42 protein-coding genes (1 of these 42 running past the window's edge) are annotated in these 57,671 nt (G+C 32.0%); 20 read left to right on the forward strand and 22 right to left on the reverse strand.

Annotation, left to right across the window (positions count from 1 at the left end; all coding sequences use genetic code 11):
- Positions 1 to 592 precede the first annotated feature (592 nt).
- The 4 genes from MXE27_RS01345 (at position 593) to MXE27_RS01360 (ending at position 5,637) form a co-directional block, all read left to right on the forward strand.
- On the forward strand, positions 593 to 2,059 hold the full coding sequence (locus MXE27_RS01345; RefSeq protein WP_248610599.1) for an amino acid permease: 1,467 nt from the start codon (positions 593 to 595) through the stop codon (positions 2,057 to 2,059).
- An 18-nt stretch (positions 2,060 to 2,077) separates the two neighbouring features.
- Positions 2,078 to 3,571 (forward strand): amino acid permease, encoded by a 1,494-nt coding sequence (locus MXE27_RS01350; RefSeq protein WP_248610600.1) that lies wholly within the window; start codon positions 2,078 to 2,080, stop codon positions 3,569 to 3,571.
- Between the two features lie 38 nt (positions 3,572 to 3,609).
- Positions 3,610 to 5,025, forward strand: a complete 1,416-nt coding sequence (locus MXE27_RS01355; RefSeq protein WP_248610601.1) for a peptide MFS transporter — start codon at positions 3,610 to 3,612, stop codon at positions 5,023 to 5,025.
- A 168-nt stretch (positions 5,026 to 5,193) separates the two neighbouring features.
- On the forward strand, positions 5,194 to 5,637 hold the full coding sequence (locus MXE27_RS01360) for a hypothetical protein (protein ID WP_248610602.1): 444 nt from the start codon (positions 5,194 to 5,196) through the stop codon (positions 5,635 to 5,637).
- Positions 5,638 to 5,999: 362 nt separating this feature from the next.
- On the opposite strand, the gene MXE27_RS01365 is transcribed toward MXE27_RS01360, so the two are convergent.
- Positions 6,000 to 7,454, reverse strand: a complete 1,455-nt coding sequence (locus MXE27_RS01365) for an NCS2 family permease (RefSeq protein WP_248610603.1) — start codon at positions 7,452 to 7,454, stop codon at positions 6,000 to 6,002.
- Positions 7,455 to 7,654: 200 nt separating this feature from the next.
- Here MXE27_RS01365 and MXE27_RS01370 point away from each other — a divergent pair, with 200 nt between their 5' ends.
- The 3 genes from MXE27_RS01370 (at position 7,655) to MXE27_RS01380 (ending at position 11,386) form a co-directional block, all read left to right on the forward strand.
- On the forward strand, positions 7,655 to 9,667 hold the full coding sequence (locus MXE27_RS01370) for a CHASE4 domain-containing protein (protein ID WP_248610604.1): 2,013 nt from the start codon (positions 7,655 to 7,657) through the stop codon (positions 9,665 to 9,667).
- 149 nt (positions 9,668 to 9,816) lie between these two features.
- Positions 9,817 to 10,281, forward strand: coding sequence for a hypothetical protein (locus MXE27_RS01375; RefSeq protein WP_248610605.1), 465 nt, complete (start codon positions 9,817 to 9,819; stop codon positions 10,279 to 10,281).
- Between the two features lie 148 nt (positions 10,282 to 10,429).
- Complete coding sequence (locus tag MXE27_RS01380) at positions 10,430 to 11,386, forward strand: ABC transporter substrate-binding protein (RefSeq protein WP_248610606.1); 957 nt, start codon at positions 10,430 to 10,432, stop codon at positions 11,384 to 11,386.
- 9 nt (positions 11,387 to 11,395) lie between these two features.
- Here MXE27_RS01380 and MXE27_RS01385 read toward each other — a convergent pair whose 3' ends face one another.
- Complete coding sequence (locus MXE27_RS01385) at positions 11,396 to 12,853, reverse strand: MFS transporter (RefSeq protein WP_248610607.1); 1,458 nt, start codon at positions 12,851 to 12,853, stop codon at positions 11,396 to 11,398.
- A 513-nt stretch (positions 12,854 to 13,366) separates the two neighbouring features.
- On the opposite strand from MXE27_RS01385, the gene MXE27_RS01390 reads away from it, so the two are divergent.
- From MXE27_RS01390 to MXE27_RS01410, 5 genes are all read left to right on the forward strand, one after another.
- Positions 13,367 to 13,570, forward strand: coding sequence for a hypothetical protein (locus MXE27_RS01390; RefSeq protein ID WP_248610608.1), 204 nt, complete (start codon positions 13,367 to 13,369; stop codon positions 13,568 to 13,570).
- A 235-nt stretch (positions 13,571 to 13,805) separates the two neighbouring features.
- Entirely contained in the window at positions 13,806 to 13,985 is a 180-nt protein-coding gene (locus MXE27_RS01395; RefSeq protein WP_248610609.1) for a hypothetical protein, read from the forward strand.
- 11 nt (positions 13,986 to 13,996) lie between these two features.
- Entirely contained in the window at positions 13,997 to 14,311 is a 315-nt protein-coding gene (locus MXE27_RS01400; RefSeq protein ID WP_248610610.1) for a hypothetical protein, read from the forward strand.
- A 10-nt stretch (positions 14,312 to 14,321) separates the two neighbouring features.
- Entirely contained in the window at positions 14,322 to 14,993 is a 672-nt protein-coding gene (locus tag MXE27_RS01405) for a response regulator (RefSeq protein WP_248610611.1), read from the forward strand.
- A 148-nt stretch (positions 14,994 to 15,141) separates the two neighbouring features.
- Positions 15,142 to 16,443: an L-cysteine desulfidase family protein gene (locus MXE27_RS01410; RefSeq protein WP_248610612.1), complete on the forward strand. Its 1,302-nt coding sequence runs from the start codon at positions 15,142 to 15,144 to the stop codon at positions 16,441 to 16,443.
- On the opposite strand, the gene MXE27_RS01415 is transcribed toward MXE27_RS01410, so the two are convergent.
- Entirely contained in the window at positions 16,434 to 16,997 is a 564-nt protein-coding gene (locus MXE27_RS01415) for a methylated-DNA--[protein]-cysteine S-methyltransferase (RefSeq protein WP_248610613.1), read from the reverse strand. The two genes, MXE27_RS01410 and MXE27_RS01415, sit on opposite strands and share 10 nt — an antisense overlap.
- 262 nt (positions 16,998 to 17,259) lie before the next feature.
- On the opposite strand from MXE27_RS01415, the gene acs reads away from it, so the two are divergent.
- Entirely contained in the window at positions 17,260 to 19,164 is a 1,905-nt protein-coding gene (gene acs / locus MXE27_RS01420; protein WP_248610614.1) for an acetate--CoA ligase, read from the forward strand.
- A 670-nt stretch (positions 19,165 to 19,834) separates the two neighbouring features.
- On the opposite strand, the gene MXE27_RS01425 is transcribed toward acs, so the two are convergent.
- From MXE27_RS01425 to MXE27_RS01455, 7 genes are all read right to left on the reverse strand, one after another.
- A complete protein-coding gene (locus MXE27_RS01425; protein ID WP_248610615.1) occupies positions 19,835 to 20,134 on the reverse strand; it encodes a hypothetical protein in 300 nt (99 codons plus the stop codon).
- Positions 20,135 to 20,182: 48 nt separating this feature from the next.
- Entirely contained in the window at positions 20,183 to 20,512 is a 330-nt protein-coding gene (locus MXE27_RS01430; RefSeq protein WP_248610616.1) for a hypothetical protein, read from the reverse strand.
- A complete protein-coding gene (locus MXE27_RS01435; protein WP_248610617.1) occupies positions 20,509 to 20,892 on the reverse strand; it encodes a hypothetical protein in 384 nt (127 codons plus the stop codon). The genes MXE27_RS01430 and MXE27_RS01435 overlap by 4 nt, the downstream gene beginning before the upstream one ends.
- 135 nt (positions 20,893 to 21,027) lie before the next feature.
- Entirely contained in the window at positions 21,028 to 21,648 is a 621-nt protein-coding gene (locus MXE27_RS01440; RefSeq protein ID WP_248610618.1) for an alpha/beta fold hydrolase, read from the reverse strand.
- A 195-nt stretch (positions 21,649 to 21,843) separates the two neighbouring features.
- Positions 21,844 to 22,593 carry an MIP/aquaporin family protein gene (locus MXE27_RS01445; RefSeq protein ID WP_248610619.1) on the reverse strand — a complete coding sequence of 250 codons (750 nt, stop codon included), beginning with the start codon at positions 22,591 to 22,593 and terminating at the stop codon, positions 21,844 to 21,846.
- A gap of 4 nt (positions 22,594 to 22,597) precedes the next feature.
- Positions 22,598 to 22,807 carry a DUF2180 family protein gene (locus MXE27_RS01450; RefSeq protein ID WP_248610620.1) on the reverse strand — a complete coding sequence of 70 codons (210 nt, stop codon included), beginning with the start codon at positions 22,805 to 22,807 and terminating at the stop codon, positions 22,598 to 22,600.
- Between the two features lie 37 nt (positions 22,808 to 22,844).
- Positions 22,845 to 24,344: a DUF2193 domain-containing protein gene (locus tag MXE27_RS01455; RefSeq protein ID WP_248610621.1), complete on the reverse strand. Its 1,500-nt coding sequence runs from the start codon at positions 24,342 to 24,344 to the stop codon at positions 22,845 to 22,847.
- A gap of 432 nt (positions 24,345 to 24,776) precedes the next feature.
- Between MXE27_RS01455 and MXE27_RS01460 the strand changes: the two genes are divergently transcribed.
- From MXE27_RS01460 to MXE27_RS01475, 4 genes are all read left to right on the forward strand, one after another.
- Entirely contained in the window at positions 24,777 to 26,429 is a 1,653-nt protein-coding gene (locus MXE27_RS01460) for a PAS domain-containing sensor histidine kinase (protein WP_248610622.1), read from the forward strand.
- A 131-nt stretch (positions 26,430 to 26,560) separates the two neighbouring features.
- Entirely contained in the window at positions 26,561 to 27,793 is a 1,233-nt protein-coding gene (locus MXE27_RS01465) for a glycosyltransferase (protein ID WP_248610623.1), read from the forward strand.
- A 52-nt stretch (positions 27,794 to 27,845) separates the two neighbouring features.
- On the forward strand, positions 27,846 to 28,424 hold the full coding sequence (locus tag MXE27_RS01470; RefSeq protein ID WP_342765979.1) for a TetR/AcrR family transcriptional regulator: 579 nt from the start codon (positions 27,846 to 27,848) through the stop codon (positions 28,422 to 28,424).
- A 318-nt stretch (positions 28,425 to 28,742) separates the two neighbouring features.
- Positions 28,743 to 29,231, forward strand: a complete 489-nt coding sequence (locus tag MXE27_RS01475; protein ID WP_248610625.1) for a hypothetical protein — start codon at positions 28,743 to 28,745, stop codon at positions 29,229 to 29,231.
- A gap of 122 nt (positions 29,232 to 29,353) precedes the next feature.
- Here MXE27_RS01475 and MXE27_RS01480 read toward each other — a convergent pair whose 3' ends face one another.
- On the reverse strand, positions 29,354 to 30,058 hold the full coding sequence (locus tag MXE27_RS01480) for a DUF2238 domain-containing protein (RefSeq protein WP_248610626.1): 705 nt from the start codon (positions 30,056 to 30,058) through the stop codon (positions 29,354 to 29,356).
- Between the two features lie 69 nt (positions 30,059 to 30,127).
- On the reverse strand, positions 30,128 to 32,281 hold the full coding sequence (locus tag MXE27_RS01485; protein ID WP_248610627.1) for a response regulator: 2,154 nt from the start codon (positions 32,279 to 32,281) through the stop codon (positions 30,128 to 30,130).
- Positions 32,282 to 32,983: 702 nt separating this feature from the next.
- On the opposite strand from MXE27_RS01485, the gene MXE27_RS01490 reads away from it, so the two are divergent.
- Complete coding sequence (locus MXE27_RS01490; RefSeq protein ID WP_248610628.1) at positions 32,984 to 35,695, forward strand: SBBP repeat-containing protein; 2,712 nt, start codon at positions 32,984 to 32,986, stop codon at positions 35,693 to 35,695.
- Between the two features lie 232 nt (positions 35,696 to 35,927).
- Positions 35,928 to 37,178: a putative PEP-binding protein gene (locus tag MXE27_RS01495; RefSeq protein WP_248610629.1), complete on the forward strand. Its 1,251-nt coding sequence runs from the start codon at positions 35,928 to 35,930 to the stop codon at positions 37,176 to 37,178.
- 30 nt (positions 37,179 to 37,208) lie between these two features.
- Here the strand turns inward: MXE27_RS01495 and MXE27_RS01500 are convergent, their stop codons facing one another.
- On the reverse strand, positions 37,209 to 38,012 hold the full coding sequence (locus MXE27_RS01500) for a potassium channel family protein (RefSeq protein ID WP_248610630.1): 804 nt from the start codon (positions 38,010 to 38,012) through the stop codon (positions 37,209 to 37,211).
- 221 nt (positions 38,013 to 38,233) lie between these two features.
- Here MXE27_RS01500 and MXE27_RS01505 point away from each other — a divergent pair, with 221 nt between their 5' ends.
- Positions 38,234 to 40,222 (forward strand): FUSC family protein, encoded by a 1,989-nt coding sequence (locus MXE27_RS01505; protein WP_248610631.1) that lies wholly within the window; start codon positions 38,234 to 38,236, stop codon positions 40,220 to 40,222.
- 199 nt (positions 40,223 to 40,421) lie between these two features.
- On the opposite strand, the gene MXE27_RS01510 is transcribed toward MXE27_RS01505, so the two are convergent.
- From MXE27_RS01510 to MXE27_RS01550, 9 genes are all read right to left on the reverse strand, one after another.
- A complete protein-coding gene (locus MXE27_RS01510; protein ID WP_248610632.1) occupies positions 40,422 to 42,347 on the reverse strand; it encodes a SpoIIE family protein phosphatase in 1,926 nt (641 codons plus the stop codon).
- A gap of 63 nt (positions 42,348 to 42,410) precedes the next feature.
- The gene (locus MXE27_RS01515; protein ID WP_248610633.1) at positions 42,411 to 42,827 is read right to left on the reverse strand and encodes an ATP-binding protein; all 417 of its coding nucleotides are present in this window, start codon (positions 42,825 to 42,827) and stop codon (positions 42,411 to 42,413) included.
- A gap of 49 nt (positions 42,828 to 42,876) precedes the next feature.
- Positions 42,877 to 43,173: an STAS domain-containing protein gene (locus MXE27_RS01520; RefSeq protein WP_248610634.1), complete on the reverse strand. Its 297-nt coding sequence runs from the start codon at positions 43,171 to 43,173 to the stop codon at positions 42,877 to 42,879.
- A gap of 32 nt (positions 43,174 to 43,205) precedes the next feature.
- Positions 43,206 to 44,948: an MATE family efflux transporter gene (locus MXE27_RS01525; RefSeq protein WP_248610635.1), complete on the reverse strand. Its 1,743-nt coding sequence runs from the start codon at positions 44,946 to 44,948 to the stop codon at positions 43,206 to 43,208.
- A 69-nt stretch (positions 44,949 to 45,017) separates the two neighbouring features.
- Positions 45,018 to 52,868, reverse strand: a complete 7,851-nt coding sequence (locus MXE27_RS01530; protein WP_248610636.1) for a non-ribosomal peptide synthetase — start codon at positions 52,866 to 52,868, stop codon at positions 45,018 to 45,020.
- 25 nt (positions 52,869 to 52,893) lie between these two features.
- Positions 52,894 to 53,553 carry a 4'-phosphopantetheinyl transferase family protein gene (locus tag MXE27_RS01535; RefSeq protein WP_248610637.1) on the reverse strand — a complete coding sequence of 220 codons (660 nt, stop codon included), beginning with the start codon at positions 53,551 to 53,553 and terminating at the stop codon, positions 52,894 to 52,896.
- Between the two features lie 298 nt (positions 53,554 to 53,851).
- Positions 53,852 to 54,973 carry a DUF763 domain-containing protein gene (locus MXE27_RS01540; RefSeq protein ID WP_248610638.1) on the reverse strand — a complete coding sequence of 374 codons (1,122 nt, stop codon included), beginning with the start codon at positions 54,971 to 54,973 and terminating at the stop codon, positions 53,852 to 53,854.
- A gap of 502 nt (positions 54,974 to 55,475) precedes the next feature.
- Positions 55,476 to 56,507, reverse strand: a complete 1,032-nt coding sequence (locus MXE27_RS01545) for a CPBP family intramembrane glutamic endopeptidase (protein WP_248610639.1) — start codon at positions 56,505 to 56,507, stop codon at positions 55,476 to 55,478.
- A 362-nt stretch (positions 56,508 to 56,869) separates the two neighbouring features.
- Positions 56,870 to 57,671 carry the 3' portion of a methanogen output domain 1-containing protein gene (locus tag MXE27_RS01550; protein ID WP_248610640.1) on the reverse strand. It continues 56 nt past the right edge of the window, so only the last 802 of its 858 coding nucleotides appear in the window; its start codon lies beyond the right edge, outside the window — the gene reads right to left on this strand; the stop codon is at positions 56,870 to 56,872.

Below are 57,671 nucleotides of genomic sequence, written 5' to 3' on the forward strand. Positions count from 1 at the left end.
ATCGAAGACCACCGAGATCTAAACGCGTAAGATCGTCGGCAGCGTCAGATGTGTATAAGAGACAGGTATATATCTATCTCAGGGTCAATTGCCAGAAGTATGTCATTATATATCATAAAAGTAAACGAATTATATATTCTTTTATTAAAATGATTGATATATTCATTAATTATTTAAAGTTATCAGTTCCATTAGAAACATTTCTTCCATTTTCAAAGTTAATTTTTGCTTGATACTCAATCAAATAGTAAACTTTATATAGTTTAATGTTTAACTTTAACTTGACATACTTTGTAGAATGACTAAAATAAGCTGAGTCCATAAATCTAATTTTTTAACCCCCTTCAATACTAAGTCATTCTGTCGGACTCAGCTTCAATTTTATACTAATTAATTTCTATTAAAATTATCAATTAAGCTTTTTAAGAGATATTATTTAATTATTAGTAATTTAAAACCTTTTTTTAGATGGATTTTTTCTAAACAGAAAGAAAAGTATGCTCTAATGTTATCTATTGTAATAATCAATACAAAACTTTATATGCCTAAACTTTTACATTAAACATTAATTTTATAGTTTGGGTGAAAAGATATGCGAGCTTTGTTTAAAAAAAAAGACATAAAGGAATGTTTGCACTGTGAAAATACAGAGCAAAAACTTAAAAGATCATTAGGACCATTTCATTTAATAATAATGGGAATAGGGGCTATAATAGGAGCAGGAATATTTATTGTAACAGGAATAGCCTCAGCAACATCTGGGCCTTCATTAATAATTTCTTTTATCATTGCTGCTTTAGCATGTGGGCTTACAGCTCTTTGTTATGCTGAAATGGCATCTATAATTAGTGTAACTGGAGGAATATATACTTATACTCAGGTTACGATTGGTGAAATAGGGGCCTGGATAATAGGATGGGTTGGAATACTCCAATATGTTATTGCCGGTTCATCTGTAGCTATTGGATGGTCTTCATATGTAGTAGGATTTTTAGCATCCATGGGTATTGTAATCCCCACAATGTTAACTTCTTCCCCCCTATCTGGAAATGGGATAATTAATTTACCTGCATTTTTAATAATTATTGCATTAAGCGCAGTATTAATAAAAGGAACTCAAGAAAGTGCACGACTCAATGCATTTTTCGTTTTCATAAAACTAGCAGTTATTCTATTATTCATAGTAGTGGGTTTTAATTTTATAAACCCTGCCAATTATCACCCTTTCGCTCCTCATGGAATTCCCGGAATATTTCAGGGGGCGGCCATGGTATTTTTTGCATATATAGGATTTGATACTGTAGCATCAGCAGCAGAAGAAACAAAAAACCCCCAGCGGGCACTACCCATAGGAATAATCGGATCATTAGCAATTTGTTCTTTAATTTATATCGTGGTTGCTGGAGTAATGAATGGGATGGTAAATTTTAGTATGTTTGCCCATAGCGAAGCACCAGTAATGATGGCTCTACAAAGTGTAGGGGCTAACTGGGTAACAACTATTGTAACTGTCGGGGCCATTGCCGGATTAACTACTGTTATTCTAGTTAATTTATTCGTGGTACCTCGTTTAATTTTTGCAATGTCCCGTGATGAATTACTCCCTAACCGATTAACCAAGGTGCACAGTAAATTCAAATCACCTGCCATAAGCATAATTATAATTGGAATCATATCTGCATTTGTATCTGGATTCTTTCCACTCGGAGATATATTTGAATTGGTAAATATAGCTGCACTTTCTGCATTTATATTTTTAGCTATATCAGTTCTGTATCTACGAAAAAGTCACCCAGATTTACCTAGAAAATTCAGATGTCCTCTGGTTCCAGCTATACCTATAGCATCTATTATTGCTTGTGTTGCTTTAATCAGCCAGCTCACCATTTTAACCATTGAACTCTTTGCAATATGGTTAATACTAGGGTTAGTAGTTTATTTTGTCTATAGAAACTATAAACACTCTAAAAAACAGGGAGAATCTGAGGCAGAATTTGATGAACTGGATGACGCTGTGGTTATTAGCGCAGTTATCCCTGAGAATGATTCTGCAAAATAATTATTAATTGGTGAAACTGTGAAAAGAATTTTTTCTAAAAAGCCAATTAATGATTTATATATTAATAAGGACCATAACAATTCCCTTAAAAGAACCATAGGTCCTGTGAATTTAATTATCATGGGGCTAGGTTGTATAATCGGGGCCGGGATATTCATTGTTACTGGAGTTGCTTCTGCCCAATCTTCAGGCCCCGCATTGGTTTTATCTTTTATATTATCTGCAACAGCCTGTATTTTTACAGCTCTTTGTTATGCAGAGTTTGCATCTATGATACCCGTATCTGGAAGCGTTTATACATATACTTATGTTGCTATGGGGGAAATTTGGGCTTGGATGATTGGCTGGGTCTTAATGTATGAATACTTGATATCAGCATCTGCTGTAGCAGTAGGCTGGTCTTCTTATGTGGTAGGCCTACTTAGTTCAACAGGAATCATTTTACCTCAAATTATAAGTGCGCCGCCAGGAACAGGTCTTATTAATCTTCCTGCACTTTTTATAATTTTACTATTAACTGGAATATTAATTTTAGGGGTAAAGGAAAGTACCCGTTTTAATGCTATTGTTGTTTTAATTAATGTATCAATTATATTACTCTTTATTTTTGTAGGTTTAGGGCATATCAACCCTGCTAATTACCATCCATTTATGCCTTTCGGATTTTCAGGAGTACTGCAAGGTGCAGCCATGGTATTTTTTGCATATATCGGATTTGATGCCGTTTCCACTGCCGCAGAAGAAACTAAAAACCCTCAAAGGACCATGCCCATAGGAATAATCGGATCTTTAATTATCAGTTCTATATTGTATATTGCGGTGGCTGCTGTTTTAAATGGTATAGTTCCCTATAACTTGTTAGATACTCCAGCTCCAGTCACCTTTGCACTTAAAAGTATTGGGATAAATTGGGCCGCATCTATTGTTTCATTCGGAGCTCTTTTCGGGCTTACCTCTGTACTTTTAACCAGTCTTTTTGGACAGAGCAGAATTTTTTATTCCATGTCACGAGATGGGCTTTTGCCAGAAATATTTTCACATTTACATGAAAATTTTAGATCTCCAGTTATCTGTATTATTATTGTAGGGACTGCTGCTGCCATGATTGCTGCTTTTTTCCCATTAAATACTATTATCGAACTTGTGAATATTGGAACCTTATCCGCTTTTATTTTCTTGGCATTATCGATTATTATTCTTAGAAAACAAAACCCGGACATCCCCCGAAAATTTAAATGTCCATTAGTGCCAATTATTCCCATTCTTTCCATTGTTTTCTGTTCTTTTTTAATATTTCAATTATCCCATACTACTTTAGAACGATTTATTATTAGTTTACTAATTGGAATTGCGGTTTATTTTGTTTATGGTATGAAAAATAGCAAATTAAGGCAATGTGATACTGATATTTTTAATTTTAAAGATATTAATGAAATTTTTGATTTATTAAATAGTACCATTCTAACTATTTTAAGTCAAATTGAAAAAATAATGAGGTATAAACGATTTTAACTCATCCCAAAGGTTTATACATTCTATTTTTTACTGAGATGTGGGAACGTTTCAGTTATTATGGTATGAGAGCTATTCTTTCATTATACATGCTCAAAGCACTTTTATTTAGTATAGCTTTTACTTCAACTATATACGGTTATTATACCGGGCTGGTGTACTTGACTCCATTAATTGGGGGTTATGTGGCAGATAGGTATTGGGGTAATCGTAAATCAATTATCATTGGGGCTATTTTAATGGCCTTAGGTCAATTTAGTCTGGCCACTAGTAGTTATTTTTACAATCCTTCTTTATCAAATACTGTTTCCCATAGTTATTTATTTAATAATCAGGAAATATTCTTTTTAATTGGATTATTCTTACTAATTATGGGTAATGGATTTTTCAAGCCTAATATTTCTTCCATGGTTGGTTCATTATATGAAAAAAATGATAAAAAAAGAGACTCTGCATTCACTATATTTTATATGGGTATCAATTTAGGGGCTCTTTTATCTCCTTTGGTCATTGGAGGAATAGGTGATACTGGAAATCCTGCAGACTTCATATATGGTTTTTTAGCTGCAGGAGTAGGGATGATATTGGGGTTACTAGTTTTTATATTTTCTAAAGACAAATATTTAGTATCGCCTAGTGGGAAGAAATTAGGTATCTTTTCAGATGATAGAAATCAATTCAATCAAAAGGAGATAGTTTTAGACCAGAGAGGTAATTTAAAAACAGATATTAACACGTTTATTGATAAACCACTGACCCTAATTGAAAAACAGAGAATTGGAGTTATTTTCATTCTTTCTTTTTTTGTCATATTTTTCTGGACAGCTTTTGAGCAGGCAGGAGTTTCATTAACTTTTTTTGCCCAGCAAAATGTAGATCGTATTTTAACATTTTGCCATTGGACAATTCCTGCCAGCTGGTTCCAGTCTATTAATCCTATGGCAATATTAATTTTCGCTCCTTTATTCGCCACACTATGGCCTTTACTTAATCAAAGAAAACTTGAACCATCAATACCTTCTAAAATGGCTATAGGTTTATTATTACTATCTTTAGGTTTTCTTATATTAACTATACCTGCAGGTATGATTGACCAGGGATTTACTGCAGTTAGTCCTCTGTGGTTAATAGCAATTTATGTTATGTTCACTTTTGGAGAGCTTTGTATTTCTCCTATTGGGCTATCCATGGTTTCAAAACTTTCTCCAGTTAGATTCATTTCATTTATGATGGGAGTATGGTTTTTATCAGCTGCAGCATCTAATATTATGGCGGGATTATTATCAGCACTTTATCCAGACCCCAATACACATATCACACCCCATTTATTTGGATTTGCCATAACTGGATTTCATGATTTCTTCATGATATTTGTATTGATGTCCGCTATTTCAGCATTTATCCTCATATTAATTAGAAAAAAACTGGTTAAAATGATGCATGGGATTGTATAGCTGATTAACAATTAATTTTTAATATTTGTGTGAAGTTTTTATGGTCATCAATAAGTACTCAAAATAAAAAAATTTAAATATCTAAACTTATACATTATACTTTAAAATTTAATAGGATAGGTAAATTTTTAATTTACATGTAAAAAATGAAAGGGGAGTTGAATATATATGAAAATGAAACTTTTTCCATTATTTTTAATGGTTATATTAGCATTTTCTGTGGCACAACCAATATTTGCTGCTAATCCACAGTTAGAAGATACAAAAATAGCAGGGAAAAATGGTGCGCCAATAAACGATATAACAGTTAGCCCTGGAGAAACTATAGGATTACAGGCAAGATTATATTGGTACTGGTACACTGTCGATTCGGTTAATACTAGTTGGATCCCTCAAATATGTCGTTATTTAGATTTTTACGTGTATAAATCAAATGCAAATGGGACAAATGGAGAACTAGTGTGGTCTGATACAGCAATCACCAACTTCTTCACAGCAAACGCTAATCCAGACGAATTCAAACTAAACGAAAAAGGAACATACAACCTAGTAATAAAATACGAAGGAAAACTAAAACACTGCCAAGCAAACGCCAAAATCTACGTACAATAATTATCTTCTTTCTTTTCTATTCTTATTTCTCTATTTTAGTTTATCATATCTTATTTTTTTTATATATATCTTAACTTTAGAAGGTCTTTAAGTATGTGAGATGTATACTATTTCTTTTTGAAACATAATTTTTTTGATTGTTATTGCCATTAATACATTTCAAAAGTGACACTAATTCTCCAGTTTTTGAAGTGATTAAAAAAAAGTTTTTTCATATACTGCCATATTAACATAATCAAATGACAGAAAACTTTATATAATTAAATGTTTACATTAATCTTTAGGGACAAACCAGATCATATGTTTTATCACATCAAAGGGAAAATAAGTCCCTATTTTCCCTATTAATAAATACTTATTTTCTAAAGCAAATTGGCAACAGATAAAAAATACACTACAAAAATTATAGAAACAATCCACATTAAAGGCTTAACTTCTCTCCATTTTCCATTAGCTAATTTTATTACACAATATGAAATAAATCCAAATCCTATACCTTTAGATATGCTGAATGTGAAAGTCATGGTGATGATAGTAAGAAAAGAAGGTAATGACTCCTCAAAATCGTCCCAATCAATATTATTTATCATTGAAATCATTAAAAAGCCAACAACAATTAACGCAGGCGCAATGGCTGCTGAAGGAATAAAATAAGCTAGTGGAACAAAAAACATTACCATAAAAAACAATCCCGCTACAACAACCGAAGTTAGCCCTGTTTTACCCCCTTCAATGATACCCGCTGAACTTTCAACATAAGCCGTATTGGAACTGCTACCCATAAATCCTCCAATCATTGCCCCTAACGCATCGATAGCCAATATTTTTTTTATGTCTCTTAATTTGCCTTTATTATCAACCAAACCCGCCTGAGTACCCAAAGCCATAACTGTTCCTAAACTATCAAAAAAATCAACCATCATTAAAGCAAATATAACCGGAACAAAAGATAATGATAAACAACCTTTAATATCCAACTTACCAATTGTAGAAAAATTTTGAAAAGTTGGAATTTCAATAAAATGACCATTCCAATTACAAGGAATATTGCTAGATCCCGCTGGCAATGAGGTTATGGATATGGGTATATTTGGATTTCCAAAAACATTAAAAGAAGTATGTGTAAAATCTCCAATGAAACACGCGAAAACCGCGACAAACGAAGTTAATACTATTCCATAAAAAATACTGCCTTTTACTTTTAAAGCCATTAATATTCCAATAATGGTTAAACCCAATATAGAAACAATGAATACTGGGTTAAAAACATTGCCAAACTGAATTAGATTTTCGGGACTGGGAACCATTATATTTGCAATCTTAAACCCTATAAATGAAATAAACATTCCAATACCCACCCCAATAGATATCTTCAAAGATGGCGGAATGGAATTCATAATCATCTCACGTAAGTTGGTTAAAACCAACAAAAAAACAATAAATCCTTCAATGAAAATTAAGCCCATTGCGATTTGCCAGGGTTGATGCATATTCACTATAACACCAAAAGCAACTAAACTATTTATTCCAAGCCCAGCAGCCATACCAAATGGTTTTTTGGCCACCATTCCCATTAAAAATGTAGAAACTGCAGCAGCCATACATGTTGCTAAAAAGATAGATTTATAATCCATACCTGCTGCGGAAAGAATGATAGGGTTTACAACGATTATATATGCCATAGCCATAAAAGTTGTTATGCCTGCTCTTAATTCTGTTTTAATAGAGGAACCATGATTGTTGATTGAAAAACATTTATTTAAAAAATTTTTGATTGAATATTTCTCTGAAATTTCGTCTTTTCGCTGTTTGTACAAATATATCACCGTTAAGAATAATAGTAATATTTAAATACTTAAACTTTTACATTATACATTACCCAAAAAAATTAGACATCAGTTAGTGAGATTGGGGGAAACCTGAAACTATTCTTCTTCATCCCCCTCTCTTTCCCTTTTAATATAGAATCTATTTTTATGTTTTAGCAAGTGCAAAAATTAAGAAACTCGAAGATAATATGACATTAAGAAAAAAAACGATGTTAATATTGGTCTTATTAATTTTTACTATGATTATTAGTTTTTATTTAATTTCCGAAACAATTTTCTTAAGTAAAACGCTGGAAGATGAGAACAGAAATGCGAATATGATTATGAACAATACATTATGCTCTTTAAATAACAATTTTATTGATTTAAACAACACAGCAAATGATTGGTCTCAATATGACGAAGCATACTATTTTGTAAAATATGATACTGATGGTTTCATATCCCGCAGCTTATCCCTGAAAACATTTACTAAATTGAATGTTAATCTAATAATTTTTACTAATGCAAATGGAAAGATATTATATGCCAAATCGGCTGATTGGAAGAATAATAAATTTTTAACACTGCCCAATAATTTACATCAAAAATTAGAAGATCATGATCTTATAATTTCAAAAAATAAAACTGAATCTTCAGGTTATATCTCCTTAAATGGCACACCTATGATGATAGTTGCAAAACCTATTTTTAAAAGTGACGGGAAAGGTCCTGCAGTAGGAACATTGATTATGGGAAGATATCTGAATTCTTATGATTTAAAATCATTTTCCAATTACAATAATATTTCCATAAGTCCCCTTACTTATAATAAAGTTTTAAATAATGCTAAAAAGGAGAGATCTCAAAGTGTGGTTATTATTCAAAATCAGGAGAAAAATGCGTTACATGTTTACACTTCATTAAAAGGAACATCAGGAGAACCCAGTCTATTGATCAAAATGGAATTGCCGCGTTTAGTATTCAAAAACTATAAAAAAACAATTTTTATTCTAACTTTATACTTAATTATAATTGGAATTATTACCATATTTGCTATCTATCTACTTTTTGACAGGGATTTGATGCAAAGAATTGAAAAAATTTCATCCAGTATCCAAAAAATAAGCAAAACAAAAAATTTATCTGGTAGAATTCCATTGTCCGGTTCAGATGAATTAACTGATTTTGCAAAATCAATTAATTGTGCATTAAATTCTTTCCAGATGTCACAGAAAGAACTCTGTAAAAATAAAGACGTTTACAAAACAATTTTTGAAAATTCTGGAACAGTGATGATTATTGTGGATAAAGATATGGATATAAAACTTTTTAATAATGAATTTAATAAGAAATTTGATCCAAATCAAAATAATTTTCTTCAGTTGCTACCTAAAGACCATCTGGAAAAAATCAAGGAAGTTACAAATCCACACAACAAACAAATGTTAAGCTGTGAATTAAAGTTAATTACTAAAGAAAATACTCTCAAATACTTTTTTACTACATTTAGCTTTTTTCAATTTTCTAATGAAATATTAATATCATTAATGGATATAAATGACATTAAAGCAACAGATTTAAAAATTAAAACATCATTAGAAGAAAAAGAGTTATTGCTCAGAGAGATCCATCATCGGGTGAAAAATAATCTTCAGGTAATCTCTGCTTTACTAAGACTACAAGCAAGTAGCTTCAAAGATCCTCTGCTACTTCAAAAATATAAAGAGACTGACAGACGCATACATACCATCTCTCTGATCCATGAAAGGCTTTGCAGGTCAAAAGATATTTCAAAAATTGATATAAAGTCGTATATTCAAAATTTAACCACAGATCTTATTTATTCTTTGGGTTTTAATCCAAAAAACTTAAAACTTATTTTAGATGTAGATGATTCTAATCTCAATCTAGAAACAGTTATGCCACTAGGTCTTATCATTAACGAATTAGTCTCAAATAGTTTACAGCATGCTTTCCCCAATAAATCTTCTCCTGAAATTAGAATTATTCTTAAAAAAATAAAAGGAAGAGAATTTCAATTAAAGATCTGTGACAATGGAATCGGATTACCTTCTGATCTGGATTGGGTTAATATTAATTCTTTGGGACTACGACTGGTAAAAGAGTTAGTAATTCAGATCAAGGGGGAGATGAATTTTAAATCTAATAAAGGGGTTTGCTTTTCCATTAAGTTTTCTGAAGTAGATCCTCCTTACTAAAATTGAATAGATTTTTTTATATCATAGCACTTAGCAAAAAAAACTATTGTACATAGAAAAATTTAAATATTAAAACTTTTAACTTTAAATTTAAACATGAATTAAAAATTAGACTATGAAACAAGAATCAGATGTAAATCGTGATTAAAATGAAAAAAATCATCATTTTATCCATATTAATACTATTTTTTTTAGGTAATGGCCTTTTTATTAGCCAGGTCGATAGCAACCCTACACAATCTATAACCAAACCCATAACTGTGAAAGGAATCACAAAATCAAAGTTATATCCCATATTTAAAGAAATTAAGAATATACCATATTCTAATACTTTAAATTGTAAAAATAAATCCGAAATATTTGCCGAATATATTTATAAACAGGGCTATCATAATGTAAAATTATTACAAGTATGGAATAAAAACTACAGCAAAGGACATCAAGTTGTTTTATTTAATGGATATATCTATGATCCCACTTGTGGATATTATGGCATACAAAAATCAGCATATCTTAAAATGGTAAATCACTATGGATTAAACGGAGCAGTATTCACAATTGATTACAAACATAACGAGAGTATAAAACTTGAATCGTTTATATCACATACTTAATTTAAAAACAATATAACTAATTTTTTATTTTTAAATTATTTTTAAGAATTATAGATTTTTTGATGGTTTTTGATTAAAAATAAAACACCAAATTATTTAATGTTAAAAAAGTTATTTAATTACAATATATTTATAACGATGTGTAACCATGGAAAAAACCATTTTTATTATTGGAACTGCTATGCTGATTTTATTAATCATAGGCACTACTCATAACTACCTTACAGAAGGGTCTCGTATAATATATGTGGGTTACCTACCCAGCAGCCACCAGGCAGCATTATTTGCAGCTGACGAACTAGAATTATTTGATAAAAATAATTTATCAGTTCAATTAGTTCCTTTTAGTTCAGGCGCTGAAATGGTTAAAGCATTAGAACAGGAAAAGATTGATATAGGCTATTGTGGGATAACCCCTGTAACAGCAGCTATAGATAAAGGTTATTCACTTAAAATAGTAGCTCCTGTTAATTTGGAGGGTAGCGGTATAGTGAACGCAGAAAACTCCAATATTGAAAAGGCATCAGATTTAGAAAACACAACAGTTGCAATTCCCAAAAATGGATCAATACAAGACTTACTATTGCACATATACCTAAAAAATAACCATGTAAATTTTAGCAATATAAATATTACCGAATCAGAAGTGCCTATGATGCCTTTTGGATTGCAAGAAGACTCATATGATTCTTATGTTGCATGGGAACCTTTTGTATCAATAGGAAAAGACCTTGAAATTGGTAAGGTACTCGTCTACTCCCAAGACATCTGGCCCAATCATCCTTGTTGTATAATAGTAACCAGCGAAAATTTTATCAAAAATAAACCATTAACACTATCAAAATTCTTAAAAGTACATGTTCAATCAACCCAATATATTATTGATTATCCAGAAAAAAACATATATTTTCTATCTAAAAAAATGGGTACATTGGATGAGGTGGAAATGGAAAGTTTGAACCATATAAAATTCGTTGCACTACCAAATACGGAATTTAAAACAAATATAATGCAAATGATCCAATTCCAAAAAGAGATGGGATATATAAATAATAATTTATCATTTAATCAAGTATGTAATTTTAATTACATTCCATCACAATAAACGTTTAGTTTATCCCTCCCACTGCCTGGAGAGGAGAACCATAACTAAAACAGATAGACTGATAGTCAATCCTAAAAGAAATGCATTTTGAAATCCACTTAAAAGTACTGAAACTGGAGCTGCAAGGTGAAGCGCACCTGTGACAGGCATATTCGCAAGATTAGTAGTTTGTTGAACGATAGTTGACTCAAAAATTGCGTCAAATATTACAACACCCAGTATAATTCCCATATATTTGGAAGTATTCATTAAACTAGATATAGACCCTCTATTACCTTTATAACCATTTTTCATTATTTGTTTATTATTAGCCGGCGCAAAAAATCCTTCTGATAAAAATCTAGTAGATAAAGCAATTAAAATAAAGATTATACCTGTAGTTGGGTCTGTTAATATGAAAAAACCTAAAGATATCAGGAGAAAAATGCAGGAAATGACTGTGGGTATTTTTGATCCAAATTTATCTGTGATTACACCAGAAAGAGGTCCTGCAATGAGGACTAATAAAGTAGGTATTAAAATTAAAATACCTGAGAAAGCAGTGCTGTAACCCATTATCAAATCCAGATAAAATGGAACCAAAAATATTGTCCCCATGAACACCAGTGTTATTAAAAATGCAGCTAATAAAGGTAAAAGTAATTTACTATCTTTTAAAAGATTTAAATCAAAGATAGGGTACTTTTGTTTATTTTCCCAATGTATTAATCCTGAAAAAAGAATAAAATCAAAACAAATCCCTCCGATAAACCATTTAGATGTCAAGCCCATGTCTTTTGCAACATATATTGACAATATTAAAATCACCATTACAATAAGTATTAAAAAAGCACCTACTAAATCAAAATCTAATTTTTTTTCATGAAATGTATCAGGCGGTATGAAAAAAAAGTTTAAGATAAATGCTATAATCCCCAGTGGAACAACAATTAAAAAAACCCAATTCCAGTCACAATACTGAAGCGTTAAACCACCAGCCCCATATCCTGCAGCTAAAGCTATTGTGGTTGCTGCAGATATAGCTGCAAAACCTTTAGCCTGGAAATTCGGATTTAAATGTTTTGAAATTAGTGCTGGAGATATTGATAATAACATTGCAGAACCCAAACCCTGCAATCCCCTAAATAATAATAATTGTACAAAATCAATAGAAATACCACATAGGTAAGAACTAACTGTGAAGACACAGATTCCCATTAAGAAAACTTTTCTAAGGCCAATAATGTCGCCCAATCTACCAAAAATCAGCATGAAACTGGTTAATATTAGTAAATGAACTATCACTACCCATGAAACAAGATAAGTGCTTATGTCCATATACTGAGAGATTGTTGGCAGCGCTATATTTACTGTTCCCGCACTGAATGACCAAACAAAAACAGCCATTGAAACAGAAAGAACTATCAAAACTGTTTTATTTATATTAATATTATCCATTTTTGATTTAATATCATATCCAGATACCATTTAATACCCCAGTAGGCCAGAATATAAAAAATTATTGTTTTGTATTAACTTCTGAGCCATAATTTCTTTTTTCATAATCATAAAAGATTTATTATCAAAGAATAAAACTTTTTTGAAAGTAATACATATTATGCATAATCATATGCCTTTAAATTACATTAAATATATAATACATCTTATTTTTTCATAACATGAAAATTAATATGAGATTATTCCACTTAATCTAAAGAATTATGTTTTAAAAATTAAATCAATGACTATCTAACTTCAACAATTGAAAATATTGCCAAAATGTAGAGTTGAAACTAAAAAGAAAAGGTTATTTTAGAAAAAAAATATTTTTCCTCTTTTTGTTAATAGAATTGATAATCTACCTAAAAATTCAAAATGCAAGCCTATACTCTATTGCAAATATCAAATACATTGAGTTACTAATACTAATAGAAAACTTTAAATATCTAAACTTTTACATTATAATGTAAGAAATAAAAGTAGGATAAAGGGTGTGGATAAATGGATATTGAATCTTTCCAAGGAATGAGCAAAAAAAGTTTAATTAAAGCTTTTAAAAACATCCCCATATTAATAGTGGCCCTTTTTTTAGGTGCACTATATCTAATCGTTTGTATGCTTGACTGGGTTATATGTAGGGTACAATACTATTCCAAACTACAATTTAACAATACCAAAAATAAGTTCTCTAAATTAACTAACTAAGCCCAATATTTTTATGCAGCATGGTAGATATTCCGATAGCGCCTTTGGGATATCTACCTTCTTTAATTTTAATGGTAGGTATTCAATGAGGTGTCCTGTTTTTTTGAATATCTGCCTAATCTCATTATTAACCATATATGCTAAATTTTAAAAGAAATCCACCTCTCTTTTTTTAAAAATATATATACTAAAACTTTTAAATTAAAATTAGATAAACAAAAAGAAGGGGATAATTATGGGATGTATTACTATTTGTATATCAGATGAATTAGAAATTGCTTTTAGAAGAATAGCTAGATTATCATACGGCGAAAAGCAGGGAAAAATGTCACGTGCTGCTGAAGAGGCATTATATGAATGGTGTCAGAAAAAAATTGAAGAACTAGAAGTAGATGAAAAAGAGATTTTTGATTAGGGGGTGTGATAATGGATAAAAATCAAGAAAATTCGAAAAAAATGGACGATATCTTTAATGAAGTTGAAAAATTCTTAAAAGAAAAAGAAAAATACATAAAAGAATCTATTATTGGATCCCGAATTATAAATGAATTAACAGACTTTACTCTAGAAGTAGGACTTAAAAAAACATATTTATGTGTTAATCGGGACCAGGAAAATGTTTTCCCCGTACTTACCAAAGTCACAGAGAATTTTATTCAGGCCTATGGAGGAACCGCAATTATTTATCCTAAAGGAGATAATATTTGCCTGGAATTAATCACACCTAAACGAGGCGTCTGAGGGTGGAATAATGGCAGATGAAAAAATCTTAATCGTGGAAGATGAACGAATATTAGCTTTAGGTTTAAAGAAAAAGCTCCAAAAATTAGGTTTCAATGTGACCCATACTGTGTCTTCGGGAGAAGACGCTGTTAAAAGTGTTAAAGAGAATAAACCGGATCTAATCCTAATGGATATTGTACTTCAAGGAGAACTGGATGGGATAGATGCAGCTAAAATGATAATTAATATGCATAACATTCCAATCATATACTTAACTGCTTATGCAGATGATGAAACCATTGAAAGAGCTGTCAAAACATATCCTTATGGATATTTAATGAAACCTTATAAAGAAAGGGAACTTAAAGCAAATATTGAAATGGCTCTTAAGAAGTTTCAAGCCGAAAAAGAAAGTTTCATGGATTTTGAAGATGTTTATGTAGATATAACAAGTTTCATTGATCAAAAAGATGAAGTTATCAACCACGTCTTATTGAAACATTATGGTGTCATCGGCCCACTAGATGTGGACATCAGTTCAGAGAAAATTTATGTTTCAGCCGAGAGAAGCAATAAAAAAGCTTATACAGTTTTTTATGAACTTTTAAACAAATTAATGTCCCGATACCTAAAATCAGAGTTTGAAATTGTAGTTTATTCTAAAGGAGATAATATTTGTCTGGAATTTCCTAAAATGTGAAATTTTCGACCCTAATTTTTTTTAATTTGTTTTACTCACCATCTATTTTCAATTTAAGAATGATAATTCATGAAAAAATAATTTAATGGAAAAGTTTAATTATTTAAAATTAACTATATATGAATTAGAAATATAAGGAGTTATACTGATGGAAGAAAATAAATTCATTGATATTTTAGAAAGAGAACTCGTAACATCTCTTGGCTGTACTGAACCTATCTCCATTGCCTATGCGGTGGCTCTTGCATGTAAATACGCTGGAGGTGGTCTGATTAATAAAGTTAAAATTAATGCCAGCCGTAATTTAATAAAAAATGCAATGAGTGTAACTATTCCTGGAACCCACATCAGTGAAATAAATCTCTCCTCAGCATATCTTGCAGCAGCTTTGGGAATTATAAAGACAGATATCGAAAAGAATCTGGAAATATTAGAAGATCTAAATAAAACAGATATCGAAAAAGCCAAAGAGTTGCTTAGTGAAGGGATAATAAGCATAAATTTACATGATTCACAATCAAAACTCTTTTTAGAAGTAATTACAAACACCAGCACCACTGAAGCAAGAATAATAATTGAAAATACCCATACTAATGTTATTTCAATAGAAGTCGATGGAAAATCAATTGAAAAAACACCTCACCTAACTACTCGAACTGAAAAAGTAGATGAAGACCTTGATTTTTTAGATATAAATACGATTTTAGAGTTTATTCAAAATATTGATATTTCAAAGCTCAATATTATAAAAAAAAGTATAAAAATTAATAAAAAAATTTGTAAGGAAGGACTTAAGAACTCATATGGATTGCAAGTAGGTAAAAGTATTGAACTAAATAAATCCAATGGCTTTTTCTCAGATGATATCCTATCAAAAGTTATTGCTTATACTGCAGCAGGATCTGATGCCCGAATGTCTGGATGTAAATTGCCTGCTATGAGTAACTCAGGAAGTGGTAATCAGGGCATCTCAGCTACCATGCCTATAGTCGTGGTTTGTGAAGAAATGGAATTACCCATGGAAAAGGAAATTAGAGCAGTTGCTTTGAGTAACCTTATTACGATCTTTATTAAATCACGTTTAGGTCGATTGTCAGCAGTTTGCGGTGCTACTATTTCTGCCATGGGTGCTTGTTGTGGTATAACTTACCTTCTAGGTGGTGGAAGAAAAGAAATTGACTCATCACTTCAAATCATGATGGCCAATATTACAGGAATGATTTGTGACGGTGCAAAATCAGGGTGTGCCTTAAAAATATCAACCTGCACATTTGCAGCTATTCATTCATCATTACTTGCATTAAATGGCACCTCCATCAGCTGTCAAGAAGGTATAATTGAATGCGATTCTTCTAAGACCATAGAAAACTTTTGTAAATTGGCAAATAATGGAATGTTATATGCAGATAAATTAATCCTGGAAATGATGCTTCAAAAAACTTACTCATAATAAAAGGATTGGACAATTATTTTCCCATTATCATCAAATTTTATTCCTTCATTTTCAAGTAAAATTCTTTTCATTTTCAGCCCACCTTGAAATCCACCCAAAGTCCTATCTGAACGAATCGCCCTGTGACAGGGTATAATAATAGGGAATGGATTATTGGCCAGAGCATTACCCACAGCCCTCGCACCTTTTTCTTTACCAAGATATTTTGCTAAGAACTGATAACTGGTTACATTACCTCTCGGAATTTTATATTCTGCTTTTAATACTTGTTTTTGGAAAAAACTACAACTATTAAACTCAAGAACATCTAAAGAAAATTCTATTTTTGCTCCATTTAAAAAAAACTGGATGTCCTTAGATATCATATCTATTCCACTGCAAGATACTTCTTCTACATCATGAAACATATTAAAAACCTGATCTTCTGCGGATATTTCTGGATTAGATAATATAATTTTAACTATCTTAAAATTTCCATTAAAACCGACCCATAAAATAGATACTGGACCAAATGACGTTTTTTTAATAATTTTTAAATATATATCACTCATAAAAGATGAACCCTTTAATGGATTTTACTTACTTAATTTAATTACTTACTATCACAAATAATTAAACCTTATTAAAACATAAATTAATATGTGAAATTCATTATTTTTTCTAAATTTTTGCTAAAAATTTATATATTTCAAAATGTATCTTTATATTCCCAGAATAGCTCGATACAAATTTAAAAAAAAGTATTACTATTGGATTTGGATAATATACGATCATTGAAAGCATACAAATAAAAATTGAAAGGCGGTGGAATTTATGGTGAAAGATACTTCAGTCCTTCTGGAAGAAAAAAGAGTTTTTAAAGCTAACTACAGGATAGTTGAAGAAGCACATGTTAAAAATTGGGAGGCTGAAATTGAAAAGGGTAAAGACCCAGTAAGCTACTGGGCAGAAAAAGCTGAACAATTTGAATGGTTTAAAAAATGGGATAAAGTCCTGGATGAAAGCAAGAAACCATTCTATAAATGGTTCACTAAGGGTAAAATTAACTTATCTTACAATGCAGTAGATAGATGGGTATCCTCTGATAAAAGAAACCAGGTTGCTGTATTATATGCCAATGAACACGGCGAAGAGCGAAAACTCACTTACTATGAACTTTACCGTGAAGTAAATAAAATGGCAAATGCCTTAAAAAATTTAGGTGTTAAAAAAGGGGATACCGTTTCCATGTATCTACCCATGTGTACTGAGCTTTTAGTATCCATGTTGGCTTGTACACGTATCGGTGCCGTGCACAGTGTTGTTTATTCTGGACTCAGTGTCGGGGCCTTTGTTGAGAGGATGAATGATGCTAATGCTAAAGTCCTTATAACCGCTGATGGTACTTACAGACGAGGAAAGATAATAGATCTTAAAAAAATTGCTGACGAAGCACTTCTGCAATGTCCTACCATTGAAACTGTGGTTGTCGTAAAACACACGGGAAATCCTATAAAAATATCTGAATTAAGTGGTCGTGAAATATTCTATGAAACACTAATTGATGGAGAATCTGACGATTGTCCTGTAGAAGAAATGGACGCAGAAGACCCATTATTCATTTTATATACATCTGGAAGTACTGGAAAACCAAAAGGAGTGCTGCACACTACAGCAGGATATATGGTGGGTGTGGCTACTACATTAAAAAATATTTTCGATATCCATAATGGAGATTTATGGTGGTGTACTGGCGATGTGGGATGGATTACTGGACACAGCTACTCTATTTACGGCCCATTACTTTTAGGAACCACCACTCTTATCTACGAAGGAGCGCCAGATTATCCAGACCCCGGAGCATGGTGGAATATTGTAGAAAAATATGGTGTAACGAAATTTTACACAGCACCTACAGCCATAAGACATCTTATGAGGTATGGTAGTAAATATCCAAATCTTTACAACCTCTCTTCACTCAAGATAATGGGTAGTGTAGGGGAACCCATGAACCCTGAAGCATGGATGTGGTTGTACAATAAGGTGGGCAAAACCAAAATTCCAATTATGGATACTTGGTGGCAGACCGAAACAGGAATGCATATGATTTCTCCACTACCTATTTCCCCACTAAAACCAGGCACGCCTACTCTACCCATTCCGGGCGTAGATGCAGATGTGGTGGATGAAAATGGGAATTCTGTACCGCTAGGAAAAGGAGGATATCTGGTAATTAAAAAACCATGGCCGGCTATGTTTAGAACCCTTTATAAAGACGAAGAAAGGTTTGTAGATTCATACTGGAAAGAGATACCAGGTGGTGTTTACAATGCAGGAGATATTGCTCGTAAAGATGAAGACGGATACATCTGGATCCAAGGCCGTTCCGATGATGTATTGAATATTGCAGGACACCGCGTTGGTACATCTGAAGTTGAATCTGCTTTCGTATCACACCCCGCAGTAGCCGAATGCGCAGTTATTGGAAAATCCGATCCTATTAAAGGCCATGTTATTAAATCTTTCGTTATTTTAAAAGAAGGTTATACTCTAAATACAAACCTAATCGAAGACCTCCAAAAGCACGTGCGTTACGAATTAGGACCTGTAGCAGTTCTTGGAGAAATAAAACAGGTAGATCAACTACCTAAAACAAGAAGTGGTAAAATAATGCGTAGAATTCTGCGAGCACAGGAAGAAGGAGAAGATCTAGGAGATACATCCACCCTAGAAGACTAAAGTGAGGTTATTTTATTAACCTCCCCACATACTATTTAATTTTTATATAGACTCTTTAAATCCCCCAATATTATTTTTTCAATTATAATATAACTTAATCCAAACAATGCAAATATTTAAATGATATTTCTTGATTATATAATAATCAGACTTCATTAGAGTTATTATACCTATTTTTTTATTAAAATTCAATGACAAAAATAACTTTAAAAGTGAAATTGGCAAAGTATATAAAGCTTTATAGAAAAATATATCAAAGAATCAGAATTGGCGAAATAATAGTCATTAAAGATATTTTCGATTTTTCGCCATTAAATCTTTGAAAATAAGTTTAACTATTTCAAAGCAGAATTACTGTGAATAATATTCCAGTACTTTCTTAAAAAAAATTTAAAATTACAAAAATTAAGAGTTGATTACTATGGCAAAAATAAAAGGAACCAATAAAAGAACTAGACCAAAATCTCATTATAAAAAAGCAGGAAATAAAAGAGGAAGAGCAACCCGAAATCCTCATGTAAGATAATTTTTTAAGAGTACTTTCTAAATAGGAAGTTACTCTTCTCATAATTATTTATAAAAACTGTTTTTTAATTTGAAGTAAATATCTAAACCTTATTTTAACTAATTTTAATTGGATAAATGTTAAAAATCAGCACTATAAAAAAAATTATTTGTAAGAACTAAGGTTTTTCTGGATATCTGTTTGATTTAATTTTTCTATTTCTATTTCCATTTTTTTTATCCAGTTTATTATTCTTTGAGCATCAACACCAGGCCCATGACGAGAACTATTATTTTTAGAAACATCAACAATTTTCAGTGTCTCACCAAGATACTCTTTCATATATTCTCTAAATTTTAAAAAGTCATCTAAGGAAAATATGAGTAAGTCATCTTCTCCGGTGAATACTCCTTGGCGATAAAATATTGCTTCATCATAGGACATAGTTAAACATATAAATTTCATTTCATCCCCCCCCTATATATAATTAATTAAAGCCAGAACGAGTGCAGTTCACCTTCTCAAAAAAAACTTTTTAAATTTTTTAATAAAATCTCCACGAATTATTTTAGAATTTTTAGAATAATCCTCTTGAATTATTTTAAGATTATCAATCTGGTTTATTAAATCATTTTTATCTTTTTTAAGTTTCTTTAAGGCCTCAAATAACAGTTGAAAATCTTTTTCACTCATAATTCTAACAATTTCTCCCTTTGTAAATGGAGCATTATCATCTAAAACTATGATGTTTTTATCAAATTTGTATCTGCGTTCTCTAAGTTTTTTATCATAGTAAGTGTATTCTTCACTGCATGATTTAACGCAGCTTTCATAACTTTTCATTTTGCACCCTCGCCTATAATTATAGGGGAAATCAGCGAGTCATTTCCAACTATTCTTTTTCTTTTTTTCACCTTAAGTTCAGGCCAATAATAATCCTCTAAAGACGTTTGAAGATTAAAATGAGTTAAAGAGTCAATAATTTCAGCAGCAGAATTTAATTCAACACCAACCTTTTTAATGCCTTGTTTTTTATAACGGACTCTTCCTTTAAGTATCATTTCTGACATTTCACCTGATTTTTCAAGATAATATTTTAAACGCATTATTTCTAATTGAAATTCTTCTAAAGGGAATGCTATGACCTTTTCTCTATCATCAAAAATATCAATATTATAAGAAGTTAGTCCCTCATCTTGCAGCTTTATAATACCATACCTCATATCATCACCAACATCTCAAAGTTTATTCATATCATTAAATCATAACTGAAGGCTAATAGAAATTGAGATAGAGAGCAGATGAAAAGTTATCAGAATATCTAAAAAATATAAAAAAAGTGTGAATTAAGTAATGAGCTAAAGATTCTGGATAAACTCCAATATATAATCCACAGTTAGATTTTGTTGCCCTTGTCTGGTGATTGTGCTATTATTATCCCCTTCTTGAACCCCATAATCGCCGAAGTTATAATGATTACCCCCATTTATGGTGATAAAAGTGGTATTGGTAGGGAATTTATCTTTATTATTTAAGATGTCTTGACTGGTAGTAAGAGCATCAAGAGATCCCCTGATGGATAATCCATTAAATGTAGCATTGGAAGCATTAGATGAAGGATACGCTGCAAGGTAAACAACACCCTTAACAACATTTTGATGACTTAAAGCATATTCTGATGCAAAAACACCCCCTAATGAATGGCCCATCATCACCCATGATTTGATTTCTTCATGTTGAGTCATAACCTCATCTGCTTTATTGACGCCAAAAAATGCTAGATTAAATGGCATTTTAACTATAACCACCATATAACCATTTTTTGCCAGGGTAGAGGCTATAATTGAATAAGATTCTGCCTGTACTTTAGCCCCGGGGTAAAATATAATTCCAGTTGTGCTTTTATTGGTATGAGGAGTAAATGTAATAAAATCGTCATTATCTGTTACATTATATGAATTTGTGGAATTAAGGACCATTAGTGCAGCACTATCTGCAGGATAATAATCGGATACATAAATAAAAAAACCGGTTAATGTTATGAAAACTAATACAAGTAGGGATATTAAAAAAAGTTTCTTTTTTGAGTTTATGGTTTTAATATAACTCCTCCAAATCTATGATTAAAACACGAAATATGCTAAAAAATATCTAAAAAAGAAAAGGTTAGTTGATCATGCAGTGAGATCATCAGTCAAATATTTGTACAAAACCGCTGCTAAAATAGCTCCCAGCACAGGTCCTATAACATATATGGGATAATAACCCCAAAGATTATTTCCGGCTAATAATAAATTCCCTAAATAGGGGCCAAATGTTCTAGCAGGATTTAATGAAGATCCTGTGATATTACCCAGGGTTGTAATGATACCCGCCACAGTTAAACCAATAATAAGTCCAGCGAATCCTGGTGTTGCTTTTCTATCCACTGCAACGCCCATAATAGTTATCATGAGAAGAAAGGTTCCTATAGCCTCTACAAGAATTGCCTGAAAGTAACCAATTCCTGGAAACGGTGCTGTAGCGCCCAGTCCACCCATAGTTACTGCATTCATACCTACTGAAGCTGCAAATAGAAAACTGGCCAGTGCTGCGCCAGCAACCTGTGCTGCAATATAGGGAATTACATCCCTAGATGGAAATTTTTTTATTGACCATAAAGCAATGGTTACTGCAGGATTAATATGACACCCGGATATTCGGCCAAAAGTATAGATACAAGCAGTTATAGGTATACCGAAAGCAAGACCTATAGCTAACCAGTCTGCAAAACCTCCTAAAACCCCAATACCTATATTAAATGGATTAGGGGATACTTGTCCTGCACTGATCATGAGAGTTATAGCTGCTGCCCCGGCACCGAAGAAAACCAGCATAAAAGTCCCTATGAATTCTGCAGTGGCTCTTTTGGCTAACGAAAACATATGATCAACTCTTTTTAACTACATTATAACAGTATTTACAAAGAATTCGCGGTAATGTGTGTTCCACTTTTTCTTCTGGTAAAGGATAACCCCCAGTCCAGACCTCTGTTTCTTCTCGAATAACATGTTTTGAGCATAACCCCATTCCACAAACGATGCATATGGCCACCGCATCTGAATCCTTACCTTCTTCATTACATATATAACATTTCATCATATCCTCCTCCTAAAAAAAAAAAGAAATAATGGAATTATACTGCCTCTTTCCATTGACAGTGATGGTGCCTGAAATCAATTAAACTTGCAGCTGCACAATTTTTACAAGTTCTGGCTGGTGATGCTGCACTTTCTTTGTGTAGTGCAATAATATTAGTCATCAGCGTAGCAGTAACTGGTTCACTGGTTAAAAGGCAGGGGTAATCAGCTAATCTCATAAGAGATGAGAATCTTACGGTGATGGCGCAAGCAGGATATGTGTACCTTTGAGGATTCATTATAACTTCATTTTCATGTACTGGATTTAAGTCTACACGGAATCGGTTGACTTTTGGTTCTAATAGTTCAGATGAACCATTTTTCAGTTTTCTAGCTTCGTCGAGATATTTCCATCCCCTATAAATCATATCCATGAAATCACTGTTGTGCAGTTCAGCTGCAGCTCCCCTATCAGGGTAGAGCTGTACATAATTATGGAACTTCTTAGTGAGAAGATCTACAACCATAGGGGCATTAAATCCATCTAATTCAAGCATGTATTCCACAGCACATGCTGAAGCACCTGTTGCCAGTGATAAAATTTCATATTCACTTTTAAATTCTTTTAATGCTGAGTTTAATGTATTATCAATTACATCTGTTGTAGCTTCAATTATGGCCATGGTAACATCATCTTTACACATATTGAAAGTGGATTGAGAGATGTGGTGAGATATATCACCTACACAATAGGCAGGTACAGTGAGAATATTTCCATAATGTACCTCGTCATCCATGGCTTCTTTAACTGTTTTAAACATCTTTTTTTTATATTGCGACATGTACTTACGGACATCAAACGATTCGTGTCCAGCACCATCCATTAATTCAGCCTGAGCATTTATGGGCTCCTGGTAAACTTTTTTTATCATCTCTATTTCTTTTTCCACTGCAAGAGATACTGTTGTGTCTTTTTCTATTTCCTGAGCAAATACTTCCCCAATACCATACGATGTATTCATACCCCAGGATTTAGCAGATAATATTGCTTGTTTGTGCATTTGGGGAATGTCTGTAGTTTTTAAAATCCTATTAATAATATTGCTAGTACTTCCTGGCATTAAAGCAAAGTCAACAACACAAGTTGGGCCGTAGAATCCACCATATCTTCTTACAACCTCGCGACCAATAAGGGATTCTGCATTTCCAATTGCTTCAATAAATGTATCCAGACTTTTATTGAAACTGGAGTCTTCCTGGCGTAATATATCAAGTATAACAGGGGTTTGATAATGTTCTACAAATGGGTCGTCTTCAGGCCTAATAGTGTTGGTTAAACTTTTCAAAATCTCATAGTGGGCATTTACTGAATCTATGTGAAGGTTAATTACAGATTTGCTCTGGTCACCAATGGCTTCCATATTTTTTACCACATCAAGATAAGGTTTAGTATCCTCTATTCGGAAATTAGAACCTCTTTTGTTTTTTATGGTATTTACATCTGCTTTTTGAGCTGATACAGCTTCTTTAACCATTTTTTCATATATTTCAGACATTTTATCACCTGATTTTAGGAATATTTATTAAAAATTCATTTTTTATTCCCATTTTTATTATGTTGCCCTAATTATATGCAATTTGTTAAATCTAAAAAATCATGATTAATTTATACTAAAAGAAATTTATCCCAGTTGCAATCAACTATGTCACTTCTAAAATAATTAAAAATTTTAAAAAGTTCTTTTGGAAGAATTAATACTGAAAAACTATTCTTCAATGAAAAAAATCAGCTCATAAATCCTAAATTAAATTAACACATACTAATAAAACCCCATAATCTTATAAAAATGTTTATAGGCAAAATAGTTTAGTGAAAATTAAAAAATCTTTTTTCTGAAGATTTTATAATGCAAAAAATTAATTAATATTCTAATATAATAAATTATATTAATTGTATTAATCTGGTCTGGAGATTATAATTTGGAAATATGGAATATTTTTTTGTACTGATTTTAGGTTCAATTATGAAAAAATCAGAAAATAATAGAATAAATCCGCGCTTCGATGCTTTTAAGATTGCAGTAATCTATGTCATAGTCAGCATAATATGGATAATAAGTTCTGATCAGATACTTGCCATAAGCATCAGCAATCCTCAGCTCTCTCTTTGGATAGCCAGTGCCAAAGGAATATTATTTGTGACCCTTACCACCATTTTAATTTATATTCTAGTTTATCATAATCTATCTTCAATTAAGGAGAGTGAAGAACGTTTTTTCAAAGCATTTAATTCTAATCCAATATCTATTGTACTAACAAAAATTGATGGAGAAATTATTGATGTCAATGATAGTTATTTATCCATGACTGGTTTTAAAAAAAGTGAAGTCTTAGGAAAAAATGCCATAGATCTGAATATCACCACTTCTGAAACACGACAAAAAGTGATGATGGAGTATAAAAAACAGGGATTCATAAAAGATTTTGAATCTGAAATAAATGTTAAAAGTGGTGAAAAACGTATAGTACTCACCACTATTGAATCAATTACACTTGAAGGAAAAAAACACAATTTAAATTTTTTATATGATATCACCGAAAGGGAAAATGTTAAAACGATGCTGGTTGAAAGTGAAGAAAAATATCGTGAGATTTTTAATAAAGCAAATGACATGATTAGTCTTAATAAGATAAATGAAGATCAATCTGCAGGCAATTTCATCGAAATAAATGATGTGGGAGTTAAGCGTCTGGGTTATAGTAGGGATGAAATATTGAACATGAATCCATTAGAAATAATTCCTCTTGACTCACAGGATATCATGTTTAAGTACGTTTCTCAACTTGAAAAAACCAGACATGCCAAATTTGATATTGCCTACATCACTAAGAATGGTAAAAAAATCCCCACCGAAGTGAGTATCCATATTTTTAAGTTAAGAGGTTACCCTGTGGCCTTGACCGTGAGTCGAGATATTACTGATCGTAAAAAAGCTGAAATTCAGATGAAAAAATCTTTAAATGAGAAAGAAACACTTCTTCGAGAGATACACCACCGTGTGAATAACAATTTACAAGTAATTTCCAGTTTACTCAATCTGCAAGCATATTCTGAAGAAAAAAAATCTAGAGACACATTACTGGTTACTCAAAGCAGGATTAAATCCATGGCCATGATCCATGAAAAACTCTACAAATCTCCTGATTTAACCCATATAAATATGAAAAAATATATTGAAACTTTTATCTCAGATTTATTTTACTTATATCAAACAGATAGGGACATTATTCAATTGAATATGGATATTGAGGATATAGAAATGGGAATTGAAACAGCAATACCTTTAGGATTGATTATTAATGAGGTTATTGTGAACACATTAAAACACGCATTTCCAGATGAAATATCAGGAAACATAGAAATTTCCTTTAAATCACAGGGCGAATATTTTTTATTAACTATGGAAGACGATGGAATCGGTTTGCCAGATAATATAACTTTGCAAAGTGCACAAACTCTCGGATTACAGTTAGTAAATAACTTAATAACTCAGCTCGATGCGGATTTAGAAATAATTCGAAGCAAGGGTACTAAATTTAAAATAACTTTTAAAGAATTAAAATATAATAAAAGAATATAATTTTCAGATCATGTCACATTTTATAATTAATTTTTTAAGTATTACATAAATTATTAATATTACTTAAGACAAAATGACTGACATCAGTCAAATAGGGTTTTATTTAGATTATTCAAAAATCGGTGTTTAAGATGAAAATATTGTTACCCGTTATGGGAGTTAGAGGTGACGTGCAGATCTTTTTTGCATTGGCAATGGCGCTAAAAAAAGAGGGGCATGAAGTAACTGTTGCTGTAAACAGTAAATTTCAAAAATTAGGTGAATCATATGGTATTAATTGTTATTCTCTTGGAGGAAACCCTGAAGATGGAGTAACTGAGTTAAAAAAGATAATGAAAGCAAAAAGCACCATGGAAGCAGCAAAACTTGGAACTAAGTTTTATTTTCAAGGAGTCAAAGAACAAACCAAAAATTTACAGAAACTCTGCCCTCTTTATGATTTAGTAATAGGATATGGGAGTTTTGGTTTAGCTGAAGCCGATAAGACAAATAAACCATTTATCAGTGTGGTAATAGATCCAAACATGGCAGAAAAGAAATTCTCAAAAAATATAAGATTAAACCTGAAATTAATCCTTGAAAAAATAACTCTATATTTCCTGATGGGGAAAAAATATAAAAAATTTCGGAAAGAAATAGGTGCTCCACCATCCAAAAAATCAAACAATCCTCAATTAATACTTTTACCTATGAGTCCCCATGTAGTCTTACCTGGTGACAACTGGACATCCAAGAATGTAATCTCTGGTTACTGGTATTGGGAGACCCCTTCAAATTATTCCCCGCCAGAAGATCTTCAGAGGTTTATAGAAAACGGCGAAAAACCAGTATTCATAAGCTTTGGGTCGGCAGGTTGGAGTGAAGAAGATAATATTTCGTTTTTGAATATTCTTTTTGAAGGAGTCCATCAATCAGACTCCAGGGCAATAATCCTAAATACTGAAGAATACGCAGGTAAAATTCCGAATCATATATATCTAATACAAGAAATTCCCTTCGACTGGTTGTTTAGTTATTGTTCATGTATCGTTCATCACTGCGGTTTGGGTACAACTGCTGAAGTTTTAAAAGCCGGGGTACCATCTATTCCAGTACCACATATGATTGACCAGTTTGTCTGGGCTGAACGTATTCATTCTCTTGGTGTTGCAACAAAACCTATACCTAGAAATGATTTTACCCCGGAAAAATTGTCTACCGCCATCACAGAAGCTCTGAATAATCCACTCCTTAAGGCAAATTCCAAGAAATTAGGTCTTAAAATACGTGAAGAAAATGGTTTGAAGAGTGCAGTAATTGCAATAGAATCCATAATATACAAAATGGAAAATTATCGTCATAATAATCACCATAAGGAGGAATGATTATATTCGTGTTACCAAGAGTCCCGAAGTAAGACGCCGAGAACTTATTGATATATCTGAACAATTATTTCTCGAAAGGGGTTATGAAGATACCATGGTCTCAGACATTGTTAAACAAGCAGAAGTAGCTCAGGGAACATTTTATTATTATTTTAAATCTAAAGAGGCGGTTTTAGATGAAATAACAGATAAATATATTAGTATCATCGTTGAGAGTATGGAAACAATTTCTAAAGATGAAAATCTAAATGCTTTGGAAAAATTGGTAAAGATTTTCGAGTTTTCGTTATCATTTAGGAATGATACGATTGGTATTATGCAGCAAGTAACTACTGAAAAGAATATTAGTATGCAACGTAAATTCGAACAAAAAATTCCTTTTGAAACTGTGGGGCCACTGGCCCATATATTTAAAGAAGGTGTTGAAGAAAAGATTTTCACTACCCCATACCCTGAAGACGCCGCTAAAGCATTTAATGGGATTGTAAGCATGGTTTTACAGGGAATAGATACTGATAATGATTCAGATGAAATTAAAATGAGATTTATGGTAATTTTTGAGTTCATGGAAAGAATTTTAGGGGCAGAGAGTGGTGCCATTAGCAATGCATTCAGTAAAAAGGTCCTTTAATAAAATTTATAGAAAAAGTGAATGGATAAATGATAAAAAATTTATTAAAATTTCAAGTTCAGAAATCTCAGAATTCTGCTAATATTTTGACATTTAGATAAATAATTTATTTTCGTATCCATTTACAAATGAATGTAACAGATTATATATGTGTTCAGACAAGATTATGACCCGCTGAAAAAGATTGTTTTTTATATATTATTTTTAGATAGATTGCTCCCTAAAAACAGATTGAATGTAAGAAAATTAAGAGATTAAATAGAAAAAATTATATTCATGTACAATATAGTCTGTATATAATACTTAATAGGTGTAAAAATGCCATATCTTATCTGCAATAAATGCGAACACTACTATGAAATTAATTCCGTTAAAGAATACATGGAATTTCATACATGTGAATGCGGTAACGAATTAATTTATGTTAATCAATTAAGTGAATATGATAATAGTCTAGAAGATCCGGATAATAATAGTGAAGGGGAAAATTATGCTGAACCTTATGAAGAACTAGGCGAAGAAGAACCTGACTACTACTATGGAGAAGAAGAACCAAAAATTGATCATTATTACGAGGAAGAAGAATACGTACCTAGCATGAGTACTCCTTATCAGACCCCTACTCTAGAGCAACCTGAAAAAGGTTTAGGTATTTTTATCATTTTTGTAGGGATCTTATTAATATTGATGAATGGAGTTTTCCTTACCATGAAGTTTAATTTTGTTTATATTATTCTCATACCTATGGGCATATTACTTGCTTATTTTGGGAAATCCATATTTTCTGGAGAGGGAGCTCAAAGTTGAGCCCTCAATTTTTTTAAAAGTAAAAATATAGAAAATTAAAGCTCTTTTATTCTTTATAATCAAATTAAACTCTTTTCTATACCCCAAATATCTATAAAAAAAATGAATTTTATTTTTAAAAATCAGGTTTTGCCCATTTTTTCTATTCCATCTGCAACTTTCCAGTGCCCTCCTTTTCTTTCAGCCCTTTTAATAAGTAAAACTCCTATTAAAGCACCAACTATTGCTCCAGCAGTATCAGTAAACAGGTCATTCATAGTATCATCTAATGGATCTTGAGTAGGTGAGCCCTGCATCTGAGTATTGCCAGTTATATCTCCTAAAGGACCTTTAGATAAATATTTATCGTAAGTGTACTCTCCCATTTCCAATACTCCACCTAATCCAATGGTGAGTAAAACTATTATACCTGCTATTACAGATAGGCTGGCTTTAAGCCTTCCAAAGAAGTAAGCAGTATAAACCAGCATCATGCCTATAAGAGCTATGTAGAGGGGCAGCATGAAATGCATAAAATTATCATAATGAGGTAATTTAACATAAAGACCCAATGCATCACCACCCACCAACTCAAATAAAACCATTAATAACAGTAAAATCTCTATCTCGATAGGTATGGCATGGATTTTATTTGCTGTAAAAAATGAAGGTACGTGAATAATAGCAAGAGCGATTAAAATAAATAAACCAAATATTCTTTCAGCACCATTTGCGCCACCAAATATTAAAATAAAAATACCTGCCAGAAGCAGGAATAATCTCATACATATAATTAAATTTCTCTTCATGGAACTGGTTTCTCCAGTATCCGGATTTAAAAAACTCATATGATTCCTCCTTTTTATCAATATCAAAAATTATAAATCTTATTTTATCACAATAATCTTGTTCACATATTAAGAACCAGTGTGATGAGTTTTAGCCCATTTACGATCTTTTCTAGTTATCATATGCAAGAATGCAGCGAAAAATAAGGGTATTAAGTAAAAGCAGTACGCCCAATATTCAATAGTTTTAATGATGGACCTTAAAACGCCCTCTTTGTCTCGATATACTCCTAAAAAAGCGCCTGGGAAAAAAGCTGCAGTGGATAAAAGTGCGATGGATAAGGGGGCTTCCATATTGAATGTATATATCATGCTTAAATTTAAAATAAATACCATATAACCCAACATGACAAATGCCGTGAATAAAAGGAAGAAAAGATACTGAATAGAGTCAATTTTTTTGTATAATGGAATATGAGCATCAATTATAGGTGCTAAATAAACAAAAAGGGTTTCTAAATTCCCAGTTGCCCAGCGGACCCTCTGTCTAAAAAACGGTTTCCAGTGAGGAACTGCCTCCTGATAAACAACTGCTTCACCACAATATCTGATTTTATAGCCTTGAATCATTAACTTTATACTTAAATTAAGGTCTTCAGTTACTGCAAAACCATCCCATCCCCCAATTGTTTCTAATGCTTTTCTTGTGGTTAACTGACCATTACCCCCAAGGTAACCATTTTTTCCCATAATATCTCTTGATGTAAGAACACCATTACCAAAAATAGCGAATTCAACTTCTTGCATTGAAGTTAAAAGGTTTCTATCCTTATTGTACATACGGACTCTGGATTGGACCCCTGCCACCTTATCTTCATTTAGATAAGGAACAGCCAATTTAAGAAAATCAGAATTAACGCGGGCATCCGCATCAAATACGGCTATTACATCCCCTCGAGAAACCCTAACTCCTTCATTTAAAACATAACCTTTACCTTTACCTGCACGGGGTGGTTTTCTGGTAACAATCCTTAAAAATTCGTATTCTCTTTTTAAATTTTTTAATATTTCACCAGTTCTATCAGTCGAACCATCATTAACTACGATTAATTCATAATTACGCTGGTTTTCAAGATAATAATCCATTTTTGCCATGGTATGGACGCATTTTTCAATGGTAAATTCTTCATTGTGAGCTGGGACTATAATGCTAACTAAAGGTGGCCTTTCAAATTGTACTGGTTCTTCTTTTTTATTCAGACTAACAGCTATAAGAAAAATATTGTAAGATGCAGGTATAAACAGAAGATACATAAGCCAGGTCATGGTATTATACACAAATCCATAGACCACCAATAAGAAAATAAAAGCACAAACAAAGAAAACCCCTTCTTTTTCCATTTTCAATTCTTCTTCTTTAGTGGAAATAGTTTTTTCAAGTCTTGCATATCTTTCTTGTTCTGATTTTTTCTTTTCCAGAGCTGTTTGAATGGCACTGTTAACTTTATAATCTTCAAAGGGTTTTAAAAGGTAGCCATAAGGTGCTGTTTCTAAAGCCTTTTCCAGAGTAGCCGGATCACTATGGGCTGTTAAAAATATCACAGGAATATCTATCTCATTAATCTCTCTAGCAGCTTCAATTCCATTTAGTTCCCCCTGTAGTATAATGTCCATTAACACCACATCTGGATGTAATTCCAATGCTGTCTGTATGGCGTCTTCACCTGAAACCTCAATGGCAACAATTTTATAACCTAATGATTCTAACTTATCTGATAAATCCACCGCCATGATAAATTCATCTTCTACTATCATAACTCGAGGAATTAAATTAGATTCCATTTCATGGTAATGTGTTTCGTGAGGTTCACTTACCACTAATTTTCGAACATCATCCATGCTTTTTCGATCAGCATCGTGCTTTTTAATGGCTGTTTCAATGGTAACCTTTAAAACTGAATCATCACAAGGTTTAACTATATAACCATATGGTTTGCTCTTTTTAGCTTTTTCAATAGTAGCTGAGTCACTGTAAGCAGTTAAAAAAACAACAGGAATATCCAATGAACCTATTTTTTCAGCAGCTTTTACACCGTCTATATTACCCGGGAGCACAATATCCATTAAAACAAGATCAGGGCGTAGCTCTGCAGCATATTGGATTGCATCTTCTCCAGAAAATACAATATCCAGTACATCATATCCTAATTTTCTCAGTCGTCCCTGGAGATCTGCAGCCGCAATGAATTCATCTTCAACTATTAATAAACTTATTTTACCCATTCGAACCCTCTAGTTTTCAATATCTTTAGTTTAAATATTATAATAAATTTGCCATTTGATACTGATATAAACCCCCAAAGCCATATATGGAATATGTGTTGTAAGAAAATTAGAAATCACTAAAAAGCGCATTTCATTAGCAAAATGAATAAAATTTTTTAAAAGCATAAATAAGTGATATGAATGAAATAGGGGAGATGAATGCGTAAAAAATGATTGTGATTGTAAAAAAAATCGCCATAGAAATTAAAATGCTCCTGATTAACTCCCCAGATGTTAAAAATACTTTTGAGAATGTGAAACTCCTCAAGAATTTTTAGAAGTTGCAAAATAAAGAATGAGATTGCATGGAAATACACATACACAAAGTGTTTACTACTAATGAAATAATAAAACCACACGAAAACATTATTTTAAAGAATAATTACAAAAAAGTATGTTTATTTTTTTATTTAATGAGTTATTATATCTTAAAAGTTAAAGAACTACTTTTTAGATATTTTTTTAATATTTTAACTTGTAAAAACTATTTTTTTATGGACAATAGAGATTCCCCATTAATCAAGGATATTTAAAGTATTATTAATAATTTTTCTAAAAATCCCCAAAGATATATTACTTAAAATAGCATATAAAACATTACAAGTGAATAATTAAAATATCCATCACTTAATTTATTAATTGTAAAGGGGGTGAAAAAAGTTGAATAAACATTTAATACCACTACTATTTATTTTTATCATAACACTTTCCATGAGTATTGTCTCAGCTGAAGAAATACCAAGTAAAGATGACGTCCTGAATAAAACAGACAACAATAATAATGTTACATCACTGAATACTCAGATAAATAATGCTAATATTCCTTTTATTGAAAATCAAGGACAAAGCGATACTAAAGTTAAATATTACGCAGATACTTTCTATGGAACCGTCTATGTAACCAATGAAAGCATTACTCACAGCATAAAAGGAGATAATAACACTACTGTAGTTATTAAAGAGCAATTCCTGAATAAAGAGGGTGATGTAATTACTTTTAAACCAATCGGTTATGAATCTGGAAGTTCTAAGGTTGATTATTACCAAGGTGTTGATTCCAGTAAATGGCAAACTGGATTAAATACATGGAGTATCATCTCTTTAGGAGAGTTATATCCTGGAATAGAATTGTTTTTAAGGGCCAATGGATGCAATATTGAAAAAATATTCATTATTCAGCCAGGGGCAAATCCGGACCATATCCAAATACAATTATCCGGTGCGGATCAATTAGAAATAAACTCAGATGGTTCTTTGAATATGAAAACCATAATAGGGAATATTCAATTTACAAAACCCATAGCTTTTCAGGAAGATGATGCTGTTTCAGTAGATTATAAAATAGTTGGAGATATTTACAGTTTTCAATTAGGAACTTACAATACTAAAAAACCTCTTACTATCGACCCAACACTACAATACAGCACTTACATAGGGCAAAATAGAGATAATTGCGGATACAGTATAACCACAGACAATGCGGGGAATATATATGTAGTAGGATACACCGATTCGAGTAGTTTCCCAACCACTGCGGGAACATATCAAAATAATTTGAAAGGAACTTACGATGTATTTATAGTAAAACTAACACCTAACAACCAAGGAACCAACGACCTAAAATACAGCACATACATCGGAGGATCAAATTATGATTTTGGATATAGCATAGCTGTGGACAATGCTGGAAACATATACATAACCGGAGCTACATCATCAGATGATTTCCCAACAACCACCGGAGCATTCCAAAAAACTTGGGGTGGAGCCGGTGATGCATTCCTAGTAAAACTAACACCTAACAACCAGGGAACCAACGACCTAAAATACAGCACATACATCGGTGGGAGTGGTGATGAAACAGCATATGGCCTGGCCATAGATAATGCAGGAAATGTATACATCACAGGATACACAGATTCTACAGATTTCCCAACTACGCTTAGCGCATACCAAACATCCAATGCAGGATACCTAGATGTATTTGTAGTTAAATTAACACCCAACAACCAGGGACTAAATGATTTAAAATACAGTACATACCTCGGAGGAAGTAATAGGGATTGTGGTTATGGTATAACCATAGATAATCAAGGTAATATTTATGTGACTGGGTATACATGGTCCCAAACAACACAATGGGAAATAGGATTTCCAACCACTATGGGAGCATACCAGACCACCAAAAAAGGAATGAGTGATGTATTCATAACAAAAATATCTCCAAATAGTCAAGGTATAACTGATTTAAAATACAGCACATACCTCGGCGAATCAGGAGATGACGTAGGACAAGGCATAACCATAGATAATGCAGGAAACATCTACATCACAGGATACACAGATTCTACAGATTTCCCAACTACAGTTGGAGCATATCAAACCACACTAAAAGGAATGTATGATGCAATTATTGTGAAATTAACACCCAATAATCAAGGTTTAAATGATTTAAAATACAGCACATACCTCGGTGGAACAAATATTGATTATGGATGGAGTATAAGCTCAGATAATGAAGGTAACATCTATATTGGAGGTTACACTTACTCTGAAGATTATCCTACTACTCCAGATGCATACCAAACCACTAAAAATGGTGGTTCATCTTCATTTGATGCTTTTATAAGTAAGTTAACACTCAACAGTCAGAGCGCGAATGACCTGAAATATAGCACATATTTAGGTGGAAGTCGTGACGATTATGGATACAGTATAAATGTAGACCCTGCAGGAAACATCTACATCACAGGATACACTTATTCCAATGATTTCCCAACAACCACAGGGGCATACCAAACAAGTTATCAAGGAAGCGGTAATGTATTTATAGTAAAATTGGGTGCTGTGGCAGATTTAAGTATAAATAAAACAGTAAACACCAATCGAGTTCGCTTAAACGATACAGTGTATTATACCATACTTGTTCAAAATAATGGGCCAGACACATCTTTTGGTATTCATGTAAATGAGGTACTGCCTGAGGGATTGAAATATATTTCATCACAAACGAATTATGGAATATATGATCCTAAAACAGGCATATGGACTATTAACTATTTGCCTAACAACACTACAGCTGTATTAACTATAAAATCAATTGTAGAGCGAACGGGGATAATAACAAATACTGTAAGAGTATCAGCATTGACTTATGATCCAGTAATCAATAACACCATATCCAGTGCGACCATATTATCAAGTGTTACACCTAACAATAATACCAACAAAACCAATGAAACTGATAAGACCCATCATATAAATGCTGCAGATATGATAAGGATGCAAGATACAGGGGTTCCATTTTTTACATTATTATTAGCCCTAATAATGATAGCAGGTGGATTTTTATCCTCTAAAAAAATAAAATAATTATTTTTTTTATTTTTTATTTTTTTGCTTATTTTATAAAAATAAAAATTTAACGACACCCATAGTGGATTTAAGTGTGAAATTTATCTATAATTACTGGAAAATCCACATACCATGGAATAATTATCAATGCATATTTAGTCTATTTTAAAGCATTACTAATTAATGCAATGATATTTTAAATTCTGTAAATAGAACATTACTTTTCCCATGAAAAATATAATAAAATGTAATGTCATTACTTAAAGGGATCGGCGCCAGTGCCTATATAAAAACAGGTAAAGTGAAAAAGATAGAAAAATACAGGGATGCTGCAGATCTAGAAGGGGGAGAAATCATAGTGGCTTCTAAAATATCTCGAGATATGCTCCCTAAGATAAAAAAGGCAGGTGCAGTGGTAACTGATTATGGTGGTCTGACCAGCCATGTAGCAATTACTTTAAGGGAACTAAAAATACCTTGTGTTGTAGGAACTGAAAAAGCAACTAATATCCTTGACAATGACATGATAGTAACAGTGGATGGTCACACTGGACATATTTACCAGGGTATCATTGAATTTGAAGAAGAATTAGAATTATTTGAACTTCAGGAAACAGCCACTAATCTTAAAGTTAATTTAAATATTCCCGCCATAGCCAGTAGTATATCCCCATATGTTGATGGTGTGGGATCTATTAGAATAGAGAATATAGTAATTGAGACCGGGAAGCATCCTTATATCCTTTTAGAAAAAGGATTACTATCTGATGTTTTGGTAAATGGAATTGAACAAATTTTAGATGCTTTTTATCCCAAACCAGTCTGGTTTAGAACATTTGATATCCCTACAGATGAACTTAAAAATTTAGATGGTGGAAAAATAGAACCAACTGAAAAAAATTCATTATTAGGGCTTAGGGCAATATATAAAGATTTAAGAGATATTGAAGTATTAAAAGCAGAATTCCGTGCTGTGAAAACTCTTTTAGATAGAGGATATTCAAATCTAGGTTTAAAATTTCCGTTTTTACGGGATGTGTCTGAATATTATGCAGCTAAAAAAATAATGAAAGATATTGGTTTAAAACCACACCACGATTTAGATGTGGGAGTTTCTATTGAAACACCTTCTGCTGCCCTATGTATCAAAGATTATATTAATGCTAAAATTGATTTTGTATCAATTGGGATGAGTGATTTAACTATGTGTTCTCTGGCGGTTGATCGAAGAGGGGTTAAAGTAGCAAAACATTTTAATTTAAAACATCCTGCAGTTTTAAGTTTGGTAAATATGGTAATTAATAGATGCCATAAAAAAGGTCTGGAAACATGCATAGCAGGTTATGCGGGATGTGATAGGTCTATCGTAAGAAAATTAATCCATATGGGAATGCCTTCTATTTCTACTAACCCTGATCAAATATTAAAAATGCGTCAATATATAGATGTTGTGGAAAAAGAAATTAGGCTTAAATCTGCACGTGAAATATTAGTTAGATAGAAATGGTGATTAATTTATTAGGAAGTAGAACTATTTCTTATCGAGTTTTTCTAAAATTTCTTTAAGTGCGCCATTTATCTCATCCGCATGATCTATTCTGTCTTTATTCATTTTTTTAGTAAGTTCAATTAATGCTTCTCGATCTTTTTCTCGTTCTGCTCTGAATTTATCAATAAGTGAACTGGCCACTGATGCAGTCGCATACCCTGTAAATGCCACACCCGTAATCATCATTAAAACCCCTAGAACCCTTCCAAACCCAGTTATTGGAACAATATCCCCGTATCCTGTGGTGGTCATAGTGGTAACTGTATACCATGCTGCATCTTCATAAGATTTTACTTCAGGGTTGACTTTAGTCTCAGTAACAAAAAACATGGCAGAGGATAAAAGGAATACTAGGGTTAAAATTACAATACCATAGCTTAAACCTGTTTTTTTAGAAAATTTTATAAAGCTGGAACTTATTTTATTTACACTTGCCACCATAGCCCCCATATGGACAAGCCGGATTATGGATATGAATACAGATAGAGGAAATCCCAATAATCCTATCAATATAAAATCAACAGGAATAATTGCAGGTATTAAAATCCACTTGTCTTTTAAAAAACCGATCTTATCTTTTTTTGGAATGACCGTGAGCAATACGACAAAAAATAGCATTATACAGACTATTAAATCTAGATTATAAATATGAGTCACAGTGATTGGTTTTAAATGGGTAAATGTTAAAATTATAAGAAGAGTGACATCCACCACCATTAAAGCAATTACAATGGTTACATATACCTGTAAAATTGTTAAAAGATAATTTTTAACATTTTTGTTCATAGGAATACCCACATATTAATTTTTAATGTAATTAAAGATTTGAATCTTTTATTAGCATTTCCATGTTAACACTTGAATTAATTATAATAATGTTTAGTACACATAATATATTTAATTATGTAATGCTATGAAATGGAAATATTTTAAAATGGTCTATTAAGCTATAGAAGCGCCACTATCAACTAATTTTAACATAGAAAGAAAATGATAAGGATGATTCCATGGAGAGAATTTCTATAGTAGAAAGATTAAAGTTTCTGTCAAAACCCCAGGGCAAAATTGAATGGGGTGCTGCTTTTAGAGCCATTATAATCGTGATAATTAGTGCTCTTTTAGCCAATTTTTTAGGATATGGGGCGGGTTTGAAAATAATAACATTTGTAACTCTTTTAGCAGCCATGATAATAGATATAAAACTCCCTTTAAGCACCATAATAAAACTGGAAATTATATGTGCTTTGATGATGAGTCTGGTATTTGTATCTGTGGGTTTAAGTGCCAGTAGTATGCCTCTCTTTATTTTCTTTACGGCGTTATGGGCTTTTTTTACTCTTTCTATGAACATTTTTGGATATGCTTATGGTAGCTTGGGTTTCCTTCTTTTCAGTGCTTATTTTGTGGCAGTGGTTACTGTGGAGCCCGGCACCAATCCTATGGATTTAGGTTTTTACATTATTTTCGCATATTTAGTAGCATCTATTCTATTAATTCCTAAAATAATATTTAAGAATAATAATATTCGGAAAATGGTTGCTCAGGGATTTAAAAAAGAAACTAGATTTAGGGATATAATTAAAACCAGACAAGTCATGAGTGGTATTAAAGTAAACTCCCAATTATACTCTTTATTTAATCTTGGGGTTTACATAACTGCACTGCGTGGATACAGTTATAGATCGCTGAATCACATTACATCTGAATCTCAAAAAATTTTCAATTCATTCCTACACTCTGCAGAAGAAACCTCAGATAATATCGCTAATGAAATAACAGAGAATGAAGTTTCAGATAGTATTCCAGAGAATTTAAAAAATCTTGATGAAAAAATAGCGGCGATGGACATATATTACCCTGAAAAAGGTGATTTGAAAGCTATTAAAGAGATCAGTAATTTAATAAAGAGTCTCTTGGAGAAGTCTCACCGTGTCTTGATTAATAAAGAAAATAAGGAAAAAATGAAATTTTCATCTTCAAGAACTTCTCTAAAAGAAACATTGTATTCCAGTTTCAATTTAAAAAACATGTATATTCGCCATACTCTACGTTTTACTATGGCCATGATTATCGGCCTTATCGCTGTGAATTTAACCCACTCTCGAGATGCTATATGGGTAGTTATGGGTATTTTAATTATAATGAAACCAGACATTAGTAGTACCCTAGATAACCTAATTTTAAGAAGTTTTTTCAACTTTTTAGGAGTCATTGGTGCTTTAATTTTAGGGATTATTTTTCCACAGCATGTTTTCATATTTATTGGATTATTAATGCTCTTCTTATTCCGGGCATTTTATCCCAATAATATAGGGCCCTCGGTTATGGCACTTACAATTTTTGTCGTTTTAATATGGCCCACCGGAACGTTAATGGCCAATGCCACAGCGAGATTAATTGATTTAACAGTAGGGGGATTAATCGCATTTATAATGACATATTTAATTCTCCCCAATAGAATCACATTTAATTTACCCAAACAAACAACTAAAACAATTAATACCATTGCTGATTGTGTGGATTCTGTTTTCATAGCCAATAAAAAGGAATATGATAGTTCAAAAATATTGGATAAAATAAAGGCTTTTCTTTTAGAATATAACAATTTAGAAGCTTCCATTAAAAAATTGAAGGACGCTTATAAAAATGTAGATAATGATGTTAAGTTTTATGAAGATTTATCGTCGTCATTGTACAATTTATTTTCAGACATATCTATTTTAGCATCCCAAATGGAAGTCAAGAAAATATATCCTGATCTTTCAGAAGAAAGAATTCATATAATTGAGGAATTAGAAAAATTAGCCAAAATAATAGAAAAAAATGAATCACCAGATTATAGGGAATTTAAAATTCAGGATTTTAAAGTGAATCAATTTGATTCATCCATCCATCAGCATATAGAATGGATTAATTTAGATCTGGATTATATTAAAAACGATATATCTCATGCGTATTCTAAAGATATTTTTGAAAGGTATCGTAATTTAAGATAAATCAGCTACAAAACACATACTTATTCTAAAGATATTTTTAAAATTAGATGTATTATTATAATCCCGGGGTAGTTTATTGGGAATTTATGTTACAGAACGTTTTTACATTATTTAAATAAAAAAATCGAACCTAAAATAAAAAAAAATAATAGTTGTAATCATTTTAAAAAAAAAAGAAAGCATAATTAATAGAAAAATATTATTTTTTATATTCCATAATCAACATGGTGATGTCATCAAATTGTTTTCTACCTTCTACGAAAATATCTATTTCTTTTTTAACATAATTTAATATCTCTTTAAGGCTCTGGTCTTTTTCACTGCTTAGAACTTTCAATAAACGAGATTCGCCAAATAATTCATCATCACAGTTAATTGCCTCAGTTATACCATCAGTATATAAGAAAACTCTATCGCCCGAATTTATGGTTATTTCATTTTGAGTGTATTTAATATTCTCCATACCTGCTAAAACAAATCCTGGCTTTGATTTGAGCCATTTATACTCATTAATTCCAGTTTTTAACAATGGAGGGTTGTGTCCGGCATTAATATATGTGAATTTACCGGTCTCAATATCCAAAATACCCATCCATGCAGTTACAAACATGTTCTCATCATTGCCCTCGTATAATTGATTATTAACTGTGTTGAATACGTCCTCAGGAGTTTTTCCAAGTTGTGTGTAGTTTTTAATTAATGTTTTAGCAATTACCATGAATAATGCAGCAGGCACACCCTTTCCTGAAACATCAGCAATAACAATGGCTAAATGATTATCATCAACCATGAAAAAATCGTAAAAGTCCCCTCCCACTTCCTTTGCAGGTATATTCGTTGCATAAATATCAAATTGATTACTATTAGAAAAAGTAGAAAAATTTTTAGGCAACATATCGGCCTGTATCTTCTGGGCAACATTTAACTCAGCATTTATCCTTTCTTTTTCAGCCGTGACTTTTTCCAGATTTTTAATATAAACCTTTAAATCTTTAATCATCTTTTGAAAGGAGAGAGCTAAAATCCCTACTTCACTTTCATCAGCAGAGTATTCGTCAAATTTTGATATAATCTGATTGTCATTGGTTAGTCCATTAGAATCACTAATGTAATTTTTTGCAATATGTGAAATGGATTCAATAGGAATGGTGATATTTTTTTCCATATATGCTAAAAATCCTAATGAGGATATATAGAAAATAGAAAGTACTAAAGTTATACTGAGATATATGGATTCCCAATAATGTAACTTACCCATTCCCAGTATTGAAATAGTGTAAAGGGCCCTAATACCCGTTACCAAAGCAATCAGCATACCCGTGATAATGAAAATTATAATTAACCTTTCAGTTAAAGAAATTTTTATTTCAGTTGATTTTTCTTTTATTTCCTTGGTTATAGGCTTTAACAGATATATGAACGCTAAAGAATAGGTTACAGTTCCTGCAATCATTGACCAAATAGTAGGTTCTTCCAGTCCAGAATAAATAATATTAAAAATAGCAATGATAATGGCCACTACCACCACCACATCAAATACCTTAGGAGGAATTAGAGGGTTTTTATTGGTTTTAGGTTTGTACATAACGAAACCGTAATAATTTGCAGCGATGATAATCAAGCTTCCAAACATTATAGAAAAATCGAAGTTATTGAATGCAAATACAACAGTGGTTAAAGAAACCAGATCATACAATCCTAATCCATCCATTAAAAATCCTAGAAATGCTGACATGACCGTTGCAGTTATAAACATGATTATTACAAACTTTAATAGATGTTTAACTGTATCTAATCGCGGTAAACTGATTTCTCCAATATCCAGTGTGTACCATAATTTGTAGGGAATATAAGCATACAAAAACTGTATAAAAAAATTTATAATGTAAATTTCAGGGGGCCTGCCAGCCATAATATCCGCTGCTAAAAATCCAAATGCAGATCCGGCAGCACCCCATGCACCAAACATTAACCCGAATATAGGTGGTAGTGCACTGGCTGGTCCTAGTTCAGATATGGATAATGCAGGATAAAAATAGTGAAAAATGAACTTGGTAGCGAATACAATGACACTACATATAATCAATTTAGTGGCTTTGGATTGGATACTGGTTGAATTATTCATTTAAATCTCTACTTAATTATAGTTTAAATATATGGTAGAATGGAAATTTGCAAATGATACTGCTTAATCAGCCTTTAATTTTTTTTGAATGGTCAATATGTTCTTCCCATTAGCATATTCATAATCCACATAATCTACATTTTTTTTAATAAGATATATTCCCAATCCCCCGACTGTTTTTTCTGCTGTTTTTAATGATATATCCGGGTCTTCTTTTTCTAAGGGGTTATATGGGATTCCAGAATCCATGAACTGAATATTAATAAGTAAAGGGTCTTCTTTCAGTTGTAGTTTAATTAAAGCGTCGCCTTTTTCATTTTTATAAGCATATTTAGCAATATTGACATATGCCTCTTCAATGGCAAGTTCTAATTGATATTTGATTTTAATTGGAATATCTAAAGTTTCTAAATTATGATCAACAAAATTAATAACCTTTGACAAGTTTTCTATATCTGCAGGAACTGTAATTTTACTCATAAAAACCCCATATTTATTTCAGTGCAATGATTATAGTCAAATATCACAGTTATTCCATGGTTAAAATATCTATAAATCCAGTTGCTTCAAAAACTTCCATAACAAATTCATTAGCATCTTTAATAACCATAGAACCTTGTTTATCCATTATTTTCTGAGTGGAAAGAATTAATCTTAAACCAGCGCTGGAAATGTATTTTAAGTCTTTAAAATTTAAGACCAATAAATTTACATCTATCAGGTCATCTTTTAATTCTTTTTCAAGTACAGGGGCAGTGTTCGTATCAAGCCTTCCTTCCAATTTAATTATTAGTTCATTTCCTTCTGCAATTTTATCAATGTTCATAGTTAAACCCTCCAAGCCAGTCTAATTATAATTCATCTTTTAATAGTGATAACAGTACTATTTAATCCTATAACCCGGGCATAGCTTATATCATCGGCCATCTTCTGCAATACAGCGATATTTTCAAAAGAATTTTTTTCTTCCGGTGAAAAATTGGCTGGATTAAATTCAGCTCCAGAATCTTTAAAAGCCACAGTTATCTCGGTATCTCCTATTTTTGATAAAACATCAATATATTCTATTTTATTTTGATTATAATTTATGGTATTTATGGCCATCTCTTCCATAGTCATACCGATACGAAGTGCAATCTTTTCTTCAACTCCGTTTTCAGTTGCAAAATTGATTAATTTTTCAGATAATCCCACAACATCATCTACAGAATTTCCGATTGTAACATCAAGTACAGGGGCATCATCATGATCACCTAACATGAAAAAACCAGAATATTTTCCATCAGAACGGGAGGAAATGATTTTTGCAGCTAAATAAATCATAATTATGGTGCCGACTTCGGCAATTAAGAAAGATATCCATATGCCATCAACACCCATAATCCCTGCAAGTAAATATGCACTGGTTACTGGGATTAGAAGGCCCTGAGTTATGGATATTAAAAAAGATAATTCTTTTTGCTGGATAGCTTGAGTATAAAAAAGCATTAAAAAAGTAATGGCCGTGCCCATAATACTTAATGATAATATACGTATAGCATTTATACCCACAGCAATATCTAGAGGATCTTGAACCCCAAATATATTAAGTAATTGTTCGGGGAAAGCAAAAAATAATAAAGTGAATATTCCTCCTGCCAGGAGCACTATTTTAAGGGAAGTATTAATAGTGTATTTAACTCCATAATAATCCTTTTCCTGAAAGTAAATAGAAACTATAGGAGACATTGATTGGGAAGTTCCAATTAAAAACATATAAACAATAAAGAGACTATTATAAAAAACAGAAAATGCAGTTAAGCCCGGTTTGCCAATTGCCATACCTATAAATGTATTTATAAAGAACAATTTAATAGTTAAGAATAACTGCAAAGAAGCCGGAGGGAAACCGGTTTTTATAATATCCCATAAAGAATATAGCCTTAGTTTTGTTAAAGACATTAAATGCATAGTTCGATCTTTCATAAAAAAATACTGCATAATAAATACAGTCCCTACTGTGTATCCAGTTATGGTGGCTAAAGCAGCGCCTTGTATATCCATACCAAGAACAAGTATGTAAAACAGATCCATTATTAAATTAACAATGTTTGCTATTAAAAGAGCATAGAATGATAATCTGGGTTTTCCATCAGTCCTTATAAAGTAAGCTATGCCCATTAAAATAAATAATAATGGTGACCCCATAAAGTATACGCCCAGAAACCTTTCAACAAGTACTGCTAACTGGGGATTGCTAGTAAGGGTGGACACTAAATTATCCATGAAAAAAAGTCCCAGAATTGAAAATAGCACCCCTACACCAATAAGTACCAGTATGGATACTGTGAAATACATATCACTTTTTTCTTCATTTCGATCGGCTTTGGCAACTGCTGATAAAACAGAACCTCCTAAACCCACCATCCAATAAATAAGATTGATAAATGTTATAATAGGAGCAATGAGCGCCATTGCTGAAATATTAATAGAACCTAGAGTATTGCCTACAATAATCGTGTCCATGAATGTGCTGATGTTCATGGCCATGGACATGAGTAAAGTAGGTAAGAAAAATTCTTTAAACTTGGCTGATACTAGATTGTAGTTTCTTTCATACATTGTTAATCCTCGAATCAGAGAGATATCCTGTTTAATTATGTCGGTTAAATTATATTATTAAATAATAGTTCAATCAAAGAAATTCATCTCTTTAAGATATTTAATGAACATTATAAGATACTCATCACTTATTAAAGGCCATTGATATCCTAATCTATATAAAATTTGAATAGTGTAGTCATTAACTACTGTCACCAGAGCTCTCCCTTTACCTTTACCCATACCCATTGCAGTAACCAATCCGGAAATAGCATCCTGTTTGGTGTCATCTTCTCTGGCAGCAGCAAAAGCTTCTTCGAATTCATCTTCCTCAGCACCAGAAATTATAAACCCAACCTTCCTCATCATTTCCACAATATCTGCAATATAAATCTGGTGGTTGTTGAATACATGGAAAATAGTGCATCCTTGGGGAGTTTGGCCTAAGAGTAGAATTGCCCTTGATGCTAAGTCAATAGGGGTGAGCTCTACTTTACCTCCTAATACTGAATATGGTATTCTCTCAATGGCCGCATATGCTCTAAGGCGGTTTACAAAACCATTAGTTTCAAAATTGATCTGGAATTCACTATCAGATTGTCGGGCCATCAAATTACCAACACGTACAATCTTACCATTTAATCCTTCATTAATAGCCTCTAAAACAACTCTTTCTGCCTTGAATTTGCTGCTTAAATATTTATTATCCAGAGATTGACCCACATATATAGTCCTCTCATCAAATTCAGTGTCAAGAGAGGGTACGTTATTCACACTTTCACCAGCCACACTGGTAGTGGAAACCTGGATATATTTACAACCTTTCTTTTTACAGAAATCAACACCATTTATCACACCCCCAATGTTAATGTCTTCAATCTGTGTTCCTGCAGCAAAGTGTTTTACATTAGCTGCGCAGTTAATAACAGTGTCTATAGCAAAGCCCCTTGATTTTTCAAAATCAGCTTTACTGGTGATATCTCCCTCAATAACGTGAATTCTTGAACCAAATAATTCTTCATAATTTTCGCTGAAGTAATAGAACAATAAGGTTTTCAAACGATTTTCAGGTGTGGTGTGTCTTCCTTTTCTTAACATACAGTAAATGGATCCGGTTTCATTTTCCAAAAACTCTCTTAAAATATGTATTCCTAAAAATCCAGTAGCTCCAGTTAACAGTACATTGCCCAATTTTTCTATTTCCCCATTTACAAAATTTTTAATAGTATTTTTTTCTAAAATTTCATTGATAGCATCGTAAGAATATGCTTCCTGTTCTTTTACAGAATCCTCAGCCTCTGTTATGACTTTGGCTAAATCACGAGGACATGGGTGAGCAAAAACATCACCATATTTTATTTCATATCCCTGATTTAATGCTTCAATTGTGATTTTAGTTACTAATAAAGATGTTCCACCTAAATCAAAGAAATTATCAGTGACACCTACCTTGGGTATGTCCAGTATTTCAGCAAAGGCCCGAGCAAAGAATTTTTCAATATCATTTTCTGGTGCAACATATATTCTTTCTTTTAATATCGGCTCAGGGAGAGCTTTAAGATCAGTTTTACCATTAGGAGTTTGTGGCAATTTATCAAGAGGCATGAAAATAGTGGGCACCATGTATTTAGTCAGTCTCTTTTTTAATTCATTTTTCAAGTCATCAATATCAATTTCACAATCATAAGTAAAGTAAGCACATAAATGGTCCTGGGATTGAACCTTTTTAACAACCACTGTTACTGATTTAATACCATTATAATCAGAAATAGCACTTTCGATTTCCCCTATTTCAATCCTTAAACCTCTTAACTTAATTTGATTATCTAACCGTCCAAAAATATTATATTCACCGTTTTTTTCTTTGCTAGCGAAGTCCCCGGTTTTATAATAAGGAATGCCGTCAATGGATATGAACTGTTCTCGGTTTAGTTCTTCTCGATTCCAATATCCTCTGGCAACCCCCATACCACCAACATACAATTCTCCAATAACCCCACAAGGTAAAGGATTCCCATCCAGATCCATAACTTTCTCGGTTACATTTAATAATGGTTTACCTACAGTGATTTTATTGATATCTGTGATATGTTTAGTGTTACATGAAATAGTAGTTTCTGTAGGGCCGTATACATTATATATCTCTCCCGATGTGCAATCTAGAAGTTTTTTGTGTAATTGGGGTGGATATTTTTCACCTGCAACACTGATCACCTTACAATTAGATAATGCTTCACAAATCCCATCAATTTCTAGATATTGCAACATCCTGGAAGGTGTTGCACTGAATGAATCTGCACCTGACTTTTTAAATAATTTTACAAGTTCCAATGGATTTTTAGATTCATCGTCATTGGCAAATACCAGTGCGCGCCCATTCATAAGAGTAATGAAAGTTTCATGTAAAAAAACATCAAAAGAAACCGTAGTGATGGACAACATTTTACGAGCTTTATTTACAAATGCATGAGCATAACAATTTTCAGGATCAGGAGATAGATAATTGCTGATATTACTGTGTGTTAACATTACTCCCTTTGGTTTTCCAGTTGAGCCAGAAGTGTATATGAGATAACATAGATTTTCAGGAGATATTTGTATTTTCGGGTTTTCTTCATTATCTTCCATCAATAATTCATCCACATCTAAAGCACCTGGGAAACCCTCAGAACTTATAATGTAACGAGCACTGCTATCATGCAGAACATGATTTACCCGGTCATCAGGATATTCGGGATCCACAGGAATAAAAGCACACCCTGCCTTTATAATACCCAGTACCGTGGCTATAAGACGGCTATCTCTTTTTAAAATAAACATAACCCTATCTTCGATTTCCACCCCCCTTTTGATAAGTGCATTGGCAATACGATTAGCTTTTCTATTTAGTTCATTATAAGTGAAATTCCCATCTTCAGAAATTAGAGCAACCCTATCCCCACTGACCTGGACTTGGTTTTCAAATATCTTATTGACCAGTGGCTCAGCCACAGGTTTTACCTGGAATTCTTTTACTTTTTCATCTTCAAGTAGAATAGATATATTTTTTAATAAGCCCCGAGGGTTTTGAATTAGTTTATTTACCACCAATTCCAAGCTTTTTATGAAAGTCTCCATTAAATCTCTAGAATAGAGTGCATCATTATATTGGACTAATAAGTGGAATCTGGTTCCAGTATCTATAATATTAACACTTAATTTGAATTTCAGTGCTTCATATTCCAGACTTTCCCTTTCAAATGTATGGCCGTTTATAGTTATATCCTCAATTATCTTTCCATGGAATGCATATAAAAATTCAGGAAATATTTCATATTTATCTGAAATCCTGGTGAAAGGATAAATTTCATATTTTAGCACATCTAGCCAGATATTTTCCACATAATCGAAGAAATCGGATGCTGAAGTATTAGTATCTATATTCAAAGCCAACGGCAAAGTTTTAACCATCATGGCAATGGTATTCTGGAAATTAGGATTACTTCTACCATTAGAAATTGTGGAGATAAGTATATTCTTATTATAAACAAACTTAGTTAGATTGAATACTGTGGCAGCTAAAAATAAATTATTAGGAGTAATTGAATTTGTTTTACAAAAAGTTTCCACGATATTTTTATCTAAAGAAACTCCAATTTCGCCTAAATTACCATCTTTTTCTTTCCCCTTGAGATCTGGAGATATGACTGTAGCGCTATCAAAATCTTCCATTTTTCCTTCAAAGTAATCCTGGGCCTGAGAATAAATCTGACTTTTTTCAAGCTCCAGTTCTTCTAAACTTAAGTCAAAGCCATCATATTCTTCTTCATCGATTAAAACTCCATCATAACTTTTTCCAAGGTCATTAAACAGAATGTTTAAAGCCGTGCCATCCACCATTATATGGTGAAAATCAGATAGAAGAACGGTTTCATCCATAAAAGTATAAATTTCAAAACGGAATAATGGGCCTTCAAATAGGGAGAAAGGTTTTATGAAATCTTTTATAATTCTATCATCAACAATTCCCTGCTTTATATCAATGGATATTTTCAAGTCATCCTGCCTTTGTTGATAAATTTCCCCGCTTTGCATCACCATTCTAGTTTTAATATAAGGGTGTTTTGAAATAACTTCCATTAAAGCAGATTTTAGTTTCTCAGAGTCAATATCTTTAAATCTTATTATTTTAGGTAGATTATAAGTTAACTTTTCAGGGTTTTTAACACAGTCAAAATAAACTCCTAATTGATTTTGTGTTAGTGGATAAAATTCCTGTATTTTATAATGTTTTTTTTCAATAATTGATGCTGAAGAAACTTCTTTGGCTATTTCCCGAATGTTTCGAGCTCTCATTATACTAGTAACATTAACATTTAAATCAAATTTCTGTGAAATTTTAGTTACTAATTTAAGAACAGATAATGAAGTAAGACCCAATTGGAATAAATCAGTTATGACTCCAAAGTTAGTTGTATCTAAAATGTCTGAACACATTTCAAAGATATCTTTTTCTAAATCATTTTCAGGAGATATTATCTCATCAAGAAGAGAATCAGTCTCTTCAGGATTAGGTAGATTCCTTAAATCAGTTTTCCCATTAGGAGTCATAGGGAAACTTTCCATTTTAACGAAATATGATGGAACCATGTAAGCAGGCAATTTATCTAAAAGATTATTTCTTAACGAATTAATATCAATCTCATTTTTTTCAGTGAAATAAGCGCATAAGTGCTCACTATCATGCACAGTTTTTACCACCACATAAGCAGACCTAATTCCATTGTAATCAGTTATTGCGTTTTCAACTTCCCCCAGTTCAATCCTTAAACCTCTCAATTTAATCTGCCGATCCATCCTACCTAAAACATAAAGTTCCCCGGTATTATCTCTTTTTGCCAAATCTCCCGTGTTATAATAACGTAAACCATTATAATTGATAAACCGCTCTTTGGTGAGTTCTTCATTATTCCAGTAACCTCTTGCTACCCCTGCACCAGCCACATATAATTCACCAACCACATTGTGAGGTAATGGGTTAGCATCAATGTCCATAATTCTATCTGTAACATTAAGAAGAGGTTCACCTGCCGAAATATCGTCACTGGTTATGAGTTTTCCATGAGATGCAATTGTGATTTCAGTTGGTCCGTAGGAATTATATATTTCAGCGTAAGTATATTTTGAGAGCATATTATAGAGTTGTGGAGGGAATGTTTCACCCCCTACAATTATAAACTTGCATCGAGGCATTATTTTTTGTATTTCTTCTATCTCTAAATACTGCAATAATCGAGTAGGTGTTGCACCAAAAGCATCTGCTCCTGTTTGTTCAAATAGTTTCACCAGTTCAATAGGATTTATTGATTGTTCTTCATTAGCAAATACAACAGGCATGCCATTAGTTATGGTGGCAAGGATTTCACGAAGGAATACTATGAAAGATACAGTTGATATGGATATCATTTTACGTGCTCTATTTAGAAGAGCATGTATAGGAATGTTTTGTGGGTCTGGTGACACATAATTGGTTATGCCTCCATGAGTTAACATAACCCCTTTTGGTTTCCCAGTTGAACCAGAAGTATATATGAGATAGCACAGATTTTCTGGTGTTATTTTAGGATTAGGATTTTCTTCATTAGATTCCAGGAGTAAATCATCCACATTCAATGCATTAGGCAATTCTTTATCAGTTATGATAAATTTTGCATCACTATCTTCTATAACTTGCATTATTCTCTCTTCAGGGTATTCTGGGTCAACAGGAATAAAAGCACATCCTGCTTTTACAATACCCAACATCGCTGCAATGAGACGACTGTCACGTTTTAGTATGAAAAGGATCCTATCCTCTAAATCAACCCCTTTTTTAATGAGGGCATTGGCAATACGATTAGCTTTTCTGTTGAGTTCATCATAAGTCAATTCACCATCATCGGCAATTAAAGCTATTTCATTCCTACTTAGAGTTACCCTTTTTTCAAAAAGTCGGTTTAATAATGGCTCTTCCACAGGAGTAAATAGAAATTTATCCTCTTTTTTATCGTTTTCAAGGATAGAAATATTTTTTAATTGTTCTCCCGGATTTTCCATTAATTTATTAATTAGAACATTAACACTTTCAGTGAAAGTGTCCATTAACTCTTTTGAATATATCGCATCATTGTAATGAGTGGTTATATTGAATTCTTTTTTATCATCTTCAACAAATAAACCTAATTTGTGCTGATTTGGGTTTAAATTATAATTCTCCCCGTTTGATGGATCAAAGGCGTAAATAAACTCGGGCGCAATATAATTCTCACTGAAGATATGGCTGAAAGGATAATAATCATAATCAACAACTTCAAGGAATAACTCGTTTATAATATTTAGATACTCCTGAGTAGTTTTATCTGTATCAATATTAATGGCAAAAGGCAGTTCCCGGCAGTTATTGTTAGAAAGTATGGAGATTAAAATATTTTTAGCGAAAACAAATTTTACTAAAGCAAACTGTACTGCTGATAAAAATAGATTATTGGGCGTTATATCGCTGTTCCTGCAAAATTCTTCAATCATGGTTTTTTCAATTCTAGTGGATGTTTTTTTGAAAAATCCATCTTCTTCTTTACCACTGAGATCTTGAGAAATAACAGTTGCACCATCAGTGTTTTTAAACAATTTTTTAAAGTATTTTTCAGCCCTGTGAAAATCGCTGGTTTCGATTTCAAGATCGTCGCATATTACATCATGATTGTCTGCGAGAATATAGAGTAGTTTCCTTATATTTTCAACTATAATCGATATCTGCTCATCAGAGAAACACCCCGCATTATATTCTATGACTAAAAGTTGTAAGCCGTCTTTATCTTTTAATGATGGATTTACCCGTATGTGGAACGGAAATTCACTTTTAGAATTATTAAATAAGAATTCAACTTCAGAATCTGTTGAATTGGACACCATGGAATACATAGACAACATGGCAGGGTCTATTCCTTTCTGTTGTAATTTCGGCCCATACTTATTAAAAGATAATTTTCCATGGGACAGGCCATTTTTAAGGACAGATTTTGTGTATAATAATGCTTCTTTAAAAGACCTTCTTTTATCATAAACCAAACGAAGAGGCATCATATTTACAAACATGCCCATCATAAAAGGGATATTATCCCCAAAATCCCTACCATGGTAAACGCTATTCCAAACCATGTCTTTACTGCAGTTGCTCTTGTTAAAGTAGAGAGATACTGCAGATAATGCTAATATGAATGGAGATATTTTTTCACCATTAACTGATGCTAATTTCTTTAATTTTTCTCTCAACTCATCTTCCAGATAGAAATAACTACGATTGATATTTAAATCCTCAGATGAATACCAATCATTAGAATATCCCTCTAGATTTGAAAGCCAGAAATCCTCATCATTTTTTGCTTTTTCACTGGAAATATATTCTTTTTCTTTTTCAACATAATCTTCATAAGGATTATAAGGATATTGATATGTTTCTCCTTTTTTTAGGGCTAAAATACAGTTTTTCAATTCTTTAGCAAAGATATTCACCGATGTTCCATCCATTATTATGTGATGGGTCCTTCCCAATACAATGATTTCTTTTTTAGTTTTTAGAAGTTTAAATTCAAATAGTGGAACATCAAAAATCTTTTTAAAAGGTTTTTTAGAAAAAGATACTATAAAATCATTAATTTCATTATTATTATTTTCTGACAAATCTATAACTGAACATGAACTTTTTTCATCCGCATAGTACTGCATGAAATTCATAGATTCGTCTTTTTTTATTCGCAATTGGATGTTGCCATCTATGGCAATATCAAGAGCTTTTTTCACATATTTTTCATCTTTTAATGGGAATTCTAATTTAAATGATAGAATATATGCTTCGTTTCCAGGTTTACTAATCTCAGTTATAATTGTCCTTTTTTGTGCATTGGATAAATCAAAATAATCCATAGTAATCCTCTCCTTTTCCCACTTTTTAGATCTCCTTTTTCATTTCCATCTTTTTTTCAACATCAGTTAATTGTATTAAAATAGGCTCACTGACACTTTTTTTTGAGCATACACCTAGCATATATCCACCATTACAAATTTCCCATATTCCAAATTTACTGGTATTCCCATTATGTGACAATTTTATTTCATCATTGATCTCAATACAGAAATCATCAAGTGGTAATCTAAATCCTAATCCTGTCATTTTCATATAACTTTCTTTTAAAACCCATAATTCAAAAAAAGCCTTTTTTTTAAACTTATTATTTATAATGTAGTCATATTCATTACTATAAAAATAATTTTCTGCTATATTTAAATCTATATCATGGATATATTCAATATCCACACCAACAGGAGAATCAGAAACAACACAGGCCACATAATATTCAGAATGTGATAAATTAAAAAAAATATCAGGATAATTTTTTAGATATGGTTTATCATATTTATCTATATCAAATACTGGATCAAAAACACCTATTTTGCCTAAAGCATATCTAAGTAAAATTTCGACACCTATAGACAATTTTTTGTCCTTTTGGTGGATGTACTGGTTGGATTTTTTTATCCTCTCAGGAGAAACATGACTCTCGATTTTATACAAATCAAGCCCAGAAACATCCATGTAATATAACATCATTTGAGATCATTGGTAATCGTTTTAGTTATATAAATGCCTAATATTTGATTATTTAAATTATCTCTATTGTTATTTGGAACTATTATTAATTAAATGATTGCCACATCTAATTATTATATGTTATGGATTTTCCAATACTAATAATAGAATTGCAATAAAAGTATATTAAAGAAGGAGAATATGTTCTTTTAATGGTCTGAATAGAGAAAAAAACTATTTATTTACAAGGATTAGGATTTGTGTAAAATATCCATTAAAAATTGATTGAAATTTAACTGGTATTTCATGTTTAAAAAAATTATTCATTTAAAAAATCTTCTAAACGCTTAATTGCACTTATTTTTTGTTTATTTTCTAGTTGAGATTGATCAAGCGCTTCTTTTAAAGTATTTATGGAATTATCATAAACTTCCCTATCTACAGGATAAGGAAATCCATCTTTGCCCCCATGGGTGAAGCTATATTTAACTGGATCTTTCCAGCTGGCGGGTTTTCCAAAGACTAAATCAGATATTAAAGCAAGTGCCCTAATTTTTTTTGGTCCTAGGCCTTTTAATAGAATTAATTCTTCATAATTTTCAGGTTGTATTTCCCATGCTTGTTTTAAAACCTCAAACTCATTATCACTTAAATCCATATCCAAAACAGGATGATGATTAGGCATATTAAGTTCTTGATAATCATTTGAAAAATCCGAAATAAGCATTTGCACCCCACCTTTATATCTGAAATATTTCCGAATATGATCCGGATTATCACAGATCAAATCAACACTAATTTGTCGAGCATCATCACTGCCTGTTGCGGTCATATTAAGGACTTTTTTTTCACAAGAATCACAAGATATGGCTGAATGAGGTTCTTCAATATAAGTATCAACTTCTTCTCCTAACCAGTGATAACGGCGGGCATAATTATTGAAGTTATTCATTCCCTGTTGGACTACTGCCCAATTGCCCTTTTCATTTAAAAAAAAGTTGTGTTGATAAAGTTGATATCCATCCTGTATACATGAATTATCAATTTTTGCAGAAATACGACTGGATTGAACCATTTTTTCAATTTTTTTAGTGCTAATAGAAAATAAATTTTGAGAATCTAGAATTTCTTGAGGAGTTTTTCGTGAATTTTTTCCTTTTCCACCTGCTACTAAAATGCCGTGCTCTTCCCATTTTAAAGCAATTTTAAGAGCACCACAAGTAGTTGTAGTAGTGCCTGATGAATGCCAGTCAAATCCAAGAACACAGGAAAATGCTTGAAACCAAAAAGGATTAGATAAACGTCGCAGGAGTTCATCACTCCCATATTCATCTATTATGACCTCACTTATCCCACCAGCCAGTTTAATCATCCGACTAAATAGCCATCTAGGAGGATGCCCTCCATGTAAAGGTAAGTTAGCTATGCCTTTCCGTTTCATAAAATATTATTTGTTATACTAAAATAAAGAATTTTAGTGAGAGCATAAAAAAAGAATTTAATGAAATAGGTTGTTAGGTTTTTACATATCAGCGAGTTCTGTAGTTGCTTGTTATCGGGTTTTAGTTTGGAGACTATTGGGCTGCTAAAAGTACAGTTAAGTATGTAATTTTTGCTGTTGATTTGTTGTATAGGATGGTATTTGTTCGTAGCCCACACCGTTTTGAAGAATTTGTTAAAGTCTTCGATTTTACTTCGTATTGACTTTAAATCGTCCCATTTATCGTATAATTTACTTAATTTACTGACTAATTGTTCGTATAATTTTTTTAATGGATTTTCTGTCCCGAATAATTCTAGTGGAGAATTATAAAAAAATCAGATATGGTCCAAATAGAATTCAATTTTAAATAGATATTTATTGTTTTTTTTCTATTCCAGAATGCGTTATTCGGACACCTTTGTCTGCAATGTAGGGTGGGCCGGGCCATAAATTTTATTGTTTATTTCCCGTTAACTGGCAGGTTTATCATTTTCCAAACTTTAGACTTTAAAAGTACCACTACAAACACTGCTAAAAGCACGGTTCCAATAACAGAACCCAGGATAAGATTATCAGAATTTGCAATGAATGATGTTGCCACGGGAGCGGTTTTATTATTAATTAAATGTAGTATTACCGCAATCCAGATACTTCCAGTCTTTAAAACAGCGTAACTAAAAATAGTGCCCAGAACAATGCAATAAAGAATCATTAATACATTTCCAAGGATAGGGTATCCTGGATAATTATGTCCCAACACTATGAGCACACTGTGCCATAATCCCCATATGATACCAAGTATTAAAACACCATTATAACCTCCTAAAAGTGGAAATAGTCTGTCTTGGAGGTAGAATCTCCACCCGTATTCTTCTCCAAAATAGGAGGGCCATAATATGAAGAAAAACAAAATTAAACTGGGCATCCAGGTGTTAAAGAACATGTAAAGGTTAAATTCTGTGGCTGGAGAGCCTAATCCAGAGATATAATAAAGAATAGGAGTTATAATGAGTATTACAGAAAAAATGAGTGGTAAAATAATGTAATATTTGATATTTTTTCCAAAGTATAATTTTGAGAGCTTTAAACCATCTCTCCATTTCTTTTTCAAGTTCAGCACGATTAGAGTTAAAATTCCTAAAACACCAACAATACCTGAAAGGAGCGGTTTACCCATTATGCTCCCTATAATTGGTGGGAAAAAGCTTTCAAAAAGGAATAGAACTACATATACCAGGAAAAATGTGAATATAATTTTTGTTTCTGTAGTTAAGGCATGGGATTTGAAGTATGCCATACAGAATATGGCAACTATGGCTGGCATGAACATGGAAGCTGAAAGTGCCACACTCCACAATGGAGATGTATATGATAAAGGACCCGCAATGGCATAAATACCTAATTGAAGAATATAAGTAGCTGCAAAAGTGATAATTAAAAATGTATATAATTCTTTTTTAAGTTGTCCCCTTTCTAAAACTGCTTCAGTCAAAAAAACATGCCCCCTCATCAATATCCAAAAGTTATCTGGTATTGTATTTTTATTTTAATATAAATATTATGTCTAACAACTTGCATTTAGGATTTTTTATATCGTGAACTGATGGCATTTTCATTTATATCGCCAAAAATAATATTTAAAAACAATTATTTAATTTTTTTGATATAAAAACCATTTAAAATCAATATAACCAAACTAAAAAAGTAATTTGAAAAAACAAACTACAAAAATAAGCAAAACAACCAGTCAAATTGCCTAGATTTTCACATTAAATTTAACACCATATAAATGGAAATTTAGATGATAAAACCACCTAAAATTAATAAAAAAGAGATTTATATTATAAGTTTATATTAAAATTTAAAAGCAAAAATACAATTAGGTGCTCCACTAGCAATAGTTGCTTTTCTTTTTACACTGCCTTCTAAATTAGTCCATTCAAAACTTCTTTTAATCATAGAATGACAGTTTAAACAAAAAACAGGATTCTTTTTTGCCTCATTTATCCAGGGGCAGTTATCGAACTCAAAATACCATCGAGGGCTTTTATCAACAAAGCCTACTCTGATTCCAAAGCTGGTGAATAGTCTAGTCAACCATTCAAAATAAGCTTCAAATATTTCCCCACCATCTGAACTTTGGTCTACACCTTTTTCTTGCATTTCACGAATAAAACCAGGTTTCATATCTTCTTCTAGTCTCTCAGAAAATACACGAGAGAGTAAATTTCTCATTTCAAGTTCATTTTGTGAGCTGGAAGTGGGCATTGATCTAACAATGAAATCGTAAAAATCAGCTAAAATCTTTTCTTTAATTATTTCCTGTTGTTTTTTAGCAGATTTATGTTTATAATAAGCCATTTCAATATTGGCATTTAATTCACTGGATTTGAAAGGTTTGATTATATACCCATAAGGTTCAGTTACTCTAGCCCTCATCAACATTTCTTCATCAGCATAAGCCGTTAAATAAATAATAGGAATATCCAGTTCGTCATGGATTAATTGTGCCGCTTCTATACCATCCATGTCCCCCTTTAGAACGATATCCATTAAAATTATGTCAGGCCGGTGTTCTTTAGCAGCATTTATAGCATCTTCACCTGAAGCAACCATCTTCACCACGTTATGGCCCATATTTTCCAATTTATGTTTA

Source organism: Methanobacterium alcaliphilum, assembly GCF_023227715.1.
GTDB lineage: Archaea > Methanobacteriota > Methanobacteria > Methanobacteriales > Methanobacteriaceae > Methanobacterium_E > Methanobacterium_E alcaliphilum.

Excerpts from the sequence above, each read along its gene's own strand:
- MXE27_RS01505 (WP_248610631.1), top strand. The coding sequence starts at position 38,234 with ATGGAGAGAATTTCTATAGTAGAAAGATTAAAGTTTCTGTCAAAACCC.
- MXE27_RS01405 (WP_248610611.1), top strand. The coding sequence starts at position 14,322 with ATGGCAGATGAAAAAATCTTAATCGTGGAAGATGAACGAATATTAGCT.
- MXE27_RS01445 (WP_248610619.1), bottom strand. The coding sequence starts at position 22,593 with ATGTTTTCGTTAGCCAAAAGAGCCACTGCAGAATTCATAGGGACTTTT.
- MXE27_RS01475 (WP_248610625.1), top strand. The coding sequence starts at position 28,743 with ATGCCATATCTTATCTGCAATAAATGCGAACACTACTATGAAATTAAT.
- MXE27_RS01540 (WP_248610638.1), bottom strand. The coding sequence starts at position 54,973 with ATGAAACGGAAAGGCATAGCTAACTTACCTTTACATGGAGGGCATCCT.
- MXE27_RS01345 (WP_248610599.1), top strand. The coding sequence starts at position 593 with ATGCGAGCTTTGTTTAAAAAAAAAGACATAAAGGAATGTTTGCACTGT.
- MXE27_RS01430 (WP_248610616.1), bottom strand. The coding sequence starts at position 20,512 with ATGAAAAGTTATGAAAGCTGCGTTAAATCATGCAGTGAAGAATACACT.
- MXE27_RS01485 (WP_248610627.1), bottom strand. The coding sequence starts at position 32,281 with ATGGGTAAAATAAGTTTATTAATAGTTGAAGATGAATTCATTGCGGCT.
- MXE27_RS01495 (WP_248610629.1), top strand. The coding sequence starts at position 35,928 with ATGTCATTACTTAAAGGGATCGGCGCCAGTGCCTATATAAAAACAGGT.
- MXE27_RS01460 (WP_248610622.1), top strand. The coding sequence starts at position 24,777 with ATGGAATATTTTTTTGTACTGATTTTAGGTTCAATTATGAAAAAATCA.
- MXE27_RS01535 (WP_248610637.1), bottom strand. The coding sequence starts at position 53,553 with ATGATGTTATATTACATGGATGTTTCTGGGCTTGATTTGTATAAAATC.
- MXE27_RS01480 (WP_248610626.1), bottom strand. The coding sequence starts at position 30,058 with ATGAGTTTTTTAAATCCGGATACTGGAGAAACCAGTTCCATGAAGAGA.
- MXE27_RS01415 (WP_248610613.1), bottom strand. The coding sequence starts at position 16,997 with ATGAGTGATATATATTTAAAAATTATTAAAAAAACGTCATTTGGTCCA.
- MXE27_RS01530 (WP_248610636.1), bottom strand. The coding sequence starts at position 52,868 with ATGGATTATTTTGATTTATCCAATGCACAAAAAAGGACAATTATAACT.
- MXE27_RS01465 (WP_248610623.1), top strand. The coding sequence starts at position 26,561 with ATGAAAATATTGTTACCCGTTATGGGAGTTAGAGGTGACGTGCAGATC.
- MXE27_RS01515 (WP_248610633.1), bottom strand. The coding sequence starts at position 42,827 with ATGAGTAAAATTACAGTTCCTGCAGATATAGAAAACTTGTCAAAGGTT.
- MXE27_RS01435 (WP_248610617.1), bottom strand. The coding sequence starts at position 20,892 with ATGAGGTATGGTATTATAAAGCTGCAAGATGAGGGACTAACTTCTTAT.
- MXE27_RS01375 (WP_248610605.1), top strand. The coding sequence starts at position 9,817 with ATGAAAAAAATCATCATTTTATCCATATTAATACTATTTTTTTTAGGT.
- MXE27_RS01525 (WP_248610635.1), bottom strand. The coding sequence starts at position 44,948 with ATGTATGAAAGAAACTACAATCTAGTATCAGCCAAGTTTAAAGAATTT.
- MXE27_RS01380 (WP_248610606.1), top strand. The coding sequence starts at position 10,430 with ATGGAAAAAACCATTTTTATTATTGGAACTGCTATGCTGATTTTATTA.
- MXE27_RS01370 (WP_248610604.1), top strand. The coding sequence starts at position 7,655 with ATGACATTAAGAAAAAAAACGATGTTAATATTGGTCTTATTAATTTTT.
- MXE27_RS01410 (WP_248610612.1), top strand. The coding sequence starts at position 15,142 with ATGGAAGAAAATAAATTCATTGATATTTTAGAAAGAGAACTCGTAACA.
- MXE27_RS01450 (WP_248610620.1), bottom strand. The coding sequence starts at position 22,807 with ATGAAATGTTATATATGTAATGAAGAAGGTAAGGATTCAGATGCGGTG.
- MXE27_RS01520 (WP_248610634.1), bottom strand. The coding sequence starts at position 43,173 with ATGAACATTGATAAAATTGCAGAAGGAAATGAACTAATAATTAAATTG.
- MXE27_RS01500 (WP_248610630.1), bottom strand. The coding sequence starts at position 38,012 with ATGAACAAAAATGTTAAAAATTATCTTTTAACAATTTTACAGGTATAT.
- MXE27_RS01510 (WP_248610632.1), bottom strand. The coding sequence starts at position 42,347 with ATGAATAATTCAACCAGTATCCAATCCAAAGCCACTAAATTGATTATA.
- MXE27_RS01400 (WP_248610610.1), top strand. The coding sequence starts at position 13,997 with ATGGATAAAAATCAAGAAAATTCGAAAAAAATGGACGATATCTTTAAT.
- MXE27_RS01355 (WP_248610601.1), top strand. The coding sequence starts at position 3,610 with ATGTGGGAACGTTTCAGTTATTATGGTATGAGAGCTATTCTTTCATTA.
- MXE27_RS01425 (WP_248610615.1), bottom strand. The coding sequence starts at position 20,134 with ATGAAATTTATATGTTTAACTATGTCCTATGATGAAGCAATATTTTAT.
- MXE27_RS01390 (WP_248610608.1), top strand. The coding sequence starts at position 13,367 with ATGGATATTGAATCTTTCCAAGGAATGAGCAAAAAAAGTTTAATTAAA.
- MXE27_RS01395 (WP_248610609.1), top strand. The coding sequence starts at position 13,806 with ATGGGATGTATTACTATTTGTATATCAGATGAATTAGAAATTGCTTTT.
- MXE27_RS01385 (WP_248610607.1), bottom strand. The coding sequence starts at position 12,853 with ATGGTATCTGGATATGATATTAAATCAAAAATGGATAATATTAATATA.
- MXE27_RS01440 (WP_248610618.1), bottom strand. The coding sequence starts at position 21,648 with ATGGTCCTTAATTCCACAAATTCATATAATGTAACAGATAATGACGAT.
- acs (WP_248610614.1), top strand. The coding sequence starts at position 17,260 with ATGGTGAAAGATACTTCAGTCCTTCTGGAAGAAAAAAGAGTTTTTAAA.
- MXE27_RS01360 (WP_248610602.1), top strand. The coding sequence starts at position 5,194 with ATGAAAATGAAACTTTTTCCATTATTTTTAATGGTTATATTAGCATTT.
- MXE27_RS01455 (WP_248610621.1), bottom strand. The coding sequence starts at position 24,344 with ATGTCTGAAATATATGAAAAAATGGTTAAAGAAGCTGTATCAGCTCAA.